The organism is Streptomyces sp. GESEQ-35 (assembly GCF_017948485.1).
Taxonomy (GTDB): domain Bacteria; phylum Actinomycetota; class Actinomycetes; order Streptomycetales; family Streptomycetaceae; genus Streptomyces.
On sequence record NZ_JAFFSX010000030.1, the window covers coordinates 57672 to 114895 of the forward strand.

The window sequence follows — 57224 nt, forward strand, 5'->3', positions numbered from 1 at the left end:
GGCACACCTGGCGGCCCGCCGACCGGAAGGTGGGGGTCGGCTCGGTCGACCCCTGGCAGATCTACACGTTCGGCGCGGGCCGCATCGAGGCGGCGCCCCTCCGTGAGAACAAGCCCCTGTGGCGGCTCGACCTCAGCTCCGACCCCGTCGCCGGCGAACCCCCGGCCGTCAGCACACCGAGCCTGGCGAAGGTCCCCGGCCTGGGCACCGTCCTGTTCACCAGCGACACCACCCGCACGGTGTACGCGATCGACCCGGTCCGCGGCCGCGAACTGTGGCGCCGCACCCTGCTCCCCGACCCGCCCTCACCCGGCATCCTGGACGGGCCGCTCGCGCCGGGCCTGTCCATGCCCACCTCGGCGCGCACGCTGCTGGCGTTCGGCCGCGGCGCCGGAGTGATCGCCCTCGACCCGCGTACCGGCGCCGTGAAGTGGACCTTCCAGTCCAACCAGTCGGCCTCCTCGCTCTACCACGCCTACATCGTGGACGACCTGGACCTGGCCCTGATCGCCAACGGCCCCTCCGTCTTCGCCTTCCCGGCCGGGTGACCGCGATGCCGCTGCACCCTCTCTCCGACGACGACCCCCAACTCATCGGCGGCCACCGTCTGTTGGCCCGGCTCGGCTCCGGCGGCATGGGCACCGTCTACCTGGCCCGCACCCAGGCCGGCCGCACGGTCGCCCTCAAGGCCGCGCACCCCGCACTCGCCGCCGACCCGGAGTTCGTGACGCGGTTCCGCCGGGAGACCGAGACCGTGCGGGCGCTCGGCGAACTGCCGCACACCCCGCCCTTCGTGGGCGCCGGCACGGACGACGACGGACGGCCCTGGCTGGCGACCGCCTATGTGGTGGGCCCCTCACTCGCCGAGGCCATCAGCGCGCACGGCCCCTGGCCCGAGGCGTCCGTACGGTCCCTGGGCGCCCGGCTCGCCACCGGACTCGCCGCGCTGCACCGGGCGGGCGTGGTCCACCGCGACCTCAAGCCGTCCAACATCCTGCTCATGCCCGCGGGTCCGCTCCTCGTCGACTTCGGCATCGCGCACGTAGCCTCCGAGCACTTCACAGACACCGGTGCCGAGCCCGGCACCCCCGCCTACATGGCCCCCGAACAGCTCACGCCCGACGGCAGGGCGGGCCCGCCCTGCGACGTCTTCGCCCTCGCCTGTGTGCTGACGTACACCGCGTGCGGCCTTCCGCCCTTCGGCGAGGGCGCCCCCGGCGAGGTGCTCTACCGCGTCACCCACCAGGAGCCCGAACTCACCGCCGTACCGGACGAGTTACGGCCGCTGCTCGCCGACTGTCTCGCCAAGGAACCCGAACGGCGGCCCACGGCAGCTGACGTGGCCGGGCGGGCGGGCGGCACGGGCTGGTTCGGGGACCGGCTGCCCGGCGCCGTCCTCGCCGACATCGCCGCCCGCACCGCACGGATCGGCGACGCCCCGCCACCCCGCACACGCCCGCCCCAGCCCCGCCCCACCCGCCGCAGGCTGCTCACCGGCGTCGCCGCCGTGGCCCTCGCGGGAGCGGGCGGCGCCGTCTGGGCGACCCGGCCGGAAGAGGATCGGCGTACGAGCGCCCGGCCTCTGCCGTCCCCCTCCAAGTCGCGGAACACCGGCGGTGCGCCCAGCGAACGCTGGGAGTACCGGGGCGACTTCTCCGTGAACCGGGGCGTCGGCGAGCGGGCCGCGCTCATCGGCGGCACCGTCCTCGTCCCGGCGGGCGACCACGTCACCTACGGCATCGACGCCCGCCGGGGCACCCTGCGCTGGACGGCCGAGCGCCTCGCCAGCGCCTGCCTCACCGCCTGCGGCACGGCGGCCGTCATCCGCAGCGTGGTCCGCCGCGGACGGCTGGCCGGAGTCGAGGCCGCCGACGGCCGCGTCTGGTACTCGGCCCCGCTCGGCGTCAGCTTCGACCTCTACAACGACCCGGTGTTCACGACCGACGGCCGGACCGTCTACGCCATCGGCCACGAGCCCGGCGGTACCTTCGGCGACGACCGCGCGAAGCTCGACCGCCACCTCCTCGCCTACGACGTCACCGACCGCCGCCTGCGCTGGCGCCGCAGTCTGCCGCCCAGCCCCGCAGAACGTGCGGTCGGGGCGGTCGCCGACGGTGTGCTGGTCTTCCTGGAGAACGACGCCGTCACCGGCTACCGCGCCGACACCGGCGCCCCGCTGTGGCGCCGCGCGCTGTCCACCACCGCCCTGAAGCCCGACCCGACCGACGCCATGACCGACCGCACGGTCACCGCCGGGAACGGCATCGCGTTCGTCGCCGGACGCGGCTGCCTCTGCCTCGACCTGCGCACCGGCCGCACCCGCTGGAGCCTCGACCCCGAGAACACCGGGACGGAGATCGCGGGCGACATCCTCTACGGCGGGGCGACGATCGACGGCACGACGATCTATCTGACCCTCGTCGGCCAGGACCTGATGGCCGTCCGCAGCGACCGCCGCAAGCCCCTGTGGGACTGGGAGCGCCCCGGCACCATCGGCTTCGGCGCCGCACCGCCCCCACTGCTCGCGGGCGGCTACGTCTTCCCCCAGACGGCCGTCAACCTCACCTCCCCCGTGGAGGACGCCGTCGCGGTCGACCTGCGCACCCACCGCACGGCGTGGACGCTGAAGTCCATCGACGGCGCGGCCACCGAGCCCCAACTCCTCGCCGACGACCGGACGCTGTACGTCCTGCGCGGCGACCGCCTGAGGGCCTACCCGCTGACCTGACGGCAACCTTCCCCCGACCGGCGGCCACTGGAAGGACGTACCCGATCCGCCCCCGGAAGGACCCCCATGCAGCACCGCCGCCCCCGCCTGTCCAAGCAGGCGAAGGCCCTCACCGCCACCGCGGTCGCCCTCGCGGCCGCCGCCGGTGTGACCGTCGCCCAGGCGGGCGAGGAGAGCAAGAAGTGCACGGCCTTCGACACGATCACGCTCGGCAAGTACTACGTCAACAACAACCTCTGGAACCAGGAGAAGGCCACCGGCAGCCAGTGCGTCTGGGACAACTCACAGTCGGGCTCGACGATCTCCTGGGGGACCGACTACAGCTGGGCCAACAGCGCCACTGGCAAGGACTACGACGTGAAGACGTACGCCGGCAGCGTCCTCGGCTGGCACTGGGGCTGGAAGGTCGACAAGGCGACCACCGGACTGCCGATCCGGGTCGGTGACCGTAAGCCGGTGAAGACGACCTGGGACTTCTCCGTCAGCTCGAACCCCGGCACGATGAACGTCGCCTACGACCTGTGGCTGCACACCAAGAACACCGCCGACTGGCAGGACCAGCCCACCGACGAGGTCATGATCTGGCTCAACCGACAGGGCGGCGCGGGCCCGCTGGGCACCAGATACGGCAGCGTCAGCCTGGGCGGTGCCATGTGGGACATCTACCAGGGCGACATCGGGTGGAAGGTGTACTCCTTCGTCCGCCGCACCAACACCACCAGGGCCACCCTCAACCTGGACGACTTCACCCAGGCCCTGGTCCGGCGCGGGCTGCTGAGCAATGACAAGTACGTCTCCGGCATCGAGGCGGGCACCGAGGTCTTCAAGGGAACCGGCCGGCTGGACACCAAGGCGTACTCGGTGAACATCGGCTGATCGGGGAGCGGGGCCGCGCGAGGGGTGGTGGGGTCGTCCCGTATCGGGTAGTAACGATCCAGTAGCACCAGTCAGTAACGTGCGGCCCCAAGATCCCTATTCGCGGCGAGGTGAGCCTCATGTCCGCAGCACCGTCCTCTTCTTCGCGCCCTTCCGTCACGGAGCGCGAAGCACGCCAGGTGGCCGAGGCCGCCCGGGACCAGGACTGGCGCAAGCCCAGCTTCGCCAAGGAACTGTTCCTGGGCCGCTTCCGGCTCGACCTGGTCCACCCGCATCCCACCCCGCCCACCGAGGACGTGCAGCGCGGTGAGGAGTTCCTGGCCAAGCTGCGCGACTTCTGCGAGACCAAGGTGGACGCGGCCCGGATCGAGCGCGAGGCCAAGATCCCCGACGAGGTCATCAACGGGCTCAAGGAGCTCGGCGCCCTCGGCATGAAGATCGACACCAAGTACGGCGGGCTCGGCCTCACCCAGGTGTACTACAACAAGGCGCTGGCCCTGGCGGGCTCGGCCTGCCCGGCGATCGGCGTGCTGCTGTCGGCGCATCAGTCGATCGGCGTACCGCAGCCGCTGAAACTGTTCGGGACGACCGAGCAGAAGGAACAGTTCCTGCCGCGCTGCGCCCGCACCGACATCAGCGCCTTCCTCCTCACCGAGCCGGACGTCGGCTCCGACCCCGCGCGGCTCGCCACATCGGCGGTACCCGACGGGGACGACTACGTCCTCGACGGGGTCAAGCTGTGGACCACCAACGGCGTGGTCGCCGACCTGCTGGTCGTGATGGCCCGGGTGCCGAAGAGCGAGGGCCACAAGGGCGGCATCACGGCCTTCGTCGTGGAGACCAACTCGCCCGGCGTCACGGTCGAGAACCGCAACGCCTTCATGGGCCTGCGCGGCATCGAGAACGGCGTCACCCGCTTCCACCAGGTCCGGGTACCCGCCGCCCACCGCATCGGCCCCGAGGGCGCCGGCCTGAAGATCGCCCTCACGACGTTGAACACCGGCCGTCTCTCGCTCCCCGCGTCCTGCGTGGCCGCCGGCAAATGGTGTCTGAAGATCGCCCGCGAGTGGACGGCCGCCCGCGAGCAGTGGGGCAAGCCGATCGCGCAGCACGAGGCGGTCGGGGCGAAGATCAGCTTCATCGCGGCGACGACCTTCGCCATGGAGGCGGTACTGGACCTGTCCTCGCAGATGGCCGACGAGGACCGCAACGACATCCGCATCGAAGGCGCGCTGGCCAAGCTGTTCGCCTCCGAGCAGGCCTGGCTCGTCGCCGACGAACTGGTCCAGATCCGCGGTGGCCGCGGCTTCGAGACGGCGGAGTCCCTCGCCGCCCGCGGCGAACGCGCGGTCCCCGCCGAGCAGGTCCTGCGCGACCTGCGCATCAACCGCATCTTCGAGGGCTCCACCGAGATCATGCACCTGCTGATCGCCCGCGAGGCCGTCGACGCCCACCTGTCCGTCGCCGGCGACCTGATCGACCCGGACAAGTCCCTCCAGGACAAGGCGAAGGCAGCCGGGAACGCCGGTGTCTTCTACGCCAAGTGGCTGCCCAAGCTGGTCGCCGGGCAAGGCCAACTCCCGTGTGCATACGGCGAGTTCAACAACGCCGTCGACCTCTCCCCGCACCTGCGGTACATCGAACGCACCGCCCGCAAGCTGGCCCGCTCCACCTTCTACGCGATGTCCCGCTGGCAGGGCCGGATGGAGACCAAGCAGGGCTTCCTGGGCCGGATCGTCGACATCGGGGCGGAGCTGTTCGCGATGAGCGCGGTCTGCGTCCGGGCCGAACTCCTGCGCAGCCAGGGCGAGAACGGCCGCGAGGCCTACCAACTCGCCGACGTCTTCTGCCGTCAGTCCCGCATCCGCATCGACGAACTCTTCGGCCGCCTGTGGACCAACACCGACGACCTGGACCGCAAGGTCGTCAAGGGCGTCCTCGGCGGCGCCTACACCTGGCTGGAGGAAGGCATCGTCGACCCGTCGGGCGAGGGCCCGTGGATCGCGGACGCAACCCCCGGGCCCTCGGAGAAGGAGAACCTGCATCGCCCTATCGGGTAGGGCCCGCGCCCCATAGGGGCGCGGGGAACTGCGCGACCAGCCACGACGGACCCGCAGATGACACGCGGCCCTTCAGCGGAGCGCCTAGCACCATTTGTCGCTCGGGTTCGCCGTCGTCCAGGAGCAGGCGTCGACCTTGGTGCCGCTCGCTCTGGTCAGCGTCGCGGTGTCACTGGTGTTGTTCCAGACGTACCAGCCGCGGTCCTGGTACTTGTTCGCCGTGGTGTCCGAGCCCTTGCCCGTGCGCACCTTCATCGTCTTGCCCTTCCCGATCTTTACGTTCGGGAAGACGTAGCGGTGGTTGGCCTTGTCCTTCAGGACCCAGCCCTTCAGCGAGATCGCCGCACCACTGGTGTTCTTGATCTCCACCCACTCGCCGTTGAGGCTGGTGTTGGAGCCGTTGTCCGAGCCCGGGCTGTCGAACCAGACGTGGCGGATGACCACGCCCCCGGCGGCCTGGGCCGGAGTGCTGAGAACGGAGCCGGTGAGAGCCATGGCGCCCGCGAGTGCGGGCACGACGAAGGCGGCGCGTATGCGCATGGAGAAATCCCCCCTGGATGTCTTCCGGTGATCGGTCGACCGCCGACCACGCCAGAAGATTTATCACACGACCTTCACGCAAGCTTCACAAAGGAGGAAGTCGCCTCAATCACCGCCAACAACTGATAAGGCACCCTCCCGAGGGACGCCCTGTCCTTCCTGTCAGTGGTTGCCGCCACAATGGGGGAATGAGCGACAGCCCAGCCCCCCCAGGGCGCGGATCGGAAGCCCCGTCTGCCCCGCGGCGCCATGCACGCACTCTCGCCGCACCGGGCCCTGACCCAAGTACATCCAGTACGAGGGACAGGGCCCGGCACGCCGAGAGCACGCACCTGGCGTCGCAGGGCCCGCCCTCCGGGCGGACGACGGGGCTTCCGATCCGCGCCCTGGCCGACCCACACCTCGTCTACGACCCGGTGTCGGGCGACGGTCCGAAGGACGTGGTCATCCTCGGCTCCACCGGGTCGATCGGCACCCAGGCCATCGACCTCGTGCTGCGCAATCCGGACCGGTTCCGGGTCACCGGACTCTCTGCCGCCGGCGGACGGGTCGCCCTCCTCGCCGAGCAGGCGCACCGGCTGCGCGTCCGCACGGTCGCGGTCGCCCGCGAGGACGTCGTGCCGGCGCTGCGCGAGGCCCTTGCCGCCGAGTACGGCGCGGGGGAGCCGCTCCCTGAGATCCTCGCCGGACCGGAGGCGGCCACCCGGCTCGCCGCCGCCGACTGCCACACCGTGCTGAACGGCATCACCGGCTCGATCGGCCTCGCCCCGACCCTCGCCGCCCTGGAGGCGGGCCACACCCTGGCGCTCGCCAACAAGGAGTCGCTCATCGTGGGCGGCCCGCTGGTCAAGGCGGTCGCCAAGCCCGGCCAGATCATCCCGGTCGACTCCGAGCACGCGGCACTGTTCCAGGCGCTGGCGGCCGGAACGCGGGCCGACGTACGGAAGCTGGTCGTCACGGCGTCCGGCGGACCCTTCCGCGGCCGTACGAAGGCCGACCTGGCCCAGGTGACCGTCGAGGACGCCCTCGCGCACCCCACCTGGGCGATGGGCCCGGTGATCACGATCAACTCCGCGACCCTGGTCAACAAAGGGCTGGAGGTCATCGAGGCACACTTGCTGTACGACATTCCCTTCGACCGCATTGAGGTGGTCGTGCATCCCCAGTCGTATGTCCACTCGATGGTTGAGTTCACGGACGGATCGACGATCGCCCAGGCGACGCCCCCCGACATGCGCGGGCCGATCGCCATCGGGCTGGGCTGGCCCGAGCGCGTCCCGGACGCGGCGCCCGCCTTCGACTGGAGCAAGGCGTCGACATGGGAGTTCTTCCCGCTCGACAACGACGCGTTTCCGTCGGTGAGTCTGGCGAGACACGTGGGGCAGCTCGCGGGCACGGCCCCGGCGGTGTTCAATGCCGCCAACGAGGAGTGCGTGGAGGCCTTCCGGGCCGGCGCGCTGCCGTTCAACGGGATCATGGAGACCGTGACGCGAGTGGTGGACGAGCACGGCACCCCGCGCACGGGAACCTCGCTCACCGTCGCGGACGTCCTCGAAGCGGAGGCCTGGGCGCGGACCCGGGCGAGGGAACTGGCGGCACAGACGGCGGAGGCCCGTGCATGACGACCTTGATGTTCATCCTCGGCATAGTGCTCTTCGCGCTCGGCCTCCTGGTCTCGATCGCATGGCACGAGCTGGGGCACCTGTCCACGGCCAAGCTCTTCGGCATCCGCGTGCCGCAGTACATGGTCGGCTTCGGCCCGACGATCTTCTCGCGGAAGAAGGGCGACACCGAGTACGGCGTCAAGGCCATCCCGTTCGGCGGCTACATCCGCATGATCGGCATGTTCCCGCCCGGCCCCGACGGCCGCCTCGAGGCCCGCTCCACCTCACCGTGGCGCGGCATGATCGAGGACGCCCGCTCGGCGGCCTTCGAGGAACTGCGGCCCGGTGACGAGTCCCGCCTCTTCTACACGCGCAAGCCGTGGAAGCGGGTCATCGTGATGTTCGCGGGCCCGTTCATGAACCTAATCCTGGCGGTGGCGCTGTTCCTCACCGTCCTGATGGGCTTCGGCATCTCGCAGCAGACCACCACCGTCAGCTCCGTCTCCCAGTGCGTCATCGCCCAGACCGAGAACCGCGACAACTGCGAGAAGTCCGACCCCGCCTCCCCGGCCGCGGCCGCGGGCCTGAAGGCGGGCGACGAGATCGTCTCCTTCGGCGGGGTGCGCACCGACGACTGGAACAAGCTGTCCGACCTCATCCGCGCCAACCCCGGCAAGGACGTCCCGATCGTCGTGGACCGTGACGGCGCGGAAGTCACCCTGCACGCGAAGATCGTCGCCAACCAGGTCGCCAAGAAGGACTCCAGCGGCCAGATCGTCCAGGGCGAGTTCGTCTCGGCGGGCTTCCTCGGCTTCAGCGCCGCCACCGGCATCGTCAAACAGGACTTCGGCTCCTCCGTGACCTGGATGGGAGAGCGGGTCGGCGACGCCGTCGACTCCCTCGCCGCCATCCCCAGCAAGGTCCCCGCCCTGTGGGACGCGGCCTTCGGCGACGGTGAGCGCGAGGCGGACTCACCGATGGGCGTGGTGGGCGCGGCCCGGGTGGGCGGCGAGATCTTCACCCTGGACATCCCGCCGACGCAGCAACTGGCGATGGCGTTGATGCTGGTGGCAGGCTTCAACCTCTCCCTGTTCCTCTTCAACATGCTCCCGCTGCTGCCGCTGGACGGCGGCCATATCGCGGGCGCCCTGTGGGAGTCCCTGCGCCGCAACCTGGCGAAGGTGCTGCGCCGCCCGGACCCGGGCCCGTTCGACGTGGCGAAGCTGATGCCGGTGGCCTACGTGGTGGCCGGAGTCTTCATCTGCTTCACCCTGCTCGTCCTGGTCGCGGATGTGGTTAACCCGGTGAGAATCTCCTAGCCATACGGAGTTTGTGGCGGCCTGGCATGCTGTGTTCTCTGGGGGGCCACCCCCCAGACCCCCCGGCGTGCCAGGCCGCTCTCCATTGAGTGGGTTTACGGGCGCGATGTGCCCGGGCGTTGGCAGGTGCCGTAATCTCGAAGCCTGGAGCCCGTCCTTCCGGGAACCGGACTTGATCCACGACTTGGGGTTGCACAGCAGATGACTGCGATTTCTCTCGGCATGCCGTCCGTTCCGACCAAGCTCGCCGAGCGTCGCCACAGCCGCCAGATCCAGGTCGGCTCCGTGGCCGTCGGCGGAGACGCCCCCGTGTCGGTCCAGTCGATGACCACGACCCGTACGTCCGACATCGGCTCCACCCTCCAGCAGATCGCCGAGCTCACCGCCTCCGGCTGCCAGATCGTCCGCGTGGCCTGCCCCACCCAGGACGACGCCGACGCCCTCGCCACCATCGCGCGCAAGTCGCAGATCCCGGTGATCGCGGACATCCACTTCCAGCCGAAGTACGTCTTCGCCGCCATCGAGGCGGGCTGCGCCGCGGTCCGCGTCAACCCCGGCAACATCAAGCAGTTCGACGACAAGGTCAAGGAGATCGCCAAGGCGGCGAAGGACCACGGCACCCCGATCCGCATCGGCGTGAACGCGGGCTCGCTGGACCGGCGGCTGCTCCAGAAGTACGGCAAGGCGACCCCCGAGGCCCTGGTGGAGAGCGCCCTGTGGGAAGCCTCCCTCTTCGAGGAGCACGGCTTCCGGGACATCAAGATCTCCGTCAAGCACAACGACCCGGTCGTGATGATCGAGGCATACCGTCAGCTCGCCGCCCAGAGCGACTACCCGCTCCACCTCGGCGTCACGGAGGCGGGCCCCGCGTTCCAGGGCACGATCAAGTCGGCGGTGGCGTTCGGAGCGCTTCTCTCCGAGGGCATCGGCGACACGATCCGAGTGTCCCTGAGTGCGCCCCCCGCGGAGGAGGTCAAGGTCGGCATCCAGATCCTGGAGTCGCTGAACCTCAAGGAGCGCGGCCTGGAGATCGTCTCCTGCCCGTCCTGCGGCCGCGCCCAGGTCGACGTGTACAAGCTCGCCGAAGAGGTCACCGCAGGCCTGACCGGCATGGAGGTCCCGCTCCGCGTCGCCGTCATGGGCTGCGTGGTGAACGGCCCCGGCGAGGCCCGCGAGGCCGACCTCGGCGTCGCCTCCGGCAACGGCAAGGGCCAGATCTTCGTCAAGGGCGAGGTCATCAAGACGGTCCCGGAATCCAAGATCGTCGAAACCCTCATCGAGGAGGCCATGAAGCTGGCCGAACAGATGGAGGCAGCCGGAATCGAGTCCGGCGAGCCATCGATCTCGGTGGCGGGCTGAGAAAGCCCCCCAGACCCCGACCAGGAACGTCAGGCTCGGGCTCATCTCTCGGCACCGGTCGGCTATCTCCCGGCGGTCCGGCGTCCGAGGACGGGCATGGCCCTGTCGGCGTGTACCACTCGGCCGGTCCGGTGCCCGAGGACGGGAACGGCCGTCCAGAGCCCCCTACCCACGGGTTGGGGGCGCGCCTCTCGGCGTCGGCCTGTGCAACTCAACGCACCGGCGTCTGAGGACGAGAACGGCCATCCCGAGTACCCGCCCACCCGTTGGGGGCTCACCTCTCAATGCCGGTCGGGTTTTTTCGGCCCGTCCGGTGTCTGAGGACGGGAGCAGCCGTCCCGAGCCCCCACCCACCCGCTGGGGGCGCGCCTCTCGACGTCGGTCTGTACAACTCGGCCCGTCCGGCGTCTGAGGGCGGGAGCAGCCGTCCCGAGCCCCCGCCCACCCGTTGGGGCGCGCCTCTCGACGTCGGTCTGCACAACTCGGCCCGTCCGGCGTCTGAGGGCGGGAGCAGCCGTCCCGAGCCCCCACCCACCCTCTGGGGCTCACCTCTCAGTGCCGGTCCGTGCAATCCGGCCCGTCCGGTGTCCGAGGACGAGAGCAGCCGTCCCCAGCCCCCACCCACCCGCTGGGGCTCACCTCTCAGTGCCGGTCCGCGCAATCCAGCCCGTCCGGCGTTTGAGGACGAGGCCGTTCAGGCCGAAAGCGGGGGTCTGGGGGCGGCAGCCCTCAGGGACGGTCAGCTAAACCTGCGGCCACCGAGGAACGGGCGGCCACCTCCACGGGGGCGGCGCCGCTCAGCTTCCGCAGGTACAGTGCGGAGATCAGCAGACCTTAGGGTGAGGCCCCCGCACGTGTTGACCCAGACCACCTCCCGGGTTCTCGAACCGAGCGACCTGGACGCCGCGCTCGCCGTTCTCGGCCGCGAGCCGGTCGCGAACGCCTTCGTGGCATCCCGGGTGCAGATCGCGGGCCTCGACCCGTGGCGGCTCGGCGGCGAGATGTGGGGCTGGTACGAGGACGGCATGCTGACGTCACTCTGCTACGCGGGCGCCAACCTCGTCCCGATCTGCGCCACCCCGAGGGCCGTACGGGCCTTCGCGGACCGGGCGAGAAGAGCCGGCCGCCGCTGCTCCTCCATCGTCGGCCCCGCCGAGGCCACCGCACAGCTGTGGCGCCTGCTCGAACCGAGCTGGGGCCCGGCCCGCGAAGTCCGTTCCCACCAGCCCCTCATGGTCACCGACCACCTCCCCGCCGACATCGCCCCGGATCCGTACGTCCGCCGCATCCGCAAGGACGAGATGGAGACGATCATGCCGGCGTGCGTGGCGATGTTCACCGAAGAGGTCGGCATCTCACCCATGGCCGGCGACGGCGGCCTCCTCTACCAGGCCCGGGTCGCCGAACTCGTAGGCTCCGGCCGTTCCTTCGCCCGCCTCGACCCCGACGGCAAGGTCCTCTTCAAGGCGGAGATCGGCGCCGCCACGGACCGTGCCTGCCAGATCCAGGGCGTATGGGTGGCTCCCGAGTACCGGGGGAGGGGTGTCGCGGCCCCGGGCATGGCCGCGGTCCTGCGCTACGCGCTCGCGGACGTGGCCCCGGTGGTCAGCCTGTACGTGAACGACTTCAACACCGCGGCGAGAAGGACGTACCGGCGGGTGGGTTTCACAGAGGTCGGCGCTTTCATGAGTGTCCTGTTCTGAACGCGCCCAATGGGCGCGGGGCTGTTATCGACGTGCGGCTCCGCCGCGTGGGCGTGCTCAGCCCCCACAAACCTGCACGTGACCAACGACCCGACCCCCCCCTGTAGTCTCCCCGACATGCTGCGTTTTCCCGGTCACGGCCCCCGCCACCCCGAAGACATCGTGATCGGCCCCCTGGACCTCGCCGCACGGGTGGACGAAGCGCTGGCCGTCCAAGCACTCGCCTTCGGACTCGGCTCGGACGAGGTCGCCGTACGCCGCCAGATCGTCCTGCGCCACATGACGTTCCCCGGGGCAGGAGCACTCGGCGCCACGACCGGAGGCCGCCTCATCGGGTTCGTCTACGGCATGCCCAACGACCGTACCCACTGGTGGTCCACGGTCGTAGAGCCCTACCTCCGCGCCCAGGGGCACGACGACTGGCTCGAGAACTCCTTCGTGATCACCGAGCTGCACGTCCACCCGCGCTACCAGAACCGCGGCATCGGCCGTTCCCTGATCACCACGATCACGGACAGCGTCGACGAACCCCGCTCGATCCTCTCCGCGATCGACACCGACAGCCCCGCTCGCGGCCTCTACCACTCCCTCGGCTACCAGGACCTGGCCCGCCAGGTCCTGTTCCCGAGCGCTCCGAAGCCGTACGCCGTGATGGGCGCCCCCTTGCCGCTCCGGCGCCGCTAACCGATTTCCACCGTCCCGTACCCCCCGGCTAACCTCCTGCCATCACCCTTACGCAGCAGGAGTACGAGACACATGGCGAACGCACCGGTCCAACGCATGTCCCAGTTGATGGCGAAGACGCTGCGTGACGACCCGGCGGACGCCGAGGTCCTCAGCCACAAGCTGCTCGTCCGCGCCGGCTACGTCCGCCGCACCGCCGCCGGCATCTGGTCCTGGCTGCCCCTCGGCAAGAAGGTCCTCGCCAACGTCGAGCGCGTCGTCCGCGAGGAGATGGACGCGATCGGCGCCCAGGAGGTACTGCTTCCCGCGCTGCTGCCGCGTGAGCCGTACGACGCGACGGGCCGCTGGGACGAGTACGGCCCCGAACTCTTCCGCCTCCAGGACCGCAAGGGCGGCGACTACCTCCTCGGCCCGACCCACGAGGAGATCTTCACCCTGCTGGTGAAGGACCAGGCGTCCTCCTACAAGGACCTGCCGGTGATCCTCTACCAGATCCAGCACAAGTACCGTGACGAGGCCCGCCCCCGCGCCGGCATCCTGCGCGGCCGTGAGTTCCTGATGAAGGACTCCTACTCCTTCGACACGGAGGACGAGGGCCTGGCCCAGTCGTACGCCCTGCACCGCCAGGCGTACCAGAAGGTCTTCGAGCGTCTCGGCCTCGACTACCGCATCTGCGCCGCCACCGCGGGCGCGATGGGCGGCTCGAAGTCGGAGGAGTTCCTCGCCCCCGCCGAGGCCGGCGAGGACACCTTCGCTGACTGCCCGAACTGCGACTTCGCGGCCAACACCGAGGCGATCACGTACGAGCTGAAGCCGGTGGACGCCGCAGGCGTGCCCGCCCTCGAAGAGATCCCCACCCCGGACACCCCGACCATCGAGACCCTCGCCGCCTCCCTCGGCGTCCCGGCCTCCGCGACCCTGAAGAACCTGCTCGTGAAGGTCGACGGCGAGATCGTCGCCGTCGGCGTGCCCGGTGACCGCGAGGTCGACATGGGCAAGGTCGAGGCGCACTTCGCCCCGGCCGTCGTCGAGATGGTCACCGAGGCGGACTTCGCCGGCCGCCCCGACCTGGTCCGCGGCTACGTCGGCCCGCAGGGCCTGGGCGAGAAGGTGAAGTACCTCGCCGACCCGCGCGTGGCCCCCGGCACGTCCTGGATCACGGGTGCCAACAAGGAGGGCATGCACGCGAAGAACGTGGTCGCGGGCCGTGACTTCGAGGTCGGCGAGTACGTGGACGTCGTGGTCGTCCAGGAGGGCGACCCCTGCCCGAAGTGCGGCACCGGCCTCAAGCTCGACCGCGCCATCGAGATCGGCCACATCTTCCAGCTGGGCCGCAAGTACGCCGACGCCCTCAAGCTCGACGTCCTCGGTCGGCACGGCAAGCCCGTCCGCGTCACCATGGGCTCGTACGGCATCGGCGTCTCCCGCGCCGTCGCGGCCCTCGCCGAGCAGACCGCCGACGACAAGGGCCTGTGCTGGCCGCAGGAGGTCGCCCCCGCCGACGTGCACGTGGTCGCCGCGGGCAAGGCCCTCCAGACCGAACTGGCCCTCGACGTCTCCCAGAAGCTGGCGGCAGCCGGTCTGCGCGTCCTGGTCGACGACCGGGCGGGTGTGTCCCCGGGCGTGAAGTTCACGGACTCCGAGCTGATCGGCGTACCGCAGATCCTGGTCGCGGGCCGCCGCTCCGCCGAGGGCGTCCTCGAACTCAAGGACCGGAGGACCGGCGAGCGCGAGGAGCTGACGGTCGACGAGGCGATCGCCCGCCTGAGCGCGTAGCGGGAACGCAGCGAAGGAACGTAAAGGAACCCCTCAGAAAGTTCTCCGGGGGCCTATAGGAGCCTCACAGACTTCTCTCAGGCCGTTCCTCGACCGTATGACGTGACACAGCGTCACTACGGAGGGGAACGGTCATGACGGTCAGGGAGAGGCGAGCCACCGCCGCGGTCCGCAGAGGCACGCGACGCGTGGCGGCGGCGACCGCCGCGGTGACACTGGCGGCGGCAGCCGGAGTGTTCGCACTCATCGGCACGATGCAGGCGGACACCGCCGACACGACGGCGAGCGACAGCACGGGGTCGAGCAGCTCCAGCAGCGCCACGAGCGGCGGTACGGACACGTCGTCCAGCGCTACGGACTCCTCGACGTCGGACAGCTCCACGGACTCCTCCACGTCGAGCAGTTCCTCGTCCTCCGGCCTGACCTCCGGCAGCGGTGACTCCGCCGACTCCACCTCGGGGGCGTCGTGATGAGCACACCCCTGCGTACGACCGCCGCCGCCGACTGGCATGCCCTCGGCACCAGCGTCCGGCTGGTCGTCACCGACCCGGCGCTGCTGGACTCCTGCAACCTGCTGCTGGCCCGCCATCTGGCCGAGGTGGACACGGCGTGCAGCCGCTTCCGCACGGACTCCGAACTCTCCGCCCTCGACGACGCGGCAGGCCGCCCCGTCCGGGTCAGCCCGCTGCTCGCGGAGGCCCTCTCCGTGGCGCTGCACGCGGCCGAGGCGACGGACGGTGCGGTCGACCCGACGGTCGGTTCGGCGCTGGAAACGATCGGCTACGACCGCGACTTCACCCTTGTCCGGGAGGACGACCGTCCGGTCCGCCTGACCGTCAGGCGGGCTCCCGGCTGGCGCCGGCTGAACCTGGACCGCGAGACCGGCACGGTCACCGTCCCGCCCGGTGTCCGCCTGGACCTGGGGGCCACGGCCAAGGCCTGGGCCGCCGACCGGGCCGCCAAGACGCTGGCCCGGGCCGCGGACTGCGGCGTGCTGGTGAGCCTGGGCGGTGACACGGCCGTCGCGGGCGAACCCCCGGCGGGCGGCTGGCAGATCCGCGTCCAGGACATCACGGGCCGGGTCGAGGAAACGCCCGCGCAGGGCTCGTACACCACCGTCGGCCTGCACAGCGGAGGCCTGGCCACCTCCGGCACGACGGCCCGCACCTGGCGCCGCGGCGGACACGCCCTCCACCACATCATCGACCCACGCACCTGCCTGCCCGTCCGCACACCTTGGCGCACGGTCACGGTCGCCGCGGAGACCTGCGCCGACGCCAACGCGGCGAGCACCGCGGCGCTGGTGAAGGGCGCGGGCGCGGAGCGGTGGCTGACGAGGCAGGGACTGCCGGCGCGCCTGGTGAGCCAGGAGGGCCTGATCGTCACAACGCCGGGCTGGCCGACCAACCCAGGGGCGCGGGGAACTGCGCGACCAGCCCCCACCGGGGGGATAGCCGCATGACCTCCGAAACCCTCTGGTACGCAAACCGAGCCACCGGTGCCGTCTGCCTGGTCCTGTTCACCGTCGTCGTCCTGCTCGGCATCGCCGTACGCCTGCGCGCAAGGATTCCCGGCCTGCCCAGATTCGGCACGGTCACCCTCCACCGCACTCTCTCCCTCTCCGCCCTCGTCTTCCTGGCTCTCCACATCTCCACCGCGGCAGTCGACGGCTACGTCAACATCACGGCCGCTGACGTCCTCGTCCCCTTCGTCTCCGACTACCAGCCCCTGTGGCTCGGCCTCGGCACGGTCGCCCTCGACCTGATGCTCGCGGTCCTGGTCACCAGCCTGCTGAGGGAACGCATAGGGCACCGTGTCTGGCGCGGAGCGCACTGGCTGGCGTACGCCTCCTGGCCGTTCGCCCTGATCCACGGCATCGGCATCGGCACGGACACCGGCACCGACTGGATGACCTGGCTCACCGTCTCCTGCGTGGCCGCGATGGTCCTCGCCGTCGGGACCCGCGTGGCGCACTCCGCCCGCGCCGCCCGCCGCACCCCCGCCGCCCTCCTCCGCACGGCCGAAGGAGCCCGACCGTGACCATGACCACCACCGACCTCTACATGCCCCCGAGGCTGCTCGCCCCGGGCGGCACCCCTGCCGACTTCCGCACTCACGAGCAGCGTTACGGCTCCCTGCCGTACGGCGATCCGGCCGGCCTCCTGCGGACCGTCGCCGAGTCCGGCCTCACTGGCCGCGGCGGAGCCGCCTTCCCGACGTACCGCAAGCTGGTCTCGGTCGCCGAGGCCGGACGACGCGGCGGCCGCGCGCCCGTCGTGATCGCCAACGGCGCGGAGGGCGAGCCCGCGAGCCGCAAGGACAAGACGCTGCTGCGCCTGTCACCCCACCTCGTCCTGGACGGACTCCAGGTGGCCGCCGCCGCGGTCGGCGCGGGGGAGGCCCACCTGGCGGTCGAGGACGGCGCGTCCTATCTGGAGTCGGCGCTCGCCCACCGGCACGACCCGCTGAACGTCCGGATCATCAGGCTCCCCGCGGGCTTCCTGTCCGGCCAGTCCTCGGCCCTCGCCCAGTACGTCGACGGGGGCGCCGCGCTCCCCTCGTACCAGCGCAGGCCGGTCCGCGAACGCGGCGTGCGCCGCGCCCCGACCCTCGTGCAGAACGTCGAGACCCTGGCCCACCTCGCGCTCATCGCCCGCTACGGCGCCGACTGGTTCCGCTCCGCCGGCACCCCGGCCCAACCGGGCAGCGCCCTGTGCACGGTGCACGCGCCCGGACATGAAGTCCGCGTCATCGAGGCCCCGTTCGGCATACCACTGGGCCGCCTGCTGCCCCTGAACGGTATGCAGGCCGTCCTCCTCGGCGGCTACCACGGCACCTGGATCCCGGCCGCCGAAGCCGCTCAACTCCGCCTGGACGCCGCCACCTTGGGCGCAGGCGTCCTCGCCGCACTCCCCGCCGACCACTGCGGCCTCACCGAGACCGCCCGCGTCCTGCGCTACCTGGCCGCGCAGTCGGCCGGCCAGTGCGGCCCCTGCCTCAACGGCCTCCCCCGCATCGCCGCCGCCTTCACCACGCTGGCCACCCCCGGCCCCCAGGGCACCACCCGCGCCGACATCACCCGCTGGTCCGGCCTCGTCGAGGGCCGCGGCGCCTGCCACCACCCCGACGGCACCGTCCGCCTGGTCCGCAGCGCGCTGACCACGTTCACGGCCGACCTGGACGCTCACGCCCAGGGCTTCTGCACGGCTGAGGAGCACTGACATGGACCAGCACATCGACATCGACTGGACATCCTGCAAGGCCCACGGCCTGTGCGCGGAACTCCTACCGGACCACATCACGCTGGACGAGTGGGGCTACCCACAGTTGGACGGCACTCCAGTGCCGGCCCGCACGGTAAAGCGGGCGCGCAGGGCAGCGGCAGACTGCCCGGCCCTGGCGCTCAAACTCAGGCCCAGTTGACGCGCCCCAAAGGGGCGCGGGGAACTGCGCGACCAGCCCCCACGCACCCGCAGACAAAACACAACCCCTCAAAGCCACCCGGCAAACTCGAGCAACAGCTCCGCATCCTTCGGCCGCCCCACCCGAAGCGCCCGTACCCCGGACTCCACCGCCCGGAACAACGTCCACCCCCGCAACCGCTCCTGATCCACATCCAACGACTCCGCAAGCCGCTTGACCCGCCGCCGGGTGATCGAGGCCCCGGACGGCGAGGCAATCAGATCCTCCACCCGATCCCGCACCAGCCGAGCCAGATCGAACGCACACTCCCCCACCACGGGATCGGGCCCCACCGCCAGCCAAGGCGACCGATCACCCGCCAGCACCTTGCTCTGCCGAAACGTCCCATGCAGCAATCGCCGCTCAGGCGGCGCAGCCACCAGCTCCTCGCGCGCTTCGAGAGCCGCGCTCACCAGCGCCGCCACCTCCGCGGACGCGCCCCGCATCGCCGCGGCCTGCCGCCCGGTCCGCTCGGCCACGGTCTCGAAGGAAAACTCGCCTGGCGGCTCCACCCACAGCCGCCGCAACGTCCCCGCCGCCTCCAGCAGCGCCTTCGCCTCCGGCAACGACCGCACCGACACATCCGGATGCAGCCGCTCCAGCAGCAACACACCCTCACCGGGCGACTCTTCAAGAACCTGTACGGCGCCCCGCCCGCCCCAGTGGGCGAGTGCGGCCCGCTCGCTCTCCGGACGGGCCCGGGACGGGGCCAGCTTCAGCACGGCGGGAGTCCCGTCAGGGCGCCGCACCAGCACGACCAGGCTGCTGCGCCCGCCGGGCACCTGCACCCGCTCCACGGTCAACTCGCGTAGCGCGACGGCCTGCTGCGCCGCCTGCGGCAGCTTCTCCAGCCAGTCGTCACCGTCCGGTGCCGTCTCACCGAGCGCCCTGACCAGACGCCGCGGCGGTTCGAAAGCCATACGCGAGCATCTCCCTTCCAGTACGAGGCGTCACGCGGTCGGCGAAGCCGACGCGGCGGCGGTCCGCTCGGCGAGCCCAGGGAAGGCTACGCTCTCGCCGCGCCAGCGCACCGCCCGCACCGCCGCTTCCCGCAGCGCCTCGGCGGCCGTCCGCCGTCGCTCGCCGTCGGTGGCCCGCACCAGGTCGGAGTAGACCCCGGCCACCCGGTCCTCCAGTTCGGTGGCGAGCCGGACGGCGGCCGTGGAGTCCGGCACCGCGAAGGGCAGTGCGTAGCCCGCGGCCGCGGACACCGGCGTCCCGCCCAGGTCCCGTACCGCGCGCGCCAGCGCGTCCCGCCGGGCCCGGTGGGCGTCGTAGGCCGCCTTGGCCTCCGTACGACGTTCTTCGCCGATCCGTCCGCCGACGACGCCGTAGCCGTACACGGCGGCATGCTCGGCCGCCAGTGCCGCCTGGAGCGCCTTCAGGTCCCCGTCCTTGGCCTCGCTCACTTGTCACCCTCCGTCAGCAGATATGCGTGCGCAGCCCCGGCCGCCGCCACGGATGCCAGCACCCGCGCCAGCTCGCCGGGCATGTCCAGCAGCGTCTCGGTCCGCCGGTCCGCGAGCGCCCGTTCGGCGGCGGCCAGTTCGGCGAGGGCGGTCTTGTCGGCGCCGGGTTCGGTGGCGACGGGGGACTCCGAAGCGGACGGCGAGGAGGCGGACGGCGAGGCCGTCTTCGACGGCGTCCCGCCGAACGCCTCCGCATGCCGCGCCGCCTCCGTGCGCAGCGGCCGCAGCCGCTCCGCCAGCGCCGGATGTACGGCGATGACGGCGTCGTACCGCGCCACCATCCCCTCGCTGTCACGGGCCGCACGCGCGCGTGCCCGGTCGGCGGCCGACGGACTGCCGCCGGTGCCGTCGGCGTCGGACTCGGCGGAGCAGCCCACGAGCAGGGCGGTGCCTGCGACGGCGGCGAACAGGCTCCTTCTGCGCGGCCCCGAGGGGGTGCGCGGCGGCAGGGGGAACGACATGGCAGACGTCCTCGGGGGCTCGTACGAAGGGGGAGGGCAGCACGCCCGTGATCACGGTACCCGCGCATACGTCCGATACCACTCACCGGCACCCGGCCGAGTTCAGGTGGACGGCAACACCCCCCGTGACCGGATACCCTTTGACCAGACACGCGACCTAACCACAACAGCACACGCGGCCGAGGAGTCACCCGGATGAGCACCACCCAGAGCGAGAGGCTGCGAGAACTGCTCGAACCGCTCGTCGCCTCCCAGGGCCTGGATCTCGAAGAGATCGCAGTGGACTCGGTCGGACGCAAGCGGGTGCTGCGCGTGGTCGTCGACTCCGACGAAGGTGCCGATCTGGACGCGATCGCCGATGTGAGCCGCGCGCTCTCGGCGAAACTCGACGAGACGGACGCGATGGGCCAGGGGGAGTACACCCTCGAGGTCGGAACCCCCGGTGCCGAGCGTGAACTCAGCGAACACCGTCACTACGTACGCGCCGTCGACCGGCTGGTGAAGTTCCAACTCGCCGAAGGCGGGGAACTGGTGGCCAGAATCCTGATCGTGGACGACGAGGGCATGGACCTCGAAGTACCCGGCGTGAAGGGCCGCAAGGCCACCACCCGCCGGCTCGCCTTCGCCGACATCGCCAAGTCCCGGGTGCAGGTGGAGTTCAACCGCAAGGACAAGCAGGACGAGAAGGACATGAAGGAAGAGGAGGAGGCGTAGCCGTGGACATCGACATGAGTGCCCTGCGGGGCTTGGTACGGGAGAAGGAGATCTCCTTCGACCTGCTGGTCGAGGCGATCGAGTCGGCCCTCCTCATCGCCTACCACCGCACCGAGGGAAGCCGCCGCCACGCGCGCGTGGAGCTCAACCGGGAGACCGGGCATGTGACCGTGTGGGCGAAGGAGGACCCGGAGGACATCGAGGAGGGCCAGGAGCCCCGCGAGTTCGACGACACCCCGTCCGGGTTCGGCCGTATCGCCGCCACCACCGCCAAGCAGGTCATCCTCCAGCGGCTGCGCGACGCGGAGGACGACGCCACACTCGGCGAGTACGCCGGCCGTGAGGGCGACATCGTCACCGGGGTCGTCCAGCAGGGCCGGGACCCGAAGAACGTCCTCGTCGACATCGGCAAGCTGGAGGCCATCCTGCCGGTGCAGGAGCAGGTCCCCGGCGAGACCTACCCGCACGGCCTGCGGCTGCGCTCGTACGTGGTCCGCGTGGCCAAGGGCGTCCGCGGCCCCTCCGTCACCCTCTCCCGCACACATCCCAATCTGGTGAAGAAACTCTTCGCCATGGAGGTTCCGGAGATCGCCGACGGGTCCGTCGAGATCGCCGCGATCGCGCGTGAGGCCGGTCACCGCAGCAAGATCGCCGTCCGGTCCACCCGGAGCGGTCTGAACGCCAAGGGTGCCTGCATCGGCCCCATGGGCGGCCGGGTGCGCGCGGTGATGGGCGAGCTGAACGGTGAGAAGATCGACATCGTCGACTGGTCGGACGACCCGGCCGAGATGGTGGCGAACGCGCTGTCCCCGGCCCGGGTCTCCAAGGTGGAGGTCGTCGACCTGGCTGCCCGCTCCGCGCGCGTGACCGTGCCCGACTACCAGCTGTCGCTGGCGATCGGCAAGGAAGGGCAGAACGCCCGGCTCGCGGCCCGGCTCACCGGCTGGCGGATCGACATCCGCCCGGACACCGAGCAGCCGTCCGAGCAGGGCGGGGAATAGATCCAGGCCGCCCATGGTTCGGATCACGACAGTTGTATGCGCGGAACTGTTCGATTCTTGCCCCAAAGGGGTGAGGTCGCCACGGGGAGGTAGACTTAGCAGTGTCTGGCCGGACGCCTGCCCGCGCATGCCCTGAGCGCACCTGTGTGGGGTGCAGGCAGCGAGCGGCCAAGAAGGATCTGCTGCGCATCGTGGCGGTCGAGGGTGAATGCGTCCCCGATCATCGCGGTACGCTGCCCGGCCGGGGTGCGTATGTGCATCCCGCCCTGGTCTGTCTCGACCTGGCGGTACGCCGCCGGGCGTTCACGCGGGCGCTGCGCGCCCCGGGAGCGCTCGACACAAAGGCGTTGCGCTTCTATGTCGAGCAGGCAACACCGTAAGAGCGAGTCGTACGGAACCTCCGTGCGGCCCGGTATTCCGCGAGTTGGAAGTAGGTCGAGATTGCGATGAGCACTCGATGAGCACGCGATGAGTACGCCCATGAAGTAGCGACGGTCCGGACGCACCCGGACCTAAAAGGAGCGAAGTGGCTAAGGTCCGGGTATACGAACTCGCCAAGGAGTTCGGGGTTGAGAGCAAGGTCGTCATGGCCAAGCTCCAGGAACTCGGTGAATTCGTCCGTTCGGCGTCTTCGACCATCGAAGCGCCCGTCGTCCGTAAGTTGACGGACGCCCTCCAGCAGGGCAACGGAGGCGGCAAGCCCGCCTCCGCGCGTAAGGCTGCCCCGGCCAAGCCGGGCGCCCCCTCTCCGGCGCAGGCTGCCCGTCCGGCCGCCCCGCGCCCGCCGGCCCCCAAGCCGGCCGCCGCCGAGACTCCCGCTGCGGCTCCCGCCGCTCCGGCGGCTCCCGGCCCCCGTCCCACCCCGGGCCCGAAGCCCGCGCCGCGGCCCGCCCCGGCGTCCCCGGCTCCGACCGCGCCCGAGTTCACGGCACCTCCGGCGGCTCCTGCCGCCCCGGCTGCCGCATCCGGCTCCGGTTCCGGCTCCGGTTCTGGCTCCGGCTCCGGCGCCCGTCCGGGCGCCCCGCGTCCGGCCGGCCAGGCTCCGCGTCCGGGCGCCCGTCCGAGCGGTCCCGGCCAGGGCCGTGGCGACCGTGGTGACCGCGGCGACCGTCCCGGTGGCGCTCCGCGTCAGGGTGGCGGCGCCCCGCGTCCCGGTGCCCGTCCGGCCGGTCCCCGTCCGGGCAACAACCCGTTCACCTCTGGTGGCTCCACCGGTATGGCGCGCCCGCAGGCGCCCCGTCCGGGCGGCGCCCCGCGTCCCGGCGGCCCCGGTGGTGCCCCTGGTGGCGCTCCGCGTCCGCAGGGCGCCGACCGTGGCGGTCCCCGCCCCCAGGGCGCCTCGGGCGGTCCCCGTCCGCAGGCTCCGGGCGGCGCGCGTCCGAGCCCGGGCGGCATGCCCCGTCCGCAGGGCGGCGGTCCCCGTCCCGGCGGCGGTGGCCCCGGCGGCCCGCGTCCCAACCCCGGCATGATGCCGCAGCGTCCTGCTGCCAGCCCGCGTCCCGGTGGCGGTGGCCCCGGCCGCGGTCCTGGTGGCGGTGGCGGCGGTCGTCCCGGTGGCGGTGGCGGTGGCGGCGGTCGTCCCGGAGGCGGCGGCGGCTTCGCCGGTCGTCCCGGTGGCGGCGGTGGCGGCGGCTTCGCCGGTCGTCCCGGCGGTCCCGGTGGCGGTGGCGGCGGTTTCGCCGGTCGTCCGGGTGCCCCCGCCGGTGGCGGTGGCGGTCGTCCCGGCTTCGGCGGTCGTCCCGGCGGTCCCGGTGGCCGTGGTGGCACGCAGGGCGCCTTCGGTCGTCCCGGCGGTCCCGCGCGTCGCGGTCGCAAGTCGAAGCGGCAGAGGCGCCAGGAGTACGAGGCCATGCAGGCCCCGTCGGTCGGCGGTGTGATGCTGCCTCGCGGCAACGGCGAAGCCATTCGCCTGTCGCGCGGTGCCTCCCTCACCGACTTCGCGGAGAAGATCAACGCCAACCCGGCGTCGCTCGTCGCGGTCATGATGAACCTCGGCGAGATGGTCACGGCCACGCAGTCCGTCTCCGACGAGACGCTGGAGCTCCTCGCCGGCGAGATGAACTACACGGTTCAGATCGTCAGCCCCGAGGAGGAGGACCGCGAGCTGCTCGAGTCCTTCGACATCGAGTTCGGCGAGGACGAGGGCGGCGAGGAAGACCTCGTGGTCCGTCCTCCGGTCGTCACCGTCATGGGTCACGTCGACCACGGTAAGACCCGCCTCCTCGACGCCATCCGCAAGACGAACGTCATCGCGGGCGAGGCCGGCGGCATCACCCAGCACATCGGTGCCTACCAGGTCGCCACCGAGGTCAACGAAGAAGAGCGCAAGATCACCTTCATCGACACCCCGGGTCACGAGGCGTTCACGGCCATGCGTGCCCGTGGTGCCCGGTCGACCGACATCGCGATCCTGGTCGTCGCGGCCAACGACGGCGTCATGCCGCAGACGGTCGAGGCGCTCAACCACGCCAAGGCGGCCGACGTCCCGATCGTCGTCGCGGTCAACAAGATCGACGTCGAGGGCGCCGACCCGACCAAGGTGCGCGGCCAGCTCACCGAATACGGGCTGGTGGCCGAGGAGTACGGCGGCGAGACCATGTTCGTCGACATCTCCGCGAAGCAGGGTCTGAACATCGACTCCCTGCTGGAGGCCGTGATCCTGACCGCGGACGCCTCGCTCGACCTGCGGGCCAACCCGCACCAGGACGCGCAGGGCATCTCGATCGAGTCCCGTCTCGACAAGGGCCGCGGTGCCGTCTCCACGGTCCTCGTTCAGCGAGGCACCCTGCGGGTCGGCGACACGATGGTCGTGGGCGACGCCTACGGCCGAGTCCGCGCGATGCTCGACGACAACGGCAGCAACGTCGCCGAGGCGGGCCCGTCGACGCCGGTCCAGGTCCTGGGCCTGACCAACGTCCCGGGTGCGGGCGACAACTTCCTGGTGGTGGACGAGGACCGTACGGCCCGTCAGATCGCCGAGAAGCGTGCCGCCCGTGAGCGCAACGCGGCCTTCGCCAAGCGCACGCGCCGTGTCTCGCTCGAGGACCTGGACAAGGTGCTCAAGGCCGGCGAGGTCCAGCAGCTGAACCTGATCATCAAGGGTGACGCTTCTGGTTCCGTCGAGGCCCTCGAGTCCTCCCTGCTCCAGCTGGACGTCGGCGAAGAGGTCGACATCCGCGTCCTGCACCGCGGCGTCGGTGCGGTCACGGAGTCGGACATCGACCTGGCGATGGGCTCGGACGCCATCGTGATCGGCTTCAACGTCCGCGCGGCAGGCCGTGCGGCGCAGATGGCCGAGCGCGAGGGCGTGGACGTCCGCTACTACTCGGTCATCTACCAGGCGATCGAGGAGATCGAGGCGGCCCTCAAGGGCATGCTCAAGCCGGAGTACGAAGAGGTCGAGCTCGGTACGGCGGAGATCCGCGAGGTCTTCAAGTCGTCCAAGCTGGGCAACATCGCGGGTGTTCTCATCCGCTCCGGCGAGGTCAAGCGCAACACCAAGGCGCGCCTCGTCCGCGACGGCAAGGTCATCGCGGAGAGCCTCAACATCGAGGGGCTGCGTCGCTTCAAGGACGACGTCACCGAGATCCGCGAAGGGTTCGAGGGCGGTATCAACCTCGGCAACTTCAACGACATCAAGGTCGACGACGTCATCGCGACGTACGAGATGCGCGAGAAGCCGCGGGTGTAATGCCGACGGTTAGTGCTGGCCGGCGGGACTTCGGTCCCGCCGGCCAGCACATTGTGTCGCCGGGCCCGGCCGCGCCCCTCAAGGGGCGCGGGGAACTGCGCGACAAGCCACAGCGAACCCGCACTCGCACGACAAGAGCCATCCGTACGGCGACTATGCGGGAGCCGGGCGCAGCCCAGGCAAAACCCGGTCGAGCCCCCAGCAAGGGCACGGTACCGTTCTTGATGTCCCCGCCCACCAGATGGCGGGGCCATCGATCCCGTACCGGCGGGTGAACCGGTTACACACATGTATGTGGGGACGCTCTCCTTCGACCTGCTTCTCGGCGACATACGGTCGCTGAAGGAGAAGCGCTCCGTCGTCCGGCCGATCGTCGCAGAGCTACAGCGGAAGTACTCCGTGAGCGCGGCCGAGGTGGATCACATGGACCTTCATCGCCGGGCCGGGATCGGCCTCGCGATGGTGTCCGGCGACACGGGGCATCTGACCGACGTACTGGACCGGTGCGAGCGGCTGGTCGCCGGATGCCCCGAAGTGGAGCTGCTGTCGGTAAGACGCCGGCTCCACGGCGACGACGACTGACCGAAGAACAAGACAGGAAAGAACGGGAGACGGACCAGTGGCCGACAACGCGCGCGCCAAGAGGCTGGCGGACCTCATCCGAGAGGTGGTGGCCCAGAAGCTGCAGCGTGGGATCAAGGACCCGCGGCTCGGCTCGCACGTCACCATCACGGACACCCGGGTGACGGGCGACCTGCGGGAGGCGACCGTCTTCTACACCGTGTACGGCGACGACGAGGAGCGGGCTGCCGCGGCAGCCGGTCTGGAGAGCGCCAAGGGCATCCTGCGCTCCGCGGTGGGCGCGGCGGCGGGCGTGAAGTTCACGCCGACCCTCGCCTTCGTCGCGGACGCCCTCCCGGACACCGCCAAGAACATCGAGGACCTCCTCGACAAGGCGCGTGCCTCCGACGCGAAGGTGCGCGAGGTGTCCGCGGGAGCGGCGTACGCCGGTGACGCGGACCCGTACAAGAAGCCGGAAGACGACGAGGACGACGCCTCCGAATGACGCAGAAACACCAGACGCCCGACGGGCTTGTCATCGTCGACAAGCCGTCGGGCTTCACTTCGCACGACGTAGTCGCCAAGATGCGCGGCATCGCGCGCACGCGACGCGTCGGGCATGCGGGCACTCTCGACCCCATGGCGACGGGCGTCCTCGTCCTGGGCGTCGAGAAGGCCACCAAGCTTCTCGGCCACCTCGCGCTGACCGAGAAGGAGTACCTGGGCACGATCCGCCTCGGGCAGACCACCCTCACCGACGACGCCGAGGGCGAGATCACGAGGTCGGCCGACGCCTCGAAGGTCGCCCGGGACGCCGTCGACGCCGGGATCGCCAAGCTGAGCGGCGACATCATGCAGGTGCCGTCCAAGGTCAGCGCCATCAAGATCGACGGCGTACGGTCCTACAAGCGGGCCCGGGACGGCGAGGACTTCGAGATCCCGGCCAGGCCGGTCACCATCTCCTCCTTCGCGGTGTACGACGTCCGGGACGCCGTCGCCGAGGACGGCACCGCCGTGCTCGACCTGGTCGTCTCGGTGGTCTGCTCGTCCGGCACCTACATCCGGGCGCTCGCCCGTGACCTGGGCGCCGACCTGGGCGTCGGCGGACACCTCACCGCGCTGCGCCGGACGCGCGTCGGACCGTACAAGCTCGATTCGGCCCGCACCCTGGACCAGCTCCAGGAGGAGCTGACCGTGATGCCGATCGCCGAGGCCGCCACGGCCGCGTTCCCGCACTGGGACGTGGACGCCCGACGGGCCCGGCTGCTGACGAACGGCGTGCGGCTGGAGATGCCCGACGAGTACACCGGCAGGGGCGCCGTGGCCGTGTTCGACCCCGACGGCCGTTTCCTGGCGCTCGTCGAGGAGGAGAAGGGCAAGGCGAAGAGCCTCGCGGTCTTCGCCTGAGCAGCCCTTGAGGAGCCCGTTTTCCCGTCGCTGCCCGCGGAGCGGCGGGCACGGGGGCGTACTCTGCCCGCCGCTCCACGGTCCCCCTCGGTTCCCCCACCCCTAGGGTGTATCCAGCGACCCCGTTCTATTCACCCGTCCGGGCAGGCGCTCGGAGTGAACCGAGGGAGCGGAAGGGGGCGCGTTCGCGGCGCGATCTGTCCCGCTGATCACCTTTTGCCTACGGTCGAATACGAACACGGGTATAGGGCGGGGAGGTTCGACCATGGCGGGACGGGGTCCGCGGAGCGGGCGCGGCGAAGTCCTCGTCCGCATCAAGGACTTGGCGGGGCGCCCGCGCGGCACCGGATTCGTCGCCGACCACCGGGGCACGGTCGTCACCAGCCACGAAGCCGTGGATGGCCTGTCCCGGCTCGTGCTGTACGGCGCCGATGACCGCACCTGCCTGGTGACCGCCGACGCGGTGACCCCGCTGCCCGCCCTGAACCTCGCCCTCGTACGCACCGAGGGGCTCGGCGTGGACCCGCTGCCCATCACGGTCCGGGACAGGGCCGAGACCGGCAGGTACGTCCGGCTGCCCGCGGGTTGCTGGCGTGAGGCCCGCGTCCTCGATGTGACCACCGTGACGTACACGGCCACCGACCGCTTCCATCTCCTCGACGGCGCACTGGAGTTGGCGATCGGCACCGCGGGCCGCGACGCGCTCCGGCTGGGTGGGGGAGCGGCGGGTGGTCCGGTCCTGGACACCGCTACAGGCGCCGTCCTGGGCATCCTGGGTACGGCACTCCAGTCCGGGCACCGCGACGTGGGCTTCGCGGTGCCCCTGCCCCGCACCGACGACGGCCCACTCGCGGACCTGCTGGCCCGGAACGCGGAGACGGTGCCCGCCTACGGCGCCGACCTCAACCTCGCCGGGGTACTGGAACTCACGGCCACGTCGGTCGGGCAGGACGGTCCGCCTCCGCCGGGTGCGGTCGAGCCGGTCGAACGGGTGGCTGCGGCAAGGGAGTTCGCCGAGTTCACGCAGGCCTCGGCGTCCCTCCTCGCTCTGGTCGGTCCGCCGGGCAGCGGCCGTACGACGGAGCTGGCGTCGCTGGCCGCCCGCCGCCACCGGGGCCCGCAACCGGCCCCCACGCTGTGGCTGCGCGGAGCCGACCTGGAACCCGAGGACACCTCGATCGCGGACGCGGCCGGCCGTGCGCTGGACCGGGCGGTCCGAATCGTCACTCCGGAGCGCCTCACTCCGGAAGGCCTCACTCCGGAAGGCCTCTCCCACGTGGCCCGAGACGCCGGCCGCCCTCTGCTCCTCCTCCTTGACAGCCCGGAGGAGATGCCGTCGGCTCTGGCTCACCGACTCCCTGAGTGGACAGCGGGGACAGCGGCGTGGCTGCGGGAGACGGGGGCGAGGCTGGTGCTGGCGTGCCGGGAGGAGTACTGGGAGGAGGCGGGAGCCGGCTTTCCGGGAGACCTGCTGCACCAATCAGCCCGCCGGGCTCCTGATGCCGGCCCCCACCTGCCCCCCTGCGTCCGCCTAGGCGACCTCACCGCCGACGAGGCGGCCCAGGCCCGCGCCCGCTACGCCATCCCCGAAGGCACCCTCACCACCCCCGACGCCCGCCACCCCCTCACCCTCCGCCTCCTCTCCGAGGTCCAGGCCGCCCTCCCGGAGCCCCTCGACGTCGCCCTCGACCGCCATGACGTCTTCGCGGCCCACCTCGACCTGACGTGCCTCCGCATCGCCGTCCGCCTCGCCGCCGAGAACGACCTGCGCGGCACCGCCGTGCGAAGGCTCGCCGCAAAGGTCTCCGGACAGATCCACGAGGCCGCCCGCCGCAGCCTCGGCCCCGGCCAGGGCGAACTGGACAGGGAGTCGTTCGAGGAACTGTTCCCCCGGGGCCCCGCCCCCGCAGGGCCCGGCACCGACTGGGCATCCGCCGTCCTCACCGAGGGCCTCCTCGTCCCCGCCGGCACCGGCTACCGCTTCGCCCACGAAGAACTCGCCGACTGGATCCAGGGCATGCACCTCGACCTGGACGAAGCCCTGCACACGCTAGTCACGCATCCGCAGGACCCGCACCACCGCATCGGCCCGGTCGTCCAGGCCCTGCTCCTCCTCGCCCGCCAGCAGGGCACCCCCGAACTCGCCGCCCGCCTCCAGGAGTTGGTCGACGCCTTGGACACCGACCCACACTCCTGGTGGGCCGCCCGCCTCCTCACCGAGGTTCTGCCCCGGGTACCCGACGCAACGCCGTACACAGGCGTACTGCGGCTGCTCGCCGACCGGTTGGTGGCATGGCGGCACCAACGCCCCGCACTTCCAGGAGAGTTCGGCCCGGCCTTCTGGACCGCCCTTCCCCTGCCCGAGGTCACCCGCTTCGACCTCCTCCGCCGACTGCTCCTCGCCGACCCTGCCCCGGACGACACCGACGGCCCCCGCTACCTCGACGCCGCCGCACAACTGCTCGCCGCCGACCCCACCGCCGTACAACCGCATCTCACCCGCTGGTTCGACGACGAGCGGCCGCTGCCCGCCACCCCGCACGCGACCGTCGCGAAGGCCGCGCAGGCGCTGCTGCACACGCACCGGCGCCGGGCCCTGGACGACCTCACGGAGGTGCTCGTCGACTGCGCGCACCGCCGCGCCGACGAGCTGCTCGCCGTACTGGCGGAGGACGAGCCGTCGGCCGTGTGCCGGGCCGTCGACCGATGGGCGCACGACGGGCGGCCCGCGCGGCGGGTCGCGGCGGTGGCGTACGGGCTGCGGGCCGCGCCCCATGTACGCACCGAGGCCGACCGCGAACTGCTGCGCTACGCCGCCCTCGCCCTGCTGGCCCACCCCGCCCTGCACGGCGGTGCGCTCGCCCTCCTCGTACGGGATCCGCGCACCCGCGCCCGCCATCTCCCGCAGGCGCTACGGCACTTCGCGTCCGGGGACCCGCAGTTCCCGCCGAGCGCGCTGGTCGCCGCGCTGACGACCCACCCCGAACCGGTCCTCGACGCCTTCCGGGAACGGCTGCGCCGGCCGGACGGAGGGGAGGTGCTGCGCACGCTCGCCGACGTCACGACCCCGACCCTGGCGCGCCGGGTCGCGGCCCTCGTACGGGAGGCGGTACAGCGGCGCCCGCAGACCGCAGGGGATGTGGCGGCGTACGTCGACCTGCGCCTGGACCAGGGGCCGGCCGCCCGTTCCATCCTGTTCCCGCTGGTCACCGGCCTGCTGGACGGCGGTCCGGACGAGGTGCGGGCCGCCCTGGCCGCCGTACTGGCCGCTCGCGGCGCCCCCGCCTCCCGCCCGCTGCGCCGCGAACTCCTCGACTTCCTCCTGGCCCACGAGCACACCCCCACGGTCCTCGACGCCCTCCTGCATGCCACCGCCCGGCACCGCGGCCCCGACACCCGCGACCTGGTCCGTCACATCGGCCTCCTCCTCGTCCGCACCCCGGACGGAGCGGCCCGCTTCGACCGCGGCCTGGTCGACCTGGGCCGCCAGGTGCCCGGCTTCGCCACGCTGGTCACGGGCTGGCTCACCGACGCCCCCGGGGACTGGGCGGCGGTGGTCGGCCCCAGTACACGCCGCATGATCGAGAACCTGGCGGGCGTACGCGTCCTGGCGTGAACGTGCGCCCCGTCACAGCCCACCATGCCGATGCGGGCGGGGTGGACGCGGCATGGCACCCTTAGACCTGCGTAGGAACAGGCACAGACACGGACACGGGTTCGACGAGTGTGCGACAAGGAGCAGACACAGTGCAGCGCTGGCGTGGCTTGGAGGACATCCCCCAGGACTGGGGGCGCAGCGTCGTCACCATTGGGTCCTACGACGGAGTCCACCGCGGACACCAGCTGATCATCCGGCATGCCGTGGACCGCGCCCGAGAGCTGGGCGTGCCCTCCGTCGTCGTCACCTTCGACCCGCACCCCAGCGAGGTCGTCCGCCCCGGCAGCCACCCCCCGCTGCTCGCCCCGCACCACCGCCGCGCCGAGCTGATGGGCGACCTGGGCGTGGACGCGGTACTGATCCTCCCCTTCACCACCGAGTTCTCGAAGCTGTCGCCCGCCGACTTCGTCGTCAAGGTCCTGGTCGACAAGCTGCACGCCAAGGCGGTCGTCGAGGGCCCCAACTTCCGCTTCGGCCACAAGGCCGCGGGCAACGTCGACTTCCTCGCCCAGCAGGGCAAGGTCTACGACTTCGAGGTCGAGGTCGTCGACCTGTACGTGTCCGGCGAGGCCGGCGGCGGCCAGCCCTTCTCCTCGACCCTGACCCGCCGACTGGTCACCGAGGGCGACGTCGAGGGCGCCGCCGAGATCCTCGGCCGCCCGCATCGCGTCGAGGGCGTGGTCGTCCGCGGTGCCCAACGCGGCCGCGAACTCGGCTTCCCCACGGCCAACGTCGAGACCCTGCCCCACACCGCGATCCCGGCCGACGGCGTGTACGCGGGCTGGCTGCACGCACAGGACGAGGCCATGCCGGCCGCGATCTCCGTCGGCACGAACCCGCAGTTCGACGGGACGGAGCGGACGGTCGAGGCGTATGCGATCGACCGGGTCGGGCTTGATCTGTACGGGTTGCATGTGGCGGTGGACTTCCTCGCCTATGTGCGCGGGCAGCAGAAGTTCGACTCGCTGGAGGCGCTGCTGGAGGCCATGGCGGGGGACGTGAAGCGCTGCCGTGAACTGATCGGGGCCGCGGAGGGCCCCACCGCCTGATTGATTTCAGGGGGACATGCACGGACGCCGGAGGGCCGGCACCGTCAAGGTGCCGGCCCTCCGGCGTTGTCGGCTTCTGCCGCCCCTACTGCTGCGTCCAGCCGGGCGGTACGACGCCCTGCTGCGGCGGAGCCTGGGGCGGCGGCGCCGGCTGTTGCTGCTGCCAGCCCTGGTCCGGCCCGGGCTGCTGCTGCGGAGGCTGCTGCCACTCCTGCCCCGGCTGGGGGGCGCCACCGGGCGGCGCATAGTGCTGCGGGGGCTGCTGCTGGGGCGCGTACCCCTGCTGGGGTTGCTGGTACTGCATGCTCGGGTTGCCGAAGCCCTGCTGCGTACGGGCGAAGTCCTCGGCGATGAGCGCGGCGAGATCGAAGTAGGCCTCGCGGGTCTTGGGACGCATCATGTCGAGGTCCACCTCGGCGCCCGCCGAGAGGTGCTCGTCGAACGGGATCACGACGACACCACGGCAACGGGTCTCGAAGTGCGCGACGATATCGTCCACCTTGATCATCTTGCCCGTCTCACGGACACCGGAGATCACGGTGACCGACCGCTGGACGAGATCGGCGAACCCGTTCGCCGACAGCCAGTCGAGCGTGGTCGAGGCGCTGCTCGCGCCGTCCACCGAGGGGGTCGAGATGATGATCAACTGGTCGGCGAGATCCAGGACTCCGCGCATCGCGCTGTAGAGCAGACCGGTACCGGAGTCCGTGAGGATGATCGGGTACTGCCTGCCCAGGACGTCGAGCGCGCTGCGGTAGTCCTGGTCGTTGAAGGTGGTGGAGACCGCCGGGTCCACGTCGTTGGCGATGATCTCGAGACCCGACGGCGCCTGCGAGGTGAAGCGGCGGATGTCCATGTAGCTGTGCAGCTGCGGGATCGCCTGCACCAGGTCACGGATGGTGGCGCCCGTCTCGCGCCGCACCCGTCGGCCGAGGGTGCCGGCGTCCGGGTTGGCGTCGATCGCCAGGATCTTGTCCTGGCGCTCGGTGGCGAGCGTGGCACCGAGCGACATGGTCGTCGTCGTCTTGCCGACGCCGCCCTTGAGGCTGATCACCGCGATCCGGTAGCAGGACATCACCGGCGTACGGATCAGCCCCAGCTTCCGCTGCCGCTCCGCCTCCTCCTTCTTGGCGCCGAGCTTGAAGCGGGACGGACCCTGGTTGTTCTTGCGGGCCTTGGGCTGGTTGCGCAGCAGCCGGTCGGAGGACAGTTCGACGGCGGCGTTGTAGCCGAGCGGGGTGCCGGGCGCGGCTTGCTGCTGCTGGGGCGCACCGGGACCGGCCTGCGGGCCGGGCGGGGCGGTCCAGCCCTGGTTGCCGTACGCGGCGGGCGGAGCGGCAGGCTGCTGCTGGGGCGGCTGCTGCTGGGCCGGGGGCTGTTGGTGCGGCGCCGGCTGCTGCGGCTGGGCGGGCTGCTGCTGATACGGCGACGGCTGCTGCGGCGGTTGGGCGGGTTGCGGGTAGCCGTAGCCGTAGCCGGGCTGTGGCTGCGGCGGCGGGGCGGGCGTCTGGGGGTAGCCGTAGCCGTCGGGCTGGGGTTGCCCGGGCTGCGGTGGCTGCTGGGGGTAGCCGTACGCGGAGGGCTGCGGCTGTCCGGGCTGCGGGGGCTGAGGCGCCTGCCGGGGGTCGACCGGGGCCGGCTGTCCGCCCTGTGCCGGGTAGCCGGGATGTGCCGGGTACCCGGGCTGTTGCTGTGGCGGGGACGGCGGCTGGACCGGGCCGAACGCGCCCTGAGGCGGGGCCTGGTGCTCGGGTTGCTGCGGCTGGGCGGGCGGCTGTGGGTAGCCGTATCCGGCGGCGGCAGCCTGTGCCGCGGCGGCAGCTTGCGCGGCGGCTGCGGGGTCCTGGCCCGGGTGTCCTGCCTGCTGCGGTGCTCCCTGGGCAGGGTGAGCGGGCATGTAGCCCGGTGGCAGCGGGGGAATCGCCTGGCCGGCCTGGGGCATGGGGGCCTGGACGGGGGGTTGCCCCTGCGGCTGCGGCTGCGGCTGCGGCTGTGCCTGCGGTGCGGGCGGGGCGGGCGGGGCGTCGGGAGCGGTGGGCTCCGGCTCAGCTTCCGGCCCTGCTTCCGGCGTCGCTGCCGCCGTCTCGCTGTCGGGCTGCGAGGGGGAGTCCGCGTCGGACCGGACGTCCGCCGACCCGTCGCCCTCCGGACCGTCCGCAGCGGACGGACCATCCGCTGCGGCCGTACCGTCAGCGTCGGACGCCGACCCGGCGGAGCCACCCGGCTCCGCCTCGTCGCTCCGCTCTGCCTCCGGCTCCTCGTCGTCGCCACCGCCGAACAGCCGCGCCGCCTCGGCTGCGGCCGCGGCGTGGTTGAGCTCGGGCATCGACTGCCCGGGGGCGGGCTCTTCGGGGGCGGCCGCTGCCGGGGCCGCGGCCTGGGGCGGGTTGCCCTGGGAGTCATCGGCCACCGGCCGCAGCACGGGGAAGCCGGGCGCGGCCGCCGGCGGCTGAGTCGGTCCCTGGCCGCCCTGGGTGTCCTGGCTCGGCTGGGGTGCGCCTGCGCCTGTCTGCTGGGGGTAGCCGTATCCGCCGGGTGCTGCCGCGCCTGGGGCGGCCGGGGGCGTGCCCGGCTGCTGCTGCGGAGGCTGGGGTGGAGTCGGTCCCTGACCGCCCTGGGTGTCCTGGCTCGGCTGGGGTGCGCCTGCGCCTGTCTGCTGGGGGTAGCCGTATCCGCCGGGTGTTGCCGCGCCTGGGGTGGCCGGGGGTGTACCCGGCTGCTGCTGCGCGGGCTGTGCGGGCTGTGGCGGCTGAGGCTGGGACGGTTGGGGAAATCCGTAGCCGTCCGTGCCACCCGTGCCCTGCTGGTTCGCGCCGGGCACGCCCTGTGCGGGCTGCGTGGGCTGCTGAGGTGCGCGATGGGGGTACTGCTGTGCCGGTGGGTGAGCACTCGGCGGGGGAGCCTGTTGTGCGGGAATACCGGGTGGTCCGGCTGAGGAGCCGCCGGGCGATCCGACGGGCGCTCCGGTCGGCGGCGGTGGTGTTGAGGCCGGTCCGGCGTTCCGCTGTTCGTCGGCCGCGGAACCGGCCTGCGTGCTTGGGGCGTACCAGGCGGGAGGCGTGTAGACGATCTCGAACTCGCTGGTGAGTTCCGTCTCGTGCTCGTCCCCGTCAGAGGACGGGCCGTCGCCGTTGTACGGATCCCTGTTCACTGCTTGCCTCCTGGTCACCACTGCTGCTGAGTCGGTCGTCGTCGCGGCCGGGCGGACCGAGTGGCGAACCCCACGCGGCTGCGATCGTCACCGCATCACCAGAAGCCTAATCACTTGCATCGCGGTACGGAAAAGGGCCCATGGCCATGGCCGGTTCGCACCGCTTTCCCGGAAACGGCGACGCGTTCCCGGGAGGGGGACGCGTCAGTCCAGACGGCGGGCCGTGCCGAGCAGACCCGTCTCCGCGTCGGTGGGTTCGGTCATCACGAAGGTGCGGTGCTTGCGAGTGCACCACATGGCGACGCTGTCGTGAAGGTTCGGAAGGTACCCGAGTGGCTCGTCCGGGATGCCCAGAGTGTCCTGGACGACCTCGGTCTCCTGGGGCGAGATGCGCTGGATCCCGACCAGTTGGGCCTGGGCCAGCCAGCGCGGAGCGTGCTCGCTGACGAAGGGCAGCACGGTCACCACGGCCTGCCACGGCAGGGAGGTCACGCGCCCGCGGGGCGGGCGGATGCCACAGTCCCGGAACAGCACGACCGGGCTCGAAACGGAGGGGCCCTGAGCGGGCACCCGGCCCACCGGGTAGACCGTCACGCACTGCTGACCGCCGCCCGCCGTCTGGGCCAGCTGCTGCCAGGCCTGCGGCCGGCCGGTCTCCACGCCCACGCGTGCCCCCGTCGCGGCGGCACGCAACGCCAGTACCTGGGCGAGCCAGAGCCCGCCCACGAGCACGACGTCGAAGGGGGTGGGGCGGGACAGGCCGAGCACGGCCGGCTGCGATGCCCGGTCGGTGCCGATGATCACGCCGTCGTCGCCGATGGGCATGCTGATCGCCGGGAGTTCGTCGACGGTGACGACATGGCGGTTCCGGCGCGGCCCGCGCAGCCCGAACCCGGGGCTGAAGACGCGCCGTTGCTGCCGTGGCGCCTGCGGCTGCCGGATGATCGGGATCATGCCGGTGTCGGAGGGCGAGGCCACGTGGGCGGGGGTGGCCCGGCCCGGCTGGCCCGGGGGCATGGTGGATGCGGGGTGGGACATCAGTACGTACCTCCGAGCGGCAGAGTGGCGAGGGCTCCGGGGACCTGCTCCCGGTCGAGGCGGATCAGTCCGACCTTCGCGGCACTCGCGGTCCGCTCCAAATCACGTCCCACCTGGGCGAGTTCGCTGTCACCACGGGCGGTGACGCGGATGTGCCCGGCGAGGGAGACGCCCCGGTTGCCGGCCTTGCTCAGAGTCACGCTGAATGTCGTGGCGAGCACCGGGAGCGAGGTGAACCGTGTGATCAGCTCGGGCAGCGCCACACCGCCGACCCCCAACTGCGGCCAGCGGGAGACCCAGTACGTGGTGTGCCACCGGTCGTCGACCCGCCAGGTCCGTACCGCCTCGACCGTACGCCGCTGGGCCGCCCGCCCGTCCTGGGCCTGCTGGGTGCTGACCCGCGGGTTCAGGCAACTGGAGGTCGCGAGCGCCTGTACCAGTTCGTTCTCGTCCAGGATGGTCGCCTTGAATCCGGCCCCGTCCAGTCGGCTGGCCAGCTGGTCCGCGACGCGCAGCAGTGCGCGTTGCGCCCCGGGCACACCGTCTCCGCGCGCCTGAACCGCCTCCGGGCACAGTTCCGGGTCGAGTTTGAGGGCGACCCAGGTGAGCCGGAGCGCGGGCGAACCGGCCTGCGCCTGGAGCGGTCCGTACGATCGCGCGGCCATCGACTGCTGGGGCAGGTGCGGCGCGGGCGCCGGCTGGGTGTGCTGTACGACCTGTGCGGAGGCGAGACGGATCCCGTCGACCTCCAGCGCGTCCTGGATCAGCCGGAGAGGCAGCTGACGTCCCGCGGCCTCGGGACGCAACGGCTGGTCCGCGGGCTGTACGAAGAGCACCGCGGTCAGGAAGGTCCCGTCGCCGATCAGGCCGATCGAGCGGTCGTCACGGGAGACGAAGGCGTAGGTCCGCAGGGCTGGGTCGCTCTCCACGACCGGAGCCAGCATCGGGTCCGTCCCGGGCGGCACGGGCAACTTGGCCTCGCGCTGGCGGCGCCTCAGCGCGCGCGCCGTCTCGTACCACTCGGGCATCGGACGACGGCCGCGGCGCAGGACCGCGAAGAGCAGCATCAGCGCCGCGACGGCACCGGCCGGGGCCAGCAGCCAGGACACATCGGTGACCCAGGCGGCCAGCATGACGCCCGCCGCGAGCTCAACCAGGATCAGCTGCTGAAGCCGTACCGGGCCCATACCGCCGGGGTTGGGCAGGGTGCGCGGCGACGCGGCGGCGGGGGCCGGAGTCGGCACCCGTCCGCGGCCCGAACCGTCCGGTTCCTGCTGTGCGCGGCGTCCGCGCCGAGTGCTCGTAGCGCTGGTCATCCCCCGGGACATCCCTTTCGCGAAGTCGTGGCCGTTCGGCGGGCGTCCATCGGCCCGCCTCGTCCATACGAGTGGCTCACGGTACCCGCTGCCGAGCAAAGACGGCACAGCGGCACAGGGGACACCGAACCCCGGTCGGCCAGCCTCGCACGGACCGGCCGCACATGGTGGAGGGCTGTGGTGAAGCTCTGTGAAGATGATCTGTGAAGATGCGGGAACGGCCGTACCCTGATGGACCGCCGCCCCGCGGCGCAGGGCATAGTAGGTGCCTGCTCGGCCGAAGCGGCGGCCTGTCGTCGAGCGCGATCGCACACCACAGCGCGGTATCGAGAACTGGTATCGAGAACCACAGCGCGGTAGGGCATCGCCTCACGATGCAGGTCAGGCACGATCAGTCACGGCCGGGCACCATCGGGGACCAGATTTCGGGAGACACGGGGACCATGGCAAAGCAGCGTCGGGATGAGCTCGCCGCCTACACGTTCGCTCGCAAGCGCACCGTCGCGGCGTTTCTGGCGCCGTCCCCGGGGGGCTCCGAAGAAGGCGCACCGCGTCCCATTCGTACGGTGATGCCCAGCCTGGCCGTGGGTGTTGTGCTGGTGATCGGCTTCATCGCCTGGGGCGTGATCAAGCCCTCGGCACCCAAGGGCTGGGACACGCCGGGCGAGTACATCATCGTCGACAGCGACTCCACGACGCGGTACGTCGTCCTCGACCCGGACCCGAAGGACAGCAAGGTGGAGAAGGTCCTCCACCCGGTCCTCAACTACGCCTCCGCGAAGCTGCTGCTCGACAAGGGCAAGGGCAGCGTCCTCGAGGTCCCCGGCAAGGAGATCGACAAGAGCGGCATCCGGCACGGCGCGACGATCGGCATCCCGTACGCCCCCGACCGGCTGCCCGCCAAGGAGGACGCGGAGGAGGCGAAGACCTGGGCGGTGTGCGAGCGCCCGGCTCCGGGATCGCAGGGCGCCATCGACCGCGCCGTCTTCGTCTTCGACGCCGCCGACGCCAAGTCGCTCGAGACCGCGGGCAAGGTCGACCCCCGTGAGGCCCTGTACGTCGAAGACACCAAGACCAACCAGGAATACCTGGTCGACGGCAAGGGCAACCGCTTCCTGATGGGCGGTAAGTCGGCCCTCGACGACACGTCCATGGAGCAGATGCGTTCCGCCGTCATCGGCAGCAGTGCCACGGTCGATCCGCAGCCGGTGAGCCAGGAGTGGTTGAGCACCCTCAACGAGGGCACGGACATCACCTTCCCGACGGTGCCGTCCGCCGGTGAGTCGACCTCGGTCCAGGGGCTCCCGGCCGAGGCGGGCACGGTGGGCCAGGTACTCAGGGCGCGGGACGCTCAGGGCGAGCAGTTCTACGTCGTCCTCAAGGACGAGGTCGCCGCCATCACGCCCTTCGTCGCCAACCTGCTGGCCGCGCACGACGGGACCGGTGCCATCCAGGTCAACACCCGGGACGTCATCGAAGCCAACGGCGGCTCGGCGGGCAGCTTCTACAAGGACAAGGGCTGGCCCGAGACCGTTCCGCGGCAGGCCAACCCCGCGGCCACGGCGTCCAGCGAGGCCCGTACCACCTCGTGCAGCGTCTACAAGGGCAGCATGGGCGAGGACGGGAAGCCGGAGCTCGCCGCCTGGGCGGGAACGAACTACCCCAAGACAGTCATCACCGACTCACTGAGCGCCTACGTCTCGTCCGGCTCGGGCCTTCTCTTCCAGGAGGTCGCCGGTACGACGGGCGGCGGCGGTGCGACGTACCTGCTGACGGACACGGGACTGCGGTACTCGTTGCCGTCGAACAACGACAGTGAGGCGCAGGAAAGCGCGAGCGATTCGTCCTCGTCGGAGGGCGACGCGAGCGAGACCGCCAAGGCGCGTACGCGACTGGGCTACGAGGACCTCAACAACCCCGTGTTCGTGCCGCAGACCTGGGCGACATTCATCCCGAAGGGCCCCACTCTGGACACCGGCAGCGCGGCGCAGCCGCAGAGCCAGTGACACTCCAACGAGGTTATGGGCGTGGGGACTTGACAGCGGTCGAGCACTTGCGCTTCGCGCGGGTGTGTGAATGCTGTAACTGAAAGACCTTGCCTGTGGGTATGTGACAGGCGGAGGATAGAGTGCTTCCAGCGTTCACGAACGGAACGCAACTCCGGGGGCTGGTACAGGGTTCCCGGATTAACGACGACATGGGGGAAGGTTCACATGGCCGGCCAGTTCCGGGTAACAGAAGACGAGCTGAGCAAGCTCTCCGGTGACATCACCACGGCGAACGGTCAGCTTCAGGGCGAGATCCGCCGTCTCAACGGTGTGATCGACCAGATCGCGGGTGGCTGGCAGGGCGGGGCGGCCCAGTCGTACCGCCAGCTGCAGGAGCGCTGGAACGCGGACGCGAAGAAGATGAGCGACATCCTCAACGACATCAAGGAAGCCGTGGACTCCACGCGGAGCAACTACTCCGCGTCGGAAGAGCAGCAGAACTCCGAGATCAGCAAGATCATGTCGGACTTCGGCTGACCAAGCCGTAGGACTGTCGACTCTCGACAGTTCTCCCGTTTCCACCGGTTCTACCGGTAACCACCGACTTCCTTCGACTCTTCCTGAAAGGGAACGACGATGTCGATTCTCGTCAATTACGCAACCATCACCAACGCTTCCACGGATGTGAAGGCCACCGCCGGTCGCATCAAGCAGCAGCTCGACGACCTCGAGGCCGCGGTCAAGCGCGTCGCCAACTCCTGGGAAGGTGAAGCTCAGGAGGGCTACCAGCGCAAGCAGCGCGAGTGGGACCAGACCGCTGCTGATCTGCACGCGACCCTGCTGAAGATCTCGACGGCGCTGCAGAGCGCGGCCGACAACTACCAGGCCACTGAGAAGAGCAACGCCAACACCTGGGGCTGAGCCCGCAGACGGTCCGTGGGACGTGACATGCGGAGGATCGGCCCAGCAGACGCCAAGGCGTCCGCTGGGCCGCCCCTTTCTCCGCGGCCGTACACAACACGTCCTTCGAATCTTCACAGCCGCCGACGAGCCGTTAACGCGCATGACCGAGCTTTGAGGCAACGAAGTATTCGAGTCGGTAAATCGAATCGAACAAGCCAAGCAAGCATGGAAGCCCTGGGAGTCTGATCATGAGGGGCCTGGACGTGGAGGGCCTGACAGCCCGTTCGCGCAGCCGCAACAGTGGAACCCGCGCACTGCAGCGGGCTTTTGGCGTGCTCGCGGCCACGGGAATCTGCCTCGCATCGGCCCCGCCGGCACTGGCCGACTCCGTCGGCCGTGACAATCCCGAGTTCGGCCTGGCGGCCAGCTCGGAGTGCGTCTTCGGCGGCGACGTCATCAAGTCCACACCGTGGTCACTCCAACGGGTCCTGTTGGACCAGCTCCGCGAACAGGCAACGGGCGAGGGCGTCACGGTCGCGGTGATCGACACCGGCGTCGACGACTCCAACCCCCAGCTCCGCAGCGCCATCACCTCGGGCGGCAAGACCTTCGTCGACGGCCCCGCCACCGCCGACATCGAGGGCCATGGCACCCGGGTCGCGGGCATCATCGCCGCCCGACCGATGACGGGCACGGGCTTCGAGGGGATTGCGCCGGGCGCCAAGATCCTTTCCTACCGGTACACGGGTGGGGAGGAGAAGCAGGGTGACTCGGGGACGATGTCCTCGGCCATCAAGGCCGCGGTCGCCGCGGGAGCGAAAATCATCAACATCTCCTCGGACACGGCGAACAAGGAAGACAACCCGACACTGGCGGGCGCCGTGGCGGACGCCGTGAACTCGGGCGCCCTGATCGTGGCGGCGGCGGGCAACGACGGAGCCGACGGCAAGTCCGCGGACACGTACCCCGCCTCGTACCCCGGCGTCCTGGCAGTAGCAGCCTCCGACCGCAACGACGAACGCGCCTTCTTCTCACAGTCCGGCGACTTCGTCGACATCGCGGCCCCCGGCGTCGGCATGGTCTCCACCGTCCCCAAGGGCGGCCAGTGCACCGCCGACGGCACGAGCTTCGCGGCGCCGTACGTCGCGGGCGTCGCGGCTCTCCTGAAGGAGAAGCACCAGGACTGGAGCGCGGCCCAGATCGCGACCCGCCTCGAGGAGACGGCCCAACGGCCGGGTCGGGGTCCCAACCGCTTCATCGGGTGGGGCGTCGTGGACCCGATCGCCGCGTTGTCGGACGACTCCACCCCGGCGAACTCGCCCGAGCCGGATCCGCCGGTGGCGGCGGGAGCGGGCGGGGTTGTGCCCATGGCAGTGACGATGGGCGAGAGCGAGGCGGAGCGCGAACGCCGGGTAGCCATGTACGTGTTGGGCATTGGCGTGGCTCTGGCGCTGGTGGTTGCGGGGAGTGGGGTGGCTGTGCGGGACTGGCGTGGTCGGCGGGTTGGACGGGCGGGGCGGTCGGGTAGCCGATCTATGTGATGGCTGGGCAACTTGGGCACCGAGCCGGTGCTGACAACTTGAGGAACAGGGGAGAGGACAACGGGGTATGAGTAACGGTATGCGGGTTGATCTGAGCGCGATGGATGAGGTCATCCGGAAGCTCTGGACGCTGCTGGATGACATGGATAAAGCGGGGCAGACGTCGCGGTACAACACGGAGATCACTATGGGCGCGTTCGGGAACAACTGCGTGTTCCTGGAGGCGGGAGAGCTCTTCAGTGCCCACAAAGAGGCGAAGAGTGATCTTGAGGGCGCGATCAAGGGGCTGCACGACCTGATCGACAAATTCGGCAATAGTACCTCCAAAGTGAAAGACAAGTACACCGAGCAGGAATACGCGAACAAGCAGCAAATGGGCGGTGGCTCCGGGGCGCCGAAGGGCAAGTGGGACTAGCCGTTCCGGATCGAGAAGTACCTAACAAGGGGAGGAGTTCAAGTGGCCGGTGACAAAGAGCTGCCTAAGCCCGTGATCGTGAATGACGTCTGCGTCGCGGACCCGGGGCGGCCTCAGACCAAGACTCAATTCATCGATTACTCGCTCAAAGAGCTCAAGCAGATGCTTGAGGGAACCAATCCGGGCCAGATTGAGGAGACGGGTCGGCACTGGGGAAAGGTCGATGAAATCCTTTCCGGTGGCGAAGGAGGGGGCATTGCTGGCTTGCTGGACAAGTCGATCGACAATGTCCTTGAGCACTGGGAAGGCGAAGCGGCCCGAGCCTTCGAGAGGGAGGCACGCAAGATCGCGCAGAGCATCCGAAATGCGGCTTGGCATGCGGATCTCAACCGCTCTCAGATGGCCGACGCTGCCTCGCAGCTACGCAGGTTCAAGGCGCAGCTGGACGATATCGAGGAGCCCAGTGGCTGGGCGAAGGTCGGTGACGCTCTCAGTGACTGGAAATGGGACAACGGTGAAGCAGTAGCCAGCGATCTCCAGGACCGCAAGTTGACCGCTAAGGAAGTAGCGGAAATCAACGAGGGCAAGATCGGCGCGAGCCGAGAAGCCCAACTCAATGGTGTTGCGGTCATGGAGAACCTGGGTGCTCAGTACATGCGTGTCACGGGGAATCTGCAAAGGAATCGGGTAAAGGACGGCGGAGACGGGCACGTCGGGGAACCGAACCGTGATGTGGAGTACCCACCGCCTGTCACGCCAGTCGGAAGTGGCGCGTCCCGACCGGGCGCCTCGGTATCAGGTAGTAAGCCGTGGAGCGCAGGTCCGACCACGAGCGTCAAGCCAGCCCCGAACGTGCCCCGTGACCAGGGCATCACGGGAGGCACACAACTCCCGACCACCAAGACGAAGGTGGACAGCATCTCTCCCGGGCTGACGGGGACCGGGCCGGGTACCAGCACTGGCGGCCCCAGCGCCGGTGGGGGCGGTGTCGGGACCGGCGGGGCTCAAGGTCCGGGCATCGTGGCTCCTGGCGGAGGGACCGGCGTCGGACGTGGTACGGCCGGACGCGGCGGCATCGGTGTTGCTGGCGGCGGTCGCGCGGCTGGCACTGGTGCGGGAGCAGGTCGCGGTGCCGGAGGCCGAGCCGGTATGGGCGGCATGGGCGGCGGCGGAGCCGGCGCAGCCGGCCGAGGCGGTGCTGGCGCTGGCGGACGTGGAGCCCTCGCGAAGTCCCGTGGCGGTGTAGTCGGAGCGGCTAAGGGCATCACAGGCAAGGGCACCGGTGGCGGTGCGGGCCTGCACGGCAGCCGCGGCGGCAGCCAGCGCGGAGCCGGTGCGATGGCTGGCGGTATGGGTGGTCGCAACGGTCGACGGCCCAACGACGAGAATAGCCAGGGCGACCGCCCCGACTACCTGGTCGAGGACGAAGAGACCTGGATCTCGGAAGAGGACCGCAACCGAAACGTGCCGCGGACCATCGAGTAGGCACACGAGCGAGCCGCACGGAGAGAACGTGCGGCTCGCTCGCATGAAGACTGGCGGAACCAGTCGCAGTTGAGTGAGGAGCAACGAAGTGGGTTTCAAGCGAGTCTGGTCTACGACGGGAGTCGTGGCGCTGACAGGAGCTTTGCTCCTCACTACGGCCCCAACTGCCTCGGCGGACTACGTCAGAGATCAACAGTGGGTCTTGGACGTATTCTCGATGCAGGACACCTGGGCCGAGACTCAAGGGGAAGGCGTGACTGTAGCCGTTGTCGATTCTGGCGTGGATGGCAGTCACCCTGATCTAACTGGTCAGGTCCTCGAAGGGAAAGACTTCACTGGCGGAGGGAGCGCCCAAGAGGACATCATCGGCCACGGAACAAAGATGGCGAGCATCATTGCTGGCCATGGGCATGGCCCGGGAAATGCCGACGGCGTGATTGGACTTGCGCCGAAGGCCAAAATCTTGCCGTTGCGCACTCTCCAGACGAGAGAAGACAGGAATCTGGATGAGACATGGGGAGCTGCAGTTCGATACGCAGTGGACCACGGCGCGACCGTAATAAATCTCTCTTTCGGTAGCGATGGTGGCAGTAAGACTCTAAGCGCAGGTCGTGATGCCATCGCGTATGCGCAAGCACACGACGTTGTAGTTGTTGCAGCGTCAGGCAATGAAGGGTCTGTTGCTGTAAGTGAACCAGCAGCACTGCCCGGAGTCGTATCTGTCGGTGCTGTGGATCAAGATGCCAGCCTCTGGACAGACTCGAATACTGGAAAGGGTCTGACGCTCACAGCGCCAGGTGTGGAAATCGTCGGTGCAAATAACACAATGTCCAATGGGTACGGTGTGTCTAGCGGTACCTCTGAGTCCACGGCTTACGTATCCGCAGCTGCTGCCCTGGTCCGTTCAAAGTACCCCGACCTCACCGCAGGCCAAGTCATCAACCGCCTCATCAAGTCGGCCTCGTTCCTCGGCCACAAGGGACTGAAGGCACCCGACGAAGAGTATGGCTACGGGATTATCCGCCCCCGCCAGGCGGTCACAATGGACATCCCCGCAGGACCTAAGGCGAACCCTCTTGGCCAGCTCCAGGAGTCCAGCTCCACTTCTGGTGGGGCATCCAAGGGAACGGACACCTCGACTCAGGCCGGGAAGAAGAAGTCCTCCTCCTCCAGTAACATCCTCGTCCTCGCTGGCGGTATCGCAGCCGTTGTGATCGTCGGTGCGATCGTCCTTGTGGTGATCCGCAGCCGCCGCAATGGAGGTAACGGCGGCCCCGGCTCCGGCGGCGGAACCCCCGCTCAAGGCACGGGCTACCCGCCCCAGCCCCCGACGGGCCATCAGCAGTACCCCAACGCAGCTCCCAACCAGGGGTACCCCACTGCTCCAGGCCAGTCCCCGCAGTACCCCAACCCCTACGCCCAACAACCCCCGCACCAAGGCCAGTAGGAGTGACCTACCATCCAGCAGCGGATCGTGCGTGGGCATCGTCCTCGTCGTACCCCCGGCGATGTTGGGCATTGCCTTCGACGTGAGCCATAGACGCGGCAATCGCAGCAGAGGTCGTTTGGGAGGGCCGTTTCCCTGGATCCGTCTGATCGTCCCGACTACTTGATCGATGGCGAAAAGGTCTGGAATTCGGAAGACCGCAATCGGAATGTGACGGACCATCGAGTAGGCAAACCAGCGAGCCGCACGGAGTAACCGTGCGGCTCGCCTGCATGAAGACTGGCGGCGCCTGCCGAAGTTGAGCGAGGAGTAAAGAAGTGCGTTTCAAGCGGGTCTGGTCTACGGCGGGAGTCGTGGCGGCGACAGGAGCTTTGCTCCTCACTGCGGCCCCAACCGCATCGGCGGACTACGTCAGAGATCAACAATGGGCCTTGAACGCATTCGCAATAGAAGATGTTTGGGCTGAATCCCAAGGACAGGGCGTTACTGTTGCCGTCGTTGATTCCGGCGTGGATGGCAGTCACCCTGATCTAACTGGTCAGGTCCTTGATGGGAAAGACTTTACTGGTGGGGGCGACGCGCAGAAGGACGTGCTCGGGCACGGGACGGGTATGGCAAGTCTGATCGCTGGACATGGCCATGGCGCGGGAAAGTCATCCGGCATGGTGGGCCTGGCGCCGAAGGCGAAGATCCTTCCGTTGCGCACCCTCCAGACGGAGGAGGACCCAAATCATGATGAGACCTGGGCCGCGGCGGTTCGATATGCAGTGAACCAGGGTGCAAAGGTCATTAATCTCTCTTTCGGTAATGATGGTGGCAAGACTTTGAGTGACGGTCGTGCCGCGATTGCGTATGCGCAAGCTCACGACGTTGTTGTTGTTGCGGGCGCAGGTAATGATGGGTCCATTGCTGTCGACGAGCCAGCAGCATTGCCCGGGGTTGTTTCTGTCGGTGCTGTGGATAAGGACGCCAACCGCTGGGAAGGATCCAACACCGGAAAGGGGCTTGCCCTCATGGCTCCCGGTGCCGAGATTCTCGCCGCGGATACGACTCGGTCGCAGCAGTACAGTTTGTCAAACGGCACATCGGACGCTACAGCCTACGTATCCGCTACAGCCGCCTTGGTCCGCTCAAAGTTCCCTGAACTCTCCGCAGGTCAGGTCATCAATCGCCTGATCAAGTCGGCCACCTTCGCGCATCACAAAGGGTTGCAAGCACCCGACGAAGAATACGGCTACGGGATTGCCCGGCCCTACTCGGCACTGACGATGGATATCCCCGCTGGCCCGAAGAGGAACCCTCTTGGCCACCTCCAGTCGCCCAACTCCACATCTGGCGGGGCATCCAAGGGAACGGACACCTCGACCCAGGCCGAGAAGGAGTCCTCCTCCAGGAGCATCCTCGTCGTCGCTGGCGGTATCGCGGCCGCCATGATCGTCGGTGCGATCGCCTTCGCGGTGATCCGCAGCCGCCGCAACGGAGGTAACGGCGGCCCCGGCTCCGGCGGCGGAACCCCCGTACATGGCATGGGCTACCCGCCCCAGCCTCCGATGGGCTATCAGCAGTACCCCAACGCAACCCCCAACCAGGGGTACCCCACTGCTCCAGGTCAGTCCCCGCAGTACCCCAATCCCTATGCCCAACAACCCCCGTACCAGGGGTAGTAGGAGGAGTAACACCCCATCTCCGGTGGGGAGGGGGATTTCTACGCACTCTGGCGGTCGGGCAGTAGAGCGAACAAGTCCGAATAAGAGAAGGGAACTTCGTCAATGGGCGCGATCGTCCTTGCCGTCGGCATCATCGGCGTAGGAGCCGTAATTGCCGCAGTCATCGTCTTCGCCGTAACCCGCAGCCGCCGAACATCTGGCAACGGCAGCCCCGCCGGCGGAACTTACCCCCAGAACATGGGTTACCCGCCCCAGCAGCCGACCTATCCGCCCGCCCAGCAGCCGTACTCGCCAACTCCCCAGCAGGGATACCCCACTCCCCCCGGACAGCCGCCCCAGCAGCCCAACCCCTACGGCCAGCAACCCCCGTACCAGGGTCAGTAGGTGTTCATTGGTGATCGGGTCGTAGCCGGCGGGGCCCTCGTCGCGCAGCGGCACAGCATCACCGATGCGGTCCCCGACCTCCACTGGGAGGCCCTGGAGCTCGCCATCAGCGGCGACAGCCTCGCCGCCCGTCTGATCAACACCGGTACCCCCGCCAAGGAGTGGCTCGGGGCAGTTCCCACCGGTAAGTCGATCGAGATCGTCGAGTACGTCATCTACCGGATCTGCGACGGGAAGTTCCTGCACATGTCGGCCCTCTACGACGCCGAAGCCCTGCAGAAGCAGCTCGCAGGCTGACCCAGGCAGGCCCGGCCAACGCAGCGCCCGACGCAAGCGGGTGCCCCGCCCTTCCGGCCGGGGCACCCGCTCTGTTCGGCGCCTTACAAGTTTGTGCCGACGTGGACGGTTCGGACGGCGGGCCCGGGGTTTCATGCCACTCGGGAAGTCGAACGCGAGCATGCTCGCCGCCAGTTCGCTATCGACGACAACCTGCTCGTCGGCATACGGTCAGCAGGCCCTCGGTGAAGGCTTGAGTCAGATCACACCGACTCGACTGAATGTCCCGGCGGTCACTATTCCAGATGATCGGTGACCCAGTGCGCGAGAAGCAGTCGGGCGTGACCTTCGCTGCAATTTCAGGACGAAATCCTGAACGGCACAGCGGGCAGCTGTTCCGCAAGGCACTCGCCGGCACACCGAAAGGAATCTGACGCCGTGCCGCCAACGCGGGCACATGGCCGGGTCGTTTCGGCGCTGGCTTCAGGCGCGCGTGCGAGTGCAACCCGATCTACGGCTGGAGTACTACGGGATCGGCTCTGCGACCATGGCGATCAGGCTCAGGATGCCCACAGGGATGGCGACCATGATGGCGTAGCCCACCCGGTCGGCCACCTTCTGACGCCGCGAGGGCTCCCGGCTGTGGGGGGACTCCCGCCGTGGCTTGATCGCTTGGTACCCGAGGCCTGCGAGGACGGCCACGCAGACCGCGACCTGCCAGAGCTCGCCCACGAAGCCCCAGAACCCGACCCGCTGAATCGTCTCCGGCTCGATCCCCTGCTGCGCGTCGAACTCGGTGCCGTCCGGATAGTCGTGCCCGGTGTCCTCGAGGTGCACATAGACGGCATCGTCGGCGGTGCTGCCGTCCGGAGTGAAGTCCCCATAGCAGTCGTAGGTGGAGTTCTTACGGCTGTTGTTGGTGTCATAGCAGCTCTCCACCTTGTACGCGCCCGAGGTGCCGTAGACCCCCGCGGACAGCGCAAGGTCGGCGGTCGCGGTGACGCACCAGAAGGCGGTGACGAGGGCGAGGACGACGCCGCATACCCAGCCGAATACGCGCTTCATCCACCAACCAAGATCCTCGGTTCCCTCTCCAACAGCCGGGAGATCCCTGCCTGTTCGGCAAGGGCCCTACGCTGCGGGTCGGCCTGCGCGCGCTCCTGCTCGCACTTCTCCCACTCGGCGGGCTGTACGAAGAGCATGTCGTTGCTCCCCGGCACGATCATGACGCCGCCGAAGGCTGGGTCACCGGCGAACCAGGCGCCGCCCTCCTCGGCCTCCTTCGGCCAGCGGCGAACCGTCGAGGCGTTGAGCGCGCGCAGAGAAGGGGCGCCGTGCTGCCCGCGCACGGAGAGCCGGACGGTGTGCACATTGCCGAGGTACTTCCACTCGGAGCCCTTCTTGGACACCCGGGTGCGGTACTCCAGGGGATAAGTGTGCAGCACCTTCTCGCACACCTTGAGCCGTGACCCGTGACGCAGCCGGAGCGTCAGGAAGATCAGCACGAACAAGGCGGCTGGGATGCCGAACACGGGTAGGGCGGCGTCATAGCCGACCAGGTGTGCCACCAACGGCACGGCGAGGAAGGCCATGGCGAGCGCGAGGCGCGTGGCGATGTGCCGGTACAACAGCGTGCGGTTGTGCTTGAGCACCTGCGCAACGTCGGGTGCCATGGGTTGACTGTCCATGAGTTGGGTCCGTCCTTATCCGAAGTCGCTGCGCATGGCCGCCTCGGCCGAGCCCGTTGGCGGCTGGTCCGGGCTCGGTGCCGGCTTCGTCGGGTCGGTGAACGTAAGCGTTCGGGCAACCCCGAGAAGGATGTCCCGGTATACGTCTGCGAGATGGAGAGCCGGCGTCACCAGTTGGACGACGATGATGTCGGGTGTGCCCGAGCCGGTGACCGCCACCGTGCCCTGCCACACGTCCCCGCGCTGCGGGCCTTCGGGGCTCTCGGGGTCTCTGCCGGGCGCGACGGTGCGCTTCTTCTCCTCCGCGAGGTAGCCGAGACCGCAGGGCAGTTCCAGCGGGCGCATTCCGGAGTCCGGGTCGTCGGCGGCTGTCCCCGCGAGACCGGCGATCACCAGCTTTGCATTGTGGCCGGACGCCGGGACAGTAGAAATTGTGAGGGTGGACGTCACGACGGTGCCGTCGTCATCGGGGTGGTACCCGACCGCGCACATGTGCACGTTCTGTGCATTGAGCGTGGTGACCATGCCCGCGTAGAACTGCAGTACCTGCGAGGCCTGCGCCCGCTGCTCTGCGGGCAGCGTGTTCAGCACCCGGACCAGCTCCTCGATGCGCTCGCGCGGCGGATCGAGGTCCAGCTTCGCGTACCCGTGCGGAATGCCGTACCAGAAGACGGGTTTGGCGGCGCCGCTTGCGGCGGAACCCGAGAGGGCGGCGGTCGTATTCATGCTTCGTTCACCTCTCGGTTTGGCTACGCTGCCGCCAGGAGGGACCGTACGATGTCCTGCCCGGCCCACGCTCCGGCTCCTGCCTTGGTGACTTCCGCCGCGGTGCCTGCCGTGCCCTCCTCAGGCATGAGGTTCGCGGCGACGTTGAGGCCGTTCACGCTGATGTCGGTCATGAGTTTGGCCGAGCCTGCGGCGCTCTCCCCGGCTGCCTGCCACGCCTCGTCCACGGCGGTTCTCGGGGCTGTGCGCAGCACGTGGCCGACTTCCCGCACAAACTCGGTGCCGACCTCGCGGCTCGTGACGCTGACGCCCATCGCTGCAGCGTCGTCGAGCCCGCCGCGGATGCCGCGGGCCGCCGAGCTCAGCGCCCTGCCTCCGGGCACCATGCCGACGGCGTCGCTACCGACGGAGGCCCAGGCGGAGAAGGTGTCCATGTTCCAGCCGAACTTGTCGCCCCAGGGGAGGAACGCGTCACGGAATTCCGGGTCGGAGAAGTTCTTGGCCATGGACACCGCGCTGGCGGCAATCGCGATACCGGCGAACAGCGGGGCAAGCGGAGTCGGAAAGAGGGCGAGCAGACCGGCGATGGCGCCGATGGTTCCTGCGTGCTCCACCAGGAAATCGCCGACCGACTGGAGGATGTCGCCGACTTTGTCCCAGAAGCCCGGCTCGTCGGGAGCCTTTTTCGTCGAGCTTTCCAGGGCCTTGGCGACGGTTTCGGCCTCGCTGGTGTGCTCGGACTCCAGCTCCTTGACCTTGCGATTGAGTGACTCGTACTCGCTGTTGGCCTTGGTGAGGGCCGTACTCGCCTCGTTCATCTCCCGCTCGGCGGAGCGCAGCCGCGCGGTCGCGGCGTCGGCCTCCTCCTGGGATGGGAAGGTCTGGCCCGCGAGCTTCAAGTCCGGGTGCTGGGCGGTCTGGTCGTAGGCGTTCTTGGCCTTGTCGGCCGCGGCCTTCCTGTCGGCGGCCTCGGCGTCGTACTTCTTCGCCAGCTCCCGGTTGGAGGTCAGATGACCGTCCCACTTGTGCAATTGGGTCGCGGCGGAACGCAGGGAGGAGGCGGCGTCCTTGAGGTACTTCGGCAGGTCACCATCGAGGGACTCGCGGAACTTCTCCGCCGCGTCGCCCTGCCAGTAGCTGCTCTCGCTGGTGAGCTTCGTCAGCTGCCGGTGGGTGTTCTCCAGCGCCGTCGCGGCCGCGGCCACCTTCTGCTGCAGCTTCGTGACCTCGGCGGGTATGCCCGGTACCGGGTTCCAGCCGATGTTGGGGTATGGGTTCGCGGCCATTACTTACCGCCTCCGTCGCCGCCCGAGGTGCTCTGGTCCGCGATCTGCTTGAGGGCCTTCTCCAAGGCTTGCTCGACCTCTTCGTAGCCCTTCTTGTTCGACTTCACGCCCTCTTTGATCGCATCGATCATTTCTTTGGTCTTGCCGGACCCGTACTTCCACTCGTCCTGGAACCTGTCACAGGCCTCGTCGAGCCGGGCGGTGCCGATCTGGTCGGCACGCACGTGGTCGAGTGCGGACCGCGCCTCGTTCAGCTCGTCGACGCATCTCTCCAGATTCGTCAGGAACTGTTCGAGCTGCCCGATATCCGTCTTGAAGTGGTCCCCCATGGGCCGTTTTTCTCCCCGTTCGGCTCTGGACGCATCGGGGCCCAGGTGACTCAACTGATCACCCAGGCTTCCTCGGCACCATACATGCAGTGACTAGGCGTTACGTGCCGAGTCCCCGCGGCCCTGCGGGAACCGGCACAGGAGCACCACGGGATCGTCGCCTGGATGTGACATGGGTCCGCGCCCGGCAGGCCGTTGTCGGGGCGTCTCATCTGCCCGGTCCGTCTCCGCGAGAATTTACGCGCTGGGCCTGGCGCCTTCTTCGAAGCCCAGTCCACAGGGGATCACCTACGAGTGCCGGATGGTCGACTCCCCCTGATCCAACCGCGGGACCTATCCGGCAACGAGCTCGCACCACACGTACTTGCCCCGGTTGCCGTCTCTGGACAGCGGCTGCCACCCCCATACGTCAGCGCAGGCGCAGACAAGTGCAAGACCGCGCCCTTCCTCCGCGTCGACCAAGTCGCCCAACTTCGAAGGAGGTTCGGGCGGCTCCGGGTCAGCATCCCAGGCGCCGATACGCAGAACACCGCCCCGCCACCGCAGACGCAAGGCGGCGGGTCCCTTGGTGTGGCGTACGGCGTTGGAGGCCAGCTCCGTCGCGAGGAGTTCGGCCGTGTCGACGAGTCGGATCAAGCCGTGCATCGTGAGGATCAGGCGGACGGTACGGCGACAGACGGTTACTGCGCGTGGGTCGTTCGGGATGTAGAGGGAGTATTCCCAGGGTTCGTTTTCAGGCACGACGGAACTCCTGTTCAAGAAAGGGGAGTTGGCGATTTCGTGCGAGGGCGGGCGGTGGCAGTGCCGAAGCCGTCATGGCAGGACGGAGCGGTGCGCTTCCGGGGTCCCGGGGTCTCGCAGCGTGTGCGTCGCAACACCGACCGTAGGGTCCAATGTTGGAACATCGCAAGTCGTTGCCGTAATCTTGCCTCCGAACGGGGCACCGTTCCAAGGTTGTTGGGGCAAGGAGGCGCTCATGCCGCGGAGACGGCAGCCCACCGCGAGGCAGACACGACTGGGTACCGAACTGCTGAAGCTGCGCGAGGCGGCGGGACTCAAGGGTCGTGAAGCCGCCGCGTTGCTCGGAACCGACGCGGCCAGGCTGAGCCAGATCGAATCCGGCGTCGGGGGCGTGAGTGAGGACACGGTGCGTCGCCTTGCGGCTAACTATTCCTGCGCCGATAGCGAGTTGATTGAGGCTCTCGTGGCTATGGCGACCGATCGGTCCCAAGGCTGGTGGGAGGAGTACCGAGGCAAGCTCCCCAACGCGTTCCTGGACCTGGCCGAGTTGGAACATCACTGTACGTATCGGCTGGATGTGGAGTTCTTGCACGTCCCCGGCCTTTTCCAGACGGAGGACTACGCCCGCGCTGTCTTCTCGTACCGTGTTCCCGAACTGCCCAACAGCGAGCTTGAGCGGAGGGTCCGCCACCGGATGGCACGCAGGGTGGTCTTCGAGGACCCGGCCCCCGTCCCGTATGCAGCGGTGATCCACGAAGCGGCACTACGCATCAGGGTCGACGACCGCAACGCGGCGCGGACTCAACTCGCCCGCATCCTCGAACTGTCCGAAGCCGATCACATCAAGGTGCGGGTCATCCCCTTCGACCTGGACGGCTTTGCCGGGGCCACAAACTCGATGATGTACGTGGGTGGTGTCGTGCCGAAGCTGGATACGGCGGTACGCGACGCGCCTCAGGGCGCCGGCTTCATCGACTCCGAAGCCCAGCTCGGAGCGTTTCGAACGCTCTTCCGTAAAGTGGAGGCGGTGTCGCTCGACCCCGAGCGGTCGCGTGACTTCATCCACAGGTTGGCGAAGGAACTGTGAGGCGTGCCGTGACCACCCCCGACAACTGGCGGAAGTCTTCGTACTCAGGTAGCGGCGACGGCAACAACTGCGTAGAGATAGCGAACTTCCACGCCCAAGTCGCGATACGTGACTCGAAGGCCCTGGCCCAGGGCACGCTCTCCTTCCCGGCCGGACCCTTCAGGGCGTTCATCAGCAACCTCAAAGCCGACACCGGTCGTGACGTCGAAGGCTCGTAGGGCCCGGGCTGTGGCGCACGATTTGCATCCTCAAGCCTGAGGGATGCTCACTCAACTCCGGTGCGTAGCCAGGGATATACTTACCCGCTGCTGACGCGCTCGCGTCAAGTATCGATACCTTCCGTTCCAGAAGGAACGCAAGGGGACATGGGGGACATGGCGTGTCAGCCGGGACGGAAATCGAAGATCCGGCAGCGCTCAATCGTGCGGGCGCCGGCGCGCGCGAGATCGCGGGGCGGACGCGAACCACTGGCGCCCATCCGGTGGACGAGACGCGCTCTGCATCCCGTGACTTCGGTACCGGGAACTGGGATGGCGGGCTGGGCGGGGCGCTGACCGGCCTGGCGGAGACTTGGTCGGCTCAGGTCTCGGCACTCGCGGCCGACTGCGACAGCCTCGCCGGCCAGTGCGGCGGTACGGGAATGCTGTATCAGCGCACCGAAGCCGCGAACACGCAGACCATGCACTCTCTGGCCAGTGACTTCGGCTGAATCAGGCCCTGCACTGACCGCCACCGCGCCAGCCTGACAAGACGCACGACTCCACGGGGGCCTCGCCGAGCTCATGCCGACGTACGAGCAGCTGTACCACCTCAATCTCAGCAACCTCAATGCGGCCGCCGACCGCTGGGAGGAGACCGCCGCCAAGTTCAAGAGGCTGCATGCCGCGTACGGTGACCAGGTCGGCCGCCCCTTCCAACAGGCTGGCTGGACCCAGCCGGTCCTGACTGTGGCCAAGGCCGACAACGACGTACAGGCTGCCCAGCAGCAGTTCGAGAGCGCCCACAAGGAGGCGAAGGGCATCGCCGGCGTTCTCACGTCACTGCACGCTGAACTGAAGAAGGCCAAGGACGACCTCCACCGTCTCGCTGACGTCGAGGCGAAGGAACAGGACCTCCACGTCAGCGTCACCGGCACCGTCACCCCGCGCTGCGACCTTTCCCAGGACGCCGGCGCCCGCCACGACCCCGATGGCCAGGCCGCCATCCGCGAACAGCAGGCAGCCTGCGAGGCATTCGCCCGCCGCCTGGAGGGTGTCCTGCAGCGCGCCGCCGATGCCGACGAGACCGCCTGCTGGGCCCTGCGCAGCGATCTCGGCGCAAGCCGGAGCGACTTCAACTCCAAGGTCGTCACCTCCCTCGACGCCGCCGAGGTTGCCCGCGCGGCCGAGTTGAAGAAGGGCGTCGGTACGAAGTCCGACGGGTGGGTCGCCGAAGGCGAGGCCGAAGCCTCCGGCCTTGGTGCCGGGACATCGACCAGCGGGCCCGACACCGGGGCCGGCAAGCTGGGCGAGGCCGAGGCGCATGCCGACCTCGGCCGCGCGAGCGCGGAGGGCTCGCTCGCCAACGGCCCGATGAAACTCGATGGGGGAGCCGAAGCCTATGCAGGCGCCAAGGGCTCTCTCGCGGGCGACATCACCAACGAGGGTATCCAGGGCGAAGCAGGCGCCATGGCGGGGGGCGAGGCCTCGGCTAACGGCCGCGCCGATGCTGGTCCGGTCGGTATCTACGGGCGGGCTGAAGCTATGGCGGGCGCCGAGGCGGGTGTCAATGCGGGAGCAGGTGTCGATGGCCTGAACATCGGAGGAGATGCCTTCGCGGGCGCAAAGGGCAGTATCTCCGGGGGTGCGGACATCGGGGGCATCGGAGTGGGCGGGACAGCCGAGGGATGGGCCGGTCCTGGCGCGGAGGCAAGCCTGAACTTCGGCAAGGACGCCGACGGTGCGTGGCACTGGGCCCCAAAAGTGGGAGTCTCCCCCATCCTCGGTGGCGCCGTGGGCTTCGAGGTCACCGTTGACCCGGGGAAGATCGCCGACACTGCCGGCGATGCGGCCAACGTTGTAGGGGATGCAGCCGGGTGGGTCGCCGACGGGGTCGGCAGCCTGTTCTGACGAACACTCCCGAAAGATCCACTGCCGTAGTAAGGATGGCCTGAGATGCCCACGACCCTGCCCGTACCGATCCAGTTCGAACTGCCGGAAGGCTGGCGCGCCGAACCGCCGGACGCAGTCGGCGCGCCGGGTGCCGCATTCGTCGCGCGGCACCCGCAGCCGGATGCCGGATTCAGTGCCAACATCACGATTGACGGCGAGTACCGCCCGGATGCGACGGCGCTGTCCGAGATCGCCCACGCGTCCGTGGAACGCTTGCGCCAGGCCGCCACGTCGGTCGAGGTCACCGGACACCGCGAGATCGGCTCGGCGGATGCGCCCGGTTTCACGCAGACGCTGGCCGTCTCGGCAGTCGTCGGCGGTGTTTCCCGCGACCTCGTCCAGTCCCAGGTGTACCTGTCCATGCTGGACGTCATCGACCCGCGCAAGCGCGCAGTCATCCGCCTGGTCCTGACGACCACCGCGTCCCAATTCCCCTACGTCCTGGGCGACTTCCAGGACTTCGTACGCACAGTCCGCCCGGACACCGCCGCGGCTTCGTAACGCGTGCTGCGCAAGCGGCAAATCTTGTACCTGCAACCCGACCCCTCATAGGTTGACTTCATGGGACTCTTCGACAAGCTGACCGGAACCAAGCACCCCGACGACGGTGTCGTGCCACGCTCAGCCGAGGAGGTGCGGGCAGCCCTGCTCGGCGTCAACCGGCCCGATGCCCCGTACGTGATTCGCGACGGCGCTGCCGAGGACTCCGACCTAGTGGCGGAGTGGCGGATGGCGGAGCCCGCCTGGCAGGCCATCTTCGTTGAGTCGCAGTTGACTCGCGCCGTCCGCATCCGGATGCGCCTGGTCCCAGAGGAGCATGAGGTGCGCGTCCTCGAGGAAGGGTGGGAGGTCACCCGGGTCGGGAATCCGCCGCAGCTCAAGATCTCAGGGGCATACTCGCGCGGGCCCGACAGGACCGTCTCCCGCCACTACACGGTCCAACGCGGGGACAGCGGCGGCCTTGAAGCGACGGAGACTTTCCGCTTCGACAGCTCGGAGCTGCGCAACCCCCTACAGAACGCCGTCCTCAAGTCGGGCTGGACTTGGCGCAGCGTGGTCTTCGGCAAGTTGTGAGGCTGGCGGGACCACACCCGCTTGCCTGCGTGAGGCCCATTCGCCGAGGGTGGAGAAGCCGGAGCTTCACGGCGTGGGGCTGCTTCTATTGATTCGGTCAAGGTGCGCGGCTTGTTCGCCATTTCCTATCTGCCCCCCGTGTGAGTGAAGATCGTTTGCAGGTAGGGCGAGGATTTCATGGGGCACCGTCGGCTGTTCTGTTTGAGGGGAAGCGGTGCTGCTCCGGCCCAGGTCAGGGAGCCCCTCCGGCAAAATCCCGGAGCAGTTCTGCCAAGTATGCTTTCGGCGTCTTCCTGCCTTGATCCCCCGGAAGGGACCCCTCACGTGACCAAAACCCGTTTGTCCGCAGTGACTTGGAGCCTCTCGACCGCCGCTGTCGGCATGCTGCTCGGAGGCTGCTCGGCCTCGGT

Annotated in this window: 53 protein-coding genes and 1 pseudogene (2 of these 54 cut by a window edge); 40 read left to right on the plus strand and 14 right to left on the minus strand. The window is 69.6% G+C overall.

The genetic code is table 11. The annotated features are described in order from the left end of the window. From KCH87_RS50275 to KCH87_RS40070, 4 genes are all read left to right on the plus strand, one after another. Positions 1-548: the 3' end of a PQQ-binding-like beta-propeller repeat protein gene (locus KCH87_RS50275; RefSeq protein WP_210592825.1), read on the plus strand. 1456 nt of this gene lie to the left of the window's left edge; only the last 548 of its 2004 coding nucleotides appear in the window; its start codon lies off the left edge, out of view; it ends in the stop codon at positions 546-548. Between the two features lie 5 nt (positions 549-553). Next, positions 554-2728, plus strand: coding sequence for a protein kinase (locus KCH87_RS40060; RefSeq protein WP_210592826.1), 2175 nt, complete (start codon positions 554-556; stop codon positions 2726-2728). A gap of 66 nt (positions 2729-2794) precedes the next feature. Beyond that, a complete protein-coding gene (locus tag KCH87_RS40065; protein ID WP_210592827.1) occupies positions 2795-3604 on the plus strand; it encodes an endo-1,4-beta-glucanase in 810 nt (269 codons plus the stop codon). 119 nt (positions 3605-3723) lie between these two features. Next, positions 3724-5664 carry an acyl-CoA dehydrogenase family protein gene (locus KCH87_RS40070; protein WP_210592828.1) on the plus strand — a complete coding sequence of 647 codons (1941 nt, stop codon included), beginning with the start codon at positions 3724-3726 and terminating at the stop codon, positions 5662-5664. 84 nt (positions 5665-5748) lie between these two features. On the opposite strand, the gene KCH87_RS40075 is transcribed toward KCH87_RS40070, so the two are convergent. Further along, positions 5749-6204, minus strand: coding sequence for a lamin tail domain-containing protein (locus KCH87_RS40075; protein WP_210592829.1), 456 nt, complete (start codon positions 6202-6204; stop codon positions 5749-5751). Between the two features lie 377 nt (positions 6205-6581). Between KCH87_RS40075 and dxr the strand changes: the two genes are divergently transcribed. The 6 genes from dxr to KCH87_RS40105 all read left to right on the plus strand — a co-directional run bounded on the left by dxr (position 6582) and on the right by KCH87_RS40105 (position 14649). After that, positions 6582-7826, plus strand: a complete 1245-nt coding sequence (gene dxr, locus KCH87_RS40080) for a 1-deoxy-D-xylulose-5-phosphate reductoisomerase (protein WP_210592904.1) — start codon at positions 6582-6584, stop codon at positions 7824-7826. A gap of 8 nt (positions 7827-7834) precedes the next feature. Beyond that, the gene (locus KCH87_RS40085; RefSeq protein ID WP_210592905.1) at positions 7835-9127 is read left to right on the plus strand and encodes an RIP metalloprotease; all 1293 of its coding nucleotides are present in this window, start codon (positions 7835-7837) and stop codon (positions 9125-9127) included. A 201-nt stretch (positions 9128-9328) separates the two neighbouring features. Further along, positions 9329-10486 (plus strand): flavodoxin-dependent (E)-4-hydroxy-3-methylbut-2-enyl-diphosphate synthase, encoded by a 1158-nt coding sequence (gene ispG, locus KCH87_RS40090; protein WP_210592830.1) that lies wholly within the window; start codon positions 9329-9331, stop codon positions 10484-10486. Between the two features lie 854 nt (positions 10487-11340). Beyond that, positions 11341-12189 (plus strand): GNAT family N-acetyltransferase, encoded by an 849-nt coding sequence (locus KCH87_RS40095; protein ID WP_210592831.1) that lies wholly within the window; start codon positions 11341-11343, stop codon positions 12187-12189. 117 nt (positions 12190-12306) lie between these two features. After that, on the plus strand, positions 12307-12873 hold the full coding sequence (locus KCH87_RS40100; RefSeq protein WP_210592832.1) for a GNAT family N-acetyltransferase: 567 nt from the start codon (positions 12307-12309) through the stop codon (positions 12871-12873). A gap of 72 nt (positions 12874-12945) precedes the next feature. Continuing rightward, on the plus strand, positions 12946-14649 hold the full coding sequence (locus tag KCH87_RS40105; RefSeq protein WP_210592833.1) for a proline--tRNA ligase: 1704 nt from the start codon (positions 12946-12948) through the stop codon (positions 14647-14649). A gap of 64 nt (positions 14650-14713) precedes the next feature. On the opposite strand, the gene KCH87_RS40110 is transcribed toward KCH87_RS40105, so the two are convergent. Beyond that, a complete protein-coding gene (locus KCH87_RS40110; protein ID WP_210592834.1) occupies positions 14714-15103 on the minus strand; it encodes a hypothetical protein in 390 nt (129 codons plus the stop codon). Positions 15104-15118: 15 nt separating this feature from the next. On the opposite strand from KCH87_RS40110, the gene KCH87_RS40115 reads away from it, so the two are divergent. Genes KCH87_RS40115 through KCH87_RS40130 form a run of 4 tightly spaced genes read left to right on the plus strand, consistent with a single transcriptional unit; the run spans position 15119 to position 18072 of the window. Further along, positions 15119-16111, plus strand: coding sequence for an FAD:protein FMN transferase (locus KCH87_RS40115; RefSeq protein ID WP_210592835.1), 993 nt, complete (start codon positions 15119-15121; stop codon positions 16109-16111). Further along, positions 16108-16689: a ferric reductase-like transmembrane domain-containing protein gene (locus tag KCH87_RS40120; protein ID WP_210592836.1), complete on the plus strand. Its 582-nt coding sequence runs from the start codon at positions 16108-16110 to the stop codon at positions 16687-16689. Before KCH87_RS40115 ends, KCH87_RS40120 begins: the two co-directional genes overlap by 4 nt. Positions 16690-16691: 2 nt before the next feature. Continuing rightward, positions 16692-17870, plus strand: coding sequence for an NADH-ubiquinone oxidoreductase-F iron-sulfur binding region domain-containing protein (locus KCH87_RS40125; RefSeq protein ID WP_210592906.1), 1179 nt, complete (start codon positions 16692-16694; stop codon positions 17868-17870). 1 nt (position 17871) lies between these two features. Then, positions 17872-18072 (plus strand): ferredoxin, encoded by a 201-nt coding sequence (locus KCH87_RS40130; protein ID WP_210592837.1) that lies wholly within the window; start codon positions 17872-17874, stop codon positions 18070-18072. 68 nt (positions 18073-18140) lie between these two features. Here the strand turns inward: KCH87_RS40130 and KCH87_RS40135 are convergent, their stop codons facing one another. The 3 genes from KCH87_RS40135 to KCH87_RS40145 are packed head-to-tail and all read right to left on the minus strand — an operon-like array spanning position 18141 to position 20041. Continuing rightward, the gene (locus KCH87_RS40135; protein ID WP_210592838.1) at positions 18141-19031 is read right to left on the minus strand and encodes an aminoglycoside phosphotransferase family protein; all 891 of its coding nucleotides are present in this window, start codon (positions 19029-19031) and stop codon (positions 18141-18143) included. Positions 19032-19061: 30 nt separating this feature from the next. Then, positions 19062-19520 (minus strand): ferritin-like domain-containing protein, encoded by a 459-nt coding sequence (locus KCH87_RS40140; protein ID WP_210592839.1) that lies wholly within the window; start codon positions 19518-19520, stop codon positions 19062-19064. Beyond that, positions 19517-20041, minus strand: a complete 525-nt coding sequence (locus KCH87_RS40145; RefSeq protein WP_210592840.1) for a hypothetical protein — start codon at positions 20039-20041, stop codon at positions 19517-19519. Before KCH87_RS40145 ends, KCH87_RS40140 begins: the two co-directional genes overlap by 4 nt. 195 nt (positions 20042-20236) lie before the next feature. On the opposite strand from KCH87_RS40145, the gene rimP reads away from it, so the two are divergent. The 9 genes from rimP to KCH87_RS40190 all read left to right on the plus strand — a co-directional run bounded on the left by rimP (position 20237) and on the right by KCH87_RS40190 (position 32122). After that, positions 20237-20755, plus strand: coding sequence for a ribosome maturation factor RimP (rimP, locus tag KCH87_RS40150; protein WP_210592841.1), 519 nt, complete (start codon positions 20237-20239; stop codon positions 20753-20755). Positions 20756-20757: 2 nt separating this feature from the next. Continuing rightward, entirely contained in the window at positions 20758-21756 is a 999-nt protein-coding gene (nusA, locus tag KCH87_RS40155) for a transcription termination factor NusA (RefSeq protein WP_210592842.1), read from the plus strand. Between the two features lie 101 nt (positions 21757-21857). Beyond that, positions 21858-22136 carry a YlxR family protein gene (locus tag KCH87_RS40160; RefSeq protein ID WP_210592843.1) on the plus strand — a complete coding sequence of 93 codons (279 nt, stop codon included), beginning with the start codon at positions 21858-21860 and terminating at the stop codon, positions 22134-22136. A gap of 146 nt (positions 22137-22282) precedes the next feature. Next, a complete protein-coding gene (infB, locus tag KCH87_RS50585) occupies positions 22283-25447 on the plus strand; it encodes a translation initiation factor IF-2 (RefSeq protein WP_210592844.1) in 3165 nt (1054 codons plus the stop codon). Positions 25448-25735: 288 nt separating this feature from the next. Then, on the plus strand, positions 25736-26029 hold the full coding sequence (locus KCH87_RS40170) for a DUF503 domain-containing protein (protein ID WP_210592845.1): 294 nt from the start codon (positions 25736-25738) through the stop codon (positions 26027-26029). 37 nt (positions 26030-26066) lie between these two features. Then, positions 26067-26513 (plus strand): 30S ribosome-binding factor RbfA, encoded by a 447-nt coding sequence (rbfA, locus tag KCH87_RS40175; protein ID WP_210592846.1) that lies wholly within the window; start codon positions 26067-26069, stop codon positions 26511-26513. Beyond that, positions 26510-27415 carry a tRNA pseudouridine(55) synthase TruB gene (truB, locus tag KCH87_RS40180; RefSeq protein WP_210592847.1) on the plus strand — a complete coding sequence of 302 codons (906 nt, stop codon included), beginning with the start codon at positions 26510-26512 and terminating at the stop codon, positions 27413-27415. Before rbfA ends, truB begins: the two co-directional genes overlap by 4 nt. Before the next feature lie 265 nt (positions 27416-27680). Beyond that, positions 27681-31031, plus strand: a complete 3351-nt coding sequence (locus KCH87_RS40185; protein WP_210592848.1) for a trypsin-like peptidase domain-containing protein — start codon at positions 27681-27683, stop codon at positions 31029-31031. Between the two features lie 131 nt (positions 31032-31162). Continuing rightward, on the plus strand, positions 31163-32122 hold the full coding sequence (locus tag KCH87_RS40190) for a bifunctional riboflavin kinase/FAD synthetase (protein WP_210592849.1): 960 nt from the start codon (positions 31163-31165) through the stop codon (positions 32120-32122). An 85-nt stretch (positions 32123-32207) separates the two neighbouring features. Here the strand turns inward: KCH87_RS40190 and KCH87_RS40195 are convergent, their stop codons facing one another. The 3 genes from KCH87_RS40195 to eccE all read right to left on the minus strand — a co-directional run bounded on the left by KCH87_RS40195 (position 32208) and on the right by eccE (position 37627). Further along, positions 32208-35273, minus strand: a complete 3066-nt coding sequence (locus tag KCH87_RS40195) for an SCO5717 family growth-regulating ATPase (RefSeq protein WP_308299033.1) — start codon at positions 35271-35273, stop codon at positions 32208-32210. Positions 35274-35477: 204 nt separating this feature from the next. After that, entirely contained in the window at positions 35478-36311 is an 834-nt protein-coding gene (locus tag KCH87_RS40200; protein ID WP_210592850.1) for a hypothetical protein, read from the minus strand. Beyond that, positions 36311-37627: a type VII secretion protein EccE gene (gene eccE / locus KCH87_RS40205; protein WP_210592851.1), complete on the minus strand. Its 1317-nt coding sequence runs from the start codon at positions 37625-37627 to the stop codon at positions 36311-36313. The genes KCH87_RS40200 and eccE overlap by 1 nt, the downstream gene beginning before the upstream one ends. Positions 37628-38070: 443 nt before the next feature. Here eccE and eccB point away from each other — a divergent pair, with 443 nt between their 5' ends. The 10 genes from eccB to KCH87_RS40255 all read left to right on the plus strand — a co-directional run bounded on the left by eccB (position 38071) and on the right by KCH87_RS40255 (position 47754). After that, a complete protein-coding gene (eccB, locus tag KCH87_RS40210; RefSeq protein WP_210592852.1) occupies positions 38071-39633 on the plus strand; it encodes a type VII secretion protein EccB in 1563 nt (520 codons plus the stop codon). 207 nt (positions 39634-39840) lie between these two features. Next, positions 39841-40152 carry a WXG100 family type VII secretion target gene (locus KCH87_RS40215; RefSeq protein WP_210592853.1) on the plus strand — a complete coding sequence of 104 codons (312 nt, stop codon included), beginning with the start codon at positions 39841-39843 and terminating at the stop codon, positions 40150-40152. 99 nt (positions 40153-40251) lie between these two features. Continuing rightward, on the plus strand, positions 40252-40536 hold the full coding sequence (locus KCH87_RS40220; protein WP_210592854.1) for a WXG100 family type VII secretion target: 285 nt from the start codon (positions 40252-40254) through the stop codon (positions 40534-40536). A gap of 230 nt (positions 40537-40766) precedes the next feature. Further along, positions 40767-42059 carry a type VII secretion-associated serine protease mycosin gene (mycP, locus tag KCH87_RS40225; protein ID WP_210592855.1) on the plus strand — a complete coding sequence of 431 codons (1293 nt, stop codon included), beginning with the start codon at positions 40767-40769 and terminating at the stop codon, positions 42057-42059. A 67-nt stretch (positions 42060-42126) separates the two neighbouring features. Continuing rightward, positions 42127-42474: a hypothetical protein gene (locus KCH87_RS40230; protein ID WP_210592856.1), complete on the plus strand. Its 348-nt coding sequence runs from the start codon at positions 42127-42129 to the stop codon at positions 42472-42474. Positions 42475-42516: 42 nt separating this feature from the next. Further along, a complete protein-coding gene (locus tag KCH87_RS40235) occupies positions 42517-43959 on the plus strand; it encodes a hypothetical protein (protein WP_210592857.1) in 1443 nt (480 codons plus the stop codon). Positions 43960-44083: 124 nt separating this feature from the next. Continuing rightward, complete coding sequence (locus tag KCH87_RS40240; RefSeq protein ID WP_308299034.1) at positions 44084-45406, plus strand: S8 family serine peptidase; 1323 nt, start codon at positions 44084-44086, stop codon at positions 45404-45406. A 317-nt stretch (positions 45407-45723) separates the two neighbouring features. Continuing rightward, on the plus strand, positions 45724-47070 hold the full coding sequence (gene mycP, locus KCH87_RS40245) for a type VII secretion-associated serine protease mycosin (protein ID WP_308299035.1): 1347 nt from the start codon (positions 45724-45726) through the stop codon (positions 47068-47070). Between the two features lie 240 nt (positions 47071-47310). Further along, the gene (locus KCH87_RS40250; protein WP_210592858.1) at positions 47311-47457 is read left to right on the plus strand and encodes a hypothetical protein; all 147 of its coding nucleotides are present in this window, start codon (positions 47311-47313) and stop codon (positions 47455-47457) included. Continuing rightward, the gene (locus KCH87_RS40255) at positions 47458-47754 is read left to right on the plus strand and encodes an ester cyclase (RefSeq protein ID WP_210592859.1); all 297 of its coding nucleotides are present in this window, start codon (positions 47458-47460) and stop codon (positions 47752-47754) included. A 504-nt stretch (positions 47755-48258) separates the two neighbouring features. On the opposite strand, the gene KCH87_RS40260 is transcribed toward KCH87_RS40255, so the two are convergent. The 6 genes from KCH87_RS40260 to KCH87_RS40285 form a co-directional block, all read right to left on the minus strand. Then, positions 48259-48798 (minus strand): hypothetical protein, encoded by a 540-nt coding sequence (locus KCH87_RS40260; protein WP_210592860.1) that lies wholly within the window; start codon positions 48796-48798, stop codon positions 48259-48261. Next, positions 48795-49406 carry a hypothetical protein gene (locus KCH87_RS40265; protein ID WP_210592861.1) on the minus strand — a complete coding sequence of 204 codons (612 nt, stop codon included), beginning with the start codon at positions 49404-49406 and terminating at the stop codon, positions 48795-48797. The genes KCH87_RS40260 and KCH87_RS40265 overlap by 4 nt, the downstream gene beginning before the upstream one ends. 30 nt (positions 49407-49436) lie before the next feature. Beyond that, complete coding sequence (locus KCH87_RS40270; RefSeq protein ID WP_210592862.1) at positions 49437-50147, minus strand: hypothetical protein; 711 nt, start codon at positions 50145-50147, stop codon at positions 49437-49439. Positions 50148-50170: 23 nt separating this feature from the next. Beyond that, on the minus strand, positions 50171-51433 hold the full coding sequence (locus tag KCH87_RS40275; RefSeq protein ID WP_247197510.1) for a putative T7SS-secreted protein: 1263 nt from the start codon (positions 51431-51433) through the stop codon (positions 50171-50173). Then, on the minus strand, positions 51433-51762 hold the full coding sequence (locus KCH87_RS40280; protein WP_210592863.1) for a hypothetical protein: 330 nt from the start codon (positions 51760-51762) through the stop codon (positions 51433-51435). Before KCH87_RS40280 ends, KCH87_RS40275 begins: the two co-directional genes overlap by 1 nt. Before the next feature lie 333 nt (positions 51763-52095). Beyond that, positions 52096-52503, minus strand: coding sequence for an ATP-binding protein (locus KCH87_RS40285; RefSeq protein WP_210592864.1), 408 nt, complete (start codon positions 52501-52503; stop codon positions 52096-52098). 235 nt (positions 52504-52738) lie between these two features. On the opposite strand from KCH87_RS40285, the gene KCH87_RS40290 reads away from it, so the two are divergent. The 7 genes and pseudogenes from KCH87_RS40290 to KCH87_RS40320 form a co-directional block, all read left to right on the plus strand. Further along, positions 52739-53590 (plus strand): helix-turn-helix transcriptional regulator, encoded by an 852-nt coding sequence (locus KCH87_RS40290; RefSeq protein ID WP_210592865.1) that lies wholly within the window; start codon positions 52739-52741, stop codon positions 53588-53590. 8 nt (positions 53591-53598) lie between these two features. Then, positions 53599-53808 carry a DUF397 domain-containing protein gene (locus KCH87_RS40295; RefSeq protein WP_210592866.1) on the plus strand — a complete coding sequence of 70 codons (210 nt, stop codon included), beginning with the start codon at positions 53599-53601 and terminating at the stop codon, positions 53806-53808. A 161-nt stretch (positions 53809-53969) separates the two neighbouring features. Continuing rightward, the gene (locus KCH87_RS40300; RefSeq protein ID WP_210592867.1) at positions 53970-54299 is read left to right on the plus strand and encodes a hypothetical protein; all 330 of its coding nucleotides are present in this window, start codon (positions 53970-53972) and stop codon (positions 54297-54299) included. Positions 54300-54372: 73 nt separating this feature from the next. Continuing rightward, entirely contained in the window at positions 54373-55698 is a 1326-nt protein-coding gene (locus KCH87_RS40305; RefSeq protein WP_210592868.1) for a hypothetical protein, read from the plus strand. Between the two features lie 45 nt (positions 55699-55743). Continuing rightward, positions 55744-56241 (plus strand): hypothetical protein, encoded by a 498-nt coding sequence (locus KCH87_RS40310; protein WP_210592869.1) that lies wholly within the window; start codon positions 55744-55746, stop codon positions 56239-56241. A 60-nt stretch (positions 56242-56301) separates the two neighbouring features. Next, positions 56302-56814 carry a hypothetical protein gene (locus KCH87_RS40315; protein ID WP_210592870.1) on the plus strand — a complete coding sequence of 171 codons (513 nt, stop codon included), beginning with the start codon at positions 56302-56304 and terminating at the stop codon, positions 56812-56814. A 381-nt stretch (positions 56815-57195) separates the two neighbouring features. Beyond that, a pseudogene (locus KCH87_RS40320) lies at positions 57196-57224 on the plus strand (DUF4333 domain-containing protein) (its annotated part continues 265 nt past the right edge of the window); the annotation flags it as partial.

Coding starts and splice junctions, on each gene's coding strand:
- KCH87_RS40200 (WP_210592850.1), bottom strand. CDS start 36,311: ATGTCCCACCCCGCATCCACCATGCCCCCGGGCCAGCCGGGCCGGGCC.
- KCH87_RS40130 (WP_210592837.1), top strand. CDS start 17,872: ATGGACCAGCACATCGACATCGACTGGACATCCTGCAAGGCCCACGGC.
- eccB (WP_210592852.1), top strand. CDS start 38,071: ATGGCAAAGCAGCGTCGGGATGAGCTCGCCGCCTACACGTTCGCTCGC.
- KCH87_RS40305 (WP_210592868.1), top strand. CDS start 54,373: ATGCCGACGTACGAGCAGCTGTACCACCTCAATCTCAGCAACCTCAAT.
- KCH87_RS40135 (WP_210592838.1), bottom strand. CDS start 19,031: ATGGCTTTCGAACCGCCGCGGCGTCTGGTCAGGGCGCTCGGTGAGACG.
- KCH87_RS40105 (WP_210592833.1), top strand. CDS start 12,946: ATGGCGAACGCACCGGTCCAACGCATGTCCCAGTTGATGGCGAAGACG.
- KCH87_RS40185 (WP_210592848.1), top strand. CDS start 27,681: ATGGCGGGACGGGGTCCGCGGAGCGGGCGCGGCGAAGTCCTCGTCCGC.
- KCH87_RS40270 (WP_210592862.1), bottom strand. CDS start 50,147: ATGAATACGACCGCCGCCCTCTCGGGTTCCGCCGCAAGCGGCGCCGCC.
- eccE (WP_210592851.1), bottom strand. CDS start 37,627: ATGACCAGCGCTACGAGCACTCGGCGCGGACGCCGCGCACAGCAGGAA.
- KCH87_RS40280 (WP_210592863.1), bottom strand. CDS start 51,762: ATGGGGGACCACTTCAAGACGGATATCGGGCAGCTCGAACAGTTCCTG.
- KCH87_RS40145 (WP_210592840.1), bottom strand. CDS start 20,041: ATGTCGTTCCCCCTGCCGCCGCGCACCCCCTCGGGGCCGCGCAGAAGG.
- KCH87_RS40310 (WP_210592869.1), top strand. CDS start 55,744: ATGCCCACGACCCTGCCCGTACCGATCCAGTTCGAACTGCCGGAAGGC.
- KCH87_RS40260 (WP_210592860.1), bottom strand. CDS start 48,798: ATGAAGCGCGTATTCGGCTGGGTATGCGGCGTCGTCCTCGCCCTCGTC.
- KCH87_RS40275 (WP_247197510.1), bottom strand. CDS start 51,433: ATGGCCGCGAACCCATACCCCAACATCGGCTGGAACCCGGTACCGGGC.
- KCH87_RS40315 (WP_210592870.1), top strand. CDS start 56,302: ATGGGACTCTTCGACAAGCTGACCGGAACCAAGCACCCCGACGACGGT.
- KCH87_RS40265 (WP_210592861.1), bottom strand. CDS start 49,406: ATGGCACCCGACGTTGCGCAGGTGCTCAAGCACAACCGCACGCTGTTG.
- rimP (WP_210592841.1), top strand. CDS start 20,237: ATGAGCACCACCCAGAGCGAGAGGCTGCGAGAACTGCTCGAACCGCTC.
- KCH87_RS40230 (WP_210592856.1), top strand. CDS start 42,127: ATGAGTAACGGTATGCGGGTTGATCTGAGCGCGATGGATGAGGTCATC.
- KCH87_RS40120 (WP_210592836.1), top strand. CDS start 16,108: ATGACCTCCGAAACCCTCTGGTACGCAAACCGAGCCACCGGTGCCGTC.
- KCH87_RS40220 (WP_210592854.1), top strand. CDS start 40,252: ATGTCGATTCTCGTCAATTACGCAACCATCACCAACGCTTCCACGGAT.
- KCH87_RS40115 (WP_210592835.1), top strand. CDS start 15,119: ATGAGCACACCCCTGCGTACGACCGCCGCCGCCGACTGGCATGCCCTC.
- KCH87_RS40065 (WP_210592827.1), top strand. CDS start 2,795: ATGCAGCACCGCCGCCCCCGCCTGTCCAAGCAGGCGAAGGCCCTCACC.
- mycP (WP_210592855.1), top strand. CDS start 40,767: ATGAGGGGCCTGGACGTGGAGGGCCTGACAGCCCGTTCGCGCAGCCGC.
- KCH87_RS40075 (WP_210592829.1), bottom strand. CDS start 6,204: ATGCGCATACGCGCCGCCTTCGTCGTGCCCGCACTCGCGGGCGCCATG.
- KCH87_RS40215 (WP_210592853.1), top strand. CDS start 39,841: ATGGCCGGCCAGTTCCGGGTAACAGAAGACGAGCTGAGCAAGCTCTCC.
- KCH87_RS40290 (WP_210592865.1), top strand. CDS start 52,739: ATGCCGCGGAGACGGCAGCCCACCGCGAGGCAGACACGACTGGGTACC.
- KCH87_RS40170 (WP_210592845.1), top strand. CDS start 25,736: ATGTATGTGGGGACGCTCTCCTTCGACCTGCTTCTCGGCGACATACGG.
- KCH87_RS40250 (WP_210592858.1), top strand. CDS start 47,311: ATGGGTTACCCGCCCCAGCAGCCGACCTATCCGCCCGCCCAGCAGCCG.
- KCH87_RS40060 (WP_210592826.1), top strand. CDS start 554: ATGCCGCTGCACCCTCTCTCCGACGACGACCCCCAACTCATCGGCGGC.
- KCH87_RS40085 (WP_210592905.1), top strand. CDS start 7,835: ATGTTCATCCTCGGCATAGTGCTCTTCGCGCTCGGCCTCCTGGTCTCG.
- KCH87_RS40100 (WP_210592832.1), top strand. CDS start 12,307: ATGCTGCGTTTTCCCGGTCACGGCCCCCGCCACCCCGAAGACATCGTG.
- truB (WP_210592847.1), top strand. CDS start 26,510: ATGACGCAGAAACACCAGACGCCCGACGGGCTTGTCATCGTCGACAAG.
- ispG (WP_210592830.1), top strand. CDS start 9,329: ATGACTGCGATTTCTCTCGGCATGCCGTCCGTTCCGACCAAGCTCGCC.
- KCH87_RS40070 (WP_210592828.1), top strand. CDS start 3,724: ATGTCCGCAGCACCGTCCTCTTCTTCGCGCCCTTCCGTCACGGAGCGC.
- KCH87_RS40125 (WP_210592906.1), top strand. CDS start 16,692: ATGACCACCACCGACCTCTACATGCCCCCGAGGCTGCTCGCCCCGGGC.